Source organism: Pseudomonas sp. NFACC08-1 (assembly GCF_900106735.1).
Lineage (GTDB): Bacteria > Pseudomonadota > Gammaproteobacteria > Pseudomonadales > Pseudomonadaceae > Aquipseudomonas > Aquipseudomonas fluorescens_Q.
Window position 1 is genome coordinate 113,498 of sequence record NZ_FNNL01000004.1, and the last position, 56,713, is coordinate 170,210.

General features: G+C 61.5%; 54 protein-coding genes (1 of these 54 only partly in view). 33 read left to right on the forward strand and 21 right to left on the reverse strand.

What is annotated here, in order from left to right; all coding sequences use genetic code 11:
- The 5 genes in view from BLU76_RS10230 to BLU76_RS10250 are tightly spaced (at most 20 nt apart) and all read right to left on the reverse strand, a layout consistent with a single transcriptional unit that may run on beyond the window.
- Positions 1-503 carry the 5' end (the start) of a polysaccharide biosynthesis/export family protein gene (locus tag BLU76_RS10230; protein ID WP_046063509.1) on the reverse strand. The gene continues 520 nt to the left of window position 1, outside the view, so 503 of the gene's 1,023 nt are visible here — the first part of the coding sequence; it begins with the start codon at positions 501-503; its stop codon lies off the left edge, out of view.
- 20 nt (positions 504-523) lie between these two features.
- On the reverse strand, positions 524-1,168 hold the full coding sequence (locus tag BLU76_RS10235) for a CpsD/CapB family tyrosine-protein kinase (RefSeq protein WP_063320360.1): 645 nt from the start codon (positions 1,166-1,168) through the stop codon (positions 524-526).
- On the reverse strand, positions 1,169-1,915 hold the full coding sequence (locus BLU76_RS10240; RefSeq protein ID WP_092144334.1) for a sugar transferase: 747 nt from the start codon (positions 1,913-1,915) through the stop codon (positions 1,169-1,171).
- Positions 1,902-2,981 carry an NAD-dependent epimerase gene (locus tag BLU76_RS10245; RefSeq protein WP_092222617.1) on the reverse strand — a complete coding sequence of 360 codons (1,080 nt, stop codon included), beginning with the start codon at positions 2,979-2,981 and terminating at the stop codon, positions 1,902-1,904. The genes BLU76_RS10240 and BLU76_RS10245 overlap by 14 nt, the downstream gene beginning before the upstream one ends.
- Positions 2,978-4,342 carry a UDP-glucose dehydrogenase family protein gene (locus BLU76_RS10250; protein ID WP_063320363.1) on the reverse strand — a complete coding sequence of 455 codons (1,365 nt, stop codon included), beginning with the start codon at positions 4,340-4,342 and terminating at the stop codon, positions 2,978-2,980. Before BLU76_RS10250 ends, BLU76_RS10245 begins: the two co-directional genes overlap by 4 nt.
- Positions 4,343-4,718: 376 nt before the next feature.
- Between BLU76_RS10250 and BLU76_RS10255 the strand changes: the two genes are divergently transcribed.
- From BLU76_RS10255 to BLU76_RS31485, 6 genes are all read left to right on the forward strand, one after another.
- Entirely contained in the window at positions 4,719-6,416 is a 1,698-nt protein-coding gene (locus BLU76_RS10255; protein WP_092144338.1) for a sulfatase-like hydrolase/transferase, read from the forward strand.
- Between the two features lie 422 nt (positions 6,417-6,838).
- Positions 6,839-7,507, forward strand: a complete 669-nt coding sequence (locus tag BLU76_RS10260; RefSeq protein ID WP_092144340.1) for an ABC transporter ATP-binding protein — start codon at positions 6,839-6,841, stop codon at positions 7,505-7,507.
- Positions 7,507-9,975, forward strand: a complete 2,469-nt coding sequence (locus BLU76_RS10265) for an ABC transporter permease (protein ID WP_092222619.1) — start codon at positions 7,507-7,509, stop codon at positions 9,973-9,975. Before BLU76_RS10260 ends, BLU76_RS10265 begins: the two co-directional genes overlap by 1 nt.
- Positions 9,965-11,038, forward strand: a complete 1,074-nt coding sequence (locus tag BLU76_RS10270; protein WP_092144344.1) for a lipocalin-like domain-containing protein — start codon at positions 9,965-9,967, stop codon at positions 11,036-11,038. Before BLU76_RS10265 ends, BLU76_RS10270 begins: the two co-directional genes overlap by 11 nt.
- Positions 11,039-11,103: 65 nt before the next feature.
- Positions 11,104-11,346: a hypothetical protein gene (locus tag BLU76_RS10275; RefSeq protein ID WP_072339792.1), complete on the forward strand. Its 243-nt coding sequence runs from the start codon at positions 11,104-11,106 to the stop codon at positions 11,344-11,346.
- A gap of 31 nt (positions 11,347-11,377) precedes the next feature.
- Positions 11,378-11,551: a hypothetical protein gene (locus BLU76_RS31485; protein WP_170845895.1), complete on the forward strand. Its 174-nt coding sequence runs from the start codon at positions 11,378-11,380 to the stop codon at positions 11,549-11,551.
- 219 nt (positions 11,552-11,770) lie between these two features.
- Here BLU76_RS31485 and BLU76_RS10280 read toward each other — a convergent pair whose 3' ends face one another.
- The 6 genes from BLU76_RS10280 to BLU76_RS10305 form a co-directional block, all read right to left on the reverse strand.
- A complete protein-coding gene (locus BLU76_RS10280) occupies positions 11,771-12,289 on the reverse strand; it encodes an Hcp family type VI secretion system effector (RefSeq protein WP_063320369.1) in 519 nt (172 codons plus the stop codon).
- Between the two features lie 297 nt (positions 12,290-12,586).
- Positions 12,587-13,963, reverse strand: a complete 1,377-nt coding sequence (locus BLU76_RS10285; RefSeq protein WP_092222620.1) for a 2-oxoadipate dioxygenase/decarboxylase HglS — start codon at positions 13,961-13,963, stop codon at positions 12,587-12,589.
- 88 nt (positions 13,964-14,051) lie between these two features.
- Positions 14,052-15,272 (reverse strand): glycolate oxidase subunit GlcF, encoded by a 1,221-nt coding sequence (gene glcF, locus BLU76_RS10290; protein ID WP_092222622.1) that lies wholly within the window; start codon positions 15,270-15,272, stop codon positions 14,052-14,054.
- A gap of 162 nt (positions 15,273-15,434) precedes the next feature.
- Entirely contained in the window at positions 15,435-16,493 is a 1,059-nt protein-coding gene (gene glcE, locus BLU76_RS10295; RefSeq protein WP_092222624.1) for a glycolate oxidase subunit GlcE, read from the reverse strand.
- On the reverse strand, positions 16,493-17,992 hold the full coding sequence (gene glcD / locus BLU76_RS10300) for a glycolate oxidase subunit GlcD (protein WP_063320373.1): 1,500 nt from the start codon (positions 17,990-17,992) through the stop codon (positions 16,493-16,495). Before glcD ends, glcE begins: the two co-directional genes overlap by 1 nt.
- A 148-nt stretch (positions 17,993-18,140) precedes the next feature.
- Positions 18,141-19,070 (reverse strand): alpha/beta fold hydrolase, encoded by a 930-nt coding sequence (locus tag BLU76_RS10305; RefSeq protein ID WP_072339780.1) that lies wholly within the window; start codon positions 19,068-19,070, stop codon positions 18,141-18,143.
- A 298-nt stretch (positions 19,071-19,368) separates the two neighbouring features.
- Here BLU76_RS10305 and BLU76_RS10310 point away from each other — a divergent pair, with 298 nt between their 5' ends.
- Both BLU76_RS10310 and BLU76_RS10315 read left to right on the forward strand, forming a co-directional pair.
- Positions 19,369-20,454, forward strand: a complete 1,086-nt coding sequence (locus BLU76_RS10310) for a diguanylate cyclase (protein ID WP_092222626.1) — start codon at positions 19,369-19,371, stop codon at positions 20,452-20,454.
- An 85-nt stretch (positions 20,455-20,539) separates the two neighbouring features.
- A complete protein-coding gene (locus BLU76_RS10315) occupies positions 20,540-21,778 on the forward strand; it encodes a M20/M25/M40 family metallo-hydrolase (RefSeq protein WP_092222628.1) in 1,239 nt (412 codons plus the stop codon).
- 342 nt (positions 21,779-22,120) lie between these two features.
- Here the strand turns inward: BLU76_RS10315 and BLU76_RS10320 are convergent, their stop codons facing one another.
- Together BLU76_RS10320 and xthA are read right to left on the reverse strand one after the other, a co-directional pair.
- Complete coding sequence (locus BLU76_RS10320; protein ID WP_092144353.1) at positions 22,121-23,455, reverse strand: substrate-binding domain-containing protein; 1,335 nt, start codon at positions 23,453-23,455, stop codon at positions 22,121-22,123.
- Between the two features lie 187 nt (positions 23,456-23,642).
- Positions 23,643-24,455, reverse strand: a complete 813-nt coding sequence (xthA, locus tag BLU76_RS10325) for an exodeoxyribonuclease III (protein ID WP_003203684.1) — start codon at positions 24,453-24,455, stop codon at positions 23,643-23,645.
- A 177-nt stretch (positions 24,456-24,632) separates the two neighbouring features.
- Between xthA and BLU76_RS10330 the strand changes: the two genes are divergently transcribed.
- The 7 genes from BLU76_RS10330 to BLU76_RS10360 all read left to right on the forward strand — a co-directional run bounded on the left by BLU76_RS10330 (position 24,633) and on the right by BLU76_RS10360 (position 35,878).
- Positions 24,633-25,283, forward strand: a complete 651-nt coding sequence (locus BLU76_RS10330; RefSeq protein ID WP_092222631.1) for a GNAT family N-acetyltransferase — start codon at positions 24,633-24,635, stop codon at positions 25,281-25,283.
- 65 nt (positions 25,284-25,348) lie between these two features.
- The gene (locus tag BLU76_RS10335; RefSeq protein WP_063320378.1) at positions 25,349-27,076 is read left to right on the forward strand and encodes an autotransporter assembly complex protein TamA; all 1,728 of its coding nucleotides are present in this window, start codon (positions 25,349-25,351) and stop codon (positions 27,074-27,076) included.
- The gene (locus tag BLU76_RS10340; RefSeq protein ID WP_092222634.1) at positions 27,073-30,759 is read left to right on the forward strand and encodes a translocation/assembly module TamB domain-containing protein; all 3,687 of its coding nucleotides are present in this window, start codon (positions 27,073-27,075) and stop codon (positions 30,757-30,759) included. Before BLU76_RS10335 ends, BLU76_RS10340 begins: the two co-directional genes overlap by 4 nt.
- Before the next feature lie 163 nt (positions 30,760-30,922).
- Positions 30,923-31,396 (forward strand): MarR family winged helix-turn-helix transcriptional regulator, encoded by a 474-nt coding sequence (locus tag BLU76_RS10345; RefSeq protein ID WP_058546840.1) that lies wholly within the window; start codon positions 30,923-30,925, stop codon positions 31,394-31,396.
- The gene (locus tag BLU76_RS10350; protein ID WP_092144357.1) at positions 31,393-32,862 is read left to right on the forward strand and encodes an efflux transporter outer membrane subunit; all 1,470 of its coding nucleotides are present in this window, start codon (positions 31,393-31,395) and stop codon (positions 32,860-32,862) included. The genes BLU76_RS10345 and BLU76_RS10350 overlap by 4 nt, the downstream gene beginning before the upstream one ends.
- A gap of 15 nt (positions 32,863-32,877) precedes the next feature.
- A complete protein-coding gene (locus tag BLU76_RS10355; RefSeq protein ID WP_072339768.1) occupies positions 32,878-34,074 on the forward strand; it encodes an HlyD/EmrA/EmrK family protein in 1,197 nt (398 codons plus the stop codon).
- Between the two features lie 274 nt (positions 34,075-34,348).
- Complete coding sequence (locus BLU76_RS10360; RefSeq protein ID WP_092222636.1) at positions 34,349-35,878, forward strand: DHA2 family efflux MFS transporter permease subunit; 1,530 nt, start codon at positions 34,349-34,351, stop codon at positions 35,876-35,878.
- A gap of 156 nt (positions 35,879-36,034) precedes the next feature.
- Here the strand turns inward: BLU76_RS10360 and BLU76_RS10365 are convergent, their stop codons facing one another.
- Both BLU76_RS10365 and BLU76_RS10370 read right to left on the reverse strand, forming a co-directional pair.
- Positions 36,035-36,790 (reverse strand): UDP-2,3-diacylglucosamine diphosphatase, encoded by a 756-nt coding sequence (locus tag BLU76_RS10365; protein WP_092144361.1) that lies wholly within the window; start codon positions 36,788-36,790, stop codon positions 36,035-36,037.
- Complete coding sequence (locus BLU76_RS10370; protein ID WP_092222638.1) at positions 36,787-37,290, reverse strand: peptidylprolyl isomerase; 504 nt, start codon at positions 37,288-37,290, stop codon at positions 36,787-36,789. Before BLU76_RS10370 ends, BLU76_RS10365 begins: the two co-directional genes overlap by 4 nt.
- Before the next feature lie 249 nt (positions 37,291-37,539).
- On the opposite strand from BLU76_RS10370, the gene BLU76_RS10375 reads away from it, so the two are divergent.
- The 3 genes from BLU76_RS10375 to BLU76_RS10385 all read left to right on the forward strand — a co-directional run bounded on the left by BLU76_RS10375 (position 37,540) and on the right by BLU76_RS10385 (position 41,297).
- Positions 37,540-39,240, forward strand: coding sequence for a glutamine--tRNA ligase/YqeY domain fusion protein (locus tag BLU76_RS10375; RefSeq protein ID WP_092144365.1), 1,701 nt, complete (start codon positions 37,540-37,542; stop codon positions 39,238-39,240).
- A 20-nt stretch (positions 39,241-39,260) separates the two neighbouring features.
- A complete protein-coding gene (gene cysS, locus BLU76_RS10380) occupies positions 39,261-40,643 on the forward strand; it encodes a cysteine--tRNA ligase (protein WP_092222639.1) in 1,383 nt (460 codons plus the stop codon).
- Positions 40,644-40,841: 198 nt separating this feature from the next.
- Positions 40,842-41,297, forward strand: coding sequence for a DUF2214 family protein (locus tag BLU76_RS10385; protein ID WP_092222641.1), 456 nt, complete (start codon positions 40,842-40,844; stop codon positions 41,295-41,297).
- A gap of 190 nt (positions 41,298-41,487) precedes the next feature.
- Here the strand turns inward: BLU76_RS10385 and csrA are convergent, their stop codons facing one another.
- Positions 41,488-41,682 carry a carbon storage regulator CsrA gene (gene csrA, locus BLU76_RS10390; RefSeq protein WP_003179932.1) on the reverse strand — a complete coding sequence of 65 codons (195 nt, stop codon included), beginning with the start codon at positions 41,680-41,682 and terminating at the stop codon, positions 41,488-41,490.
- A gap of 247 nt (positions 41,683-41,929) precedes the next feature.
- Here csrA and BLU76_RS10395 point away from each other — a divergent pair, with 247 nt between their 5' ends.
- Positions 41,930-42,295, forward strand: coding sequence for a penicillin-binding protein activator LpoB (locus tag BLU76_RS10395; RefSeq protein ID WP_092222645.1), 366 nt, complete (start codon positions 41,930-41,932; stop codon positions 42,293-42,295).
- Positions 42,296-42,446: 151 nt separating this feature from the next.
- Here BLU76_RS10395 and BLU76_RS10400 read toward each other — a convergent pair whose 3' ends face one another.
- Both BLU76_RS10400 and BLU76_RS10405 read right to left on the reverse strand, forming a co-directional pair.
- Complete coding sequence (locus BLU76_RS10400) at positions 42,447-43,136, reverse strand: endonuclease (protein WP_043042288.1); 690 nt, start codon at positions 43,134-43,136, stop codon at positions 42,447-42,449.
- 5 nt (positions 43,137-43,141) lie between these two features.
- Positions 43,142-43,441 carry a DUF1654 domain-containing protein gene (locus BLU76_RS10405; protein WP_170862015.1) on the reverse strand — a complete coding sequence of 100 codons (300 nt, stop codon included), beginning with the start codon at positions 43,439-43,441 and terminating at the stop codon, positions 43,142-43,144.
- Positions 43,442-43,638: 197 nt separating this feature from the next.
- Here BLU76_RS10405 and BLU76_RS10410 point away from each other — a divergent pair, with 197 nt between their 5' ends.
- The 8 genes from BLU76_RS10410 (at position 43,639) to BLU76_RS10445 (ending at position 51,182) form a co-directional block, all read left to right on the forward strand.
- On the forward strand, positions 43,639-44,085 hold the full coding sequence (locus tag BLU76_RS10410) for a hypothetical protein (protein ID WP_092144375.1): 447 nt from the start codon (positions 43,639-43,641) through the stop codon (positions 44,083-44,085).
- 133 nt (positions 44,086-44,218) lie between these two features.
- Positions 44,219-45,175, forward strand: coding sequence for a sugar ABC transporter substrate-binding protein (locus BLU76_RS10415; RefSeq protein WP_092222647.1), 957 nt, complete (start codon positions 44,219-44,221; stop codon positions 45,173-45,175).
- Positions 45,176-45,233: 58 nt separating this feature from the next.
- Positions 45,234-46,787, forward strand: coding sequence for a sugar ABC transporter ATP-binding protein (locus tag BLU76_RS10420; RefSeq protein WP_092144379.1), 1,554 nt, complete (start codon positions 45,234-45,236; stop codon positions 46,785-46,787).
- Positions 46,784-47,761 carry an ABC transporter permease gene (locus tag BLU76_RS10425; RefSeq protein WP_092144381.1) on the forward strand — a complete coding sequence of 326 codons (978 nt, stop codon included), beginning with the start codon at positions 46,784-46,786 and terminating at the stop codon, positions 47,759-47,761. The genes BLU76_RS10420 and BLU76_RS10425 overlap by 4 nt, the downstream gene beginning before the upstream one ends.
- Before the next feature lie 3 nt (positions 47,762-47,764).
- A complete protein-coding gene (locus BLU76_RS10430) occupies positions 47,765-48,784 on the forward strand; it encodes a LacI family DNA-binding transcriptional regulator (protein WP_092144384.1) in 1,020 nt (339 codons plus the stop codon).
- 23 nt (positions 48,785-48,807) lie between these two features.
- Positions 48,808-49,722 (forward strand): ribokinase, encoded by a 915-nt coding sequence (gene rbsK, locus BLU76_RS10435; RefSeq protein WP_092144385.1) that lies wholly within the window; start codon positions 48,808-48,810, stop codon positions 49,720-49,722.
- Positions 49,719-50,123, forward strand: a complete 405-nt coding sequence (gene rbsD, locus BLU76_RS10440; RefSeq protein ID WP_092144387.1) for a D-ribose pyranase — start codon at positions 49,719-49,721, stop codon at positions 50,121-50,123. The genes rbsK and rbsD overlap by 4 nt, the downstream gene beginning before the upstream one ends.
- A gap of 30 nt (positions 50,124-50,153) precedes the next feature.
- Positions 50,154-51,182, forward strand: a complete 1,029-nt coding sequence (locus BLU76_RS10445; protein ID WP_003203636.1) for a nucleoside hydrolase — start codon at positions 50,154-50,156, stop codon at positions 51,180-51,182.
- Positions 51,183-51,230: 48 nt separating this feature from the next.
- On the opposite strand, the gene BLU76_RS10450 is transcribed toward BLU76_RS10445, so the two are convergent.
- Positions 51,231-51,428: a hypothetical protein gene (locus BLU76_RS10450; protein WP_003203634.1), complete on the reverse strand. Its 198-nt coding sequence runs from the start codon at positions 51,426-51,428 to the stop codon at positions 51,231-51,233.
- Positions 51,429-51,556: 128 nt separating this feature from the next.
- Between BLU76_RS10450 and BLU76_RS10455 the strand changes: the two genes are divergently transcribed.
- Positions 51,557-51,862, forward strand: a complete 306-nt coding sequence (locus BLU76_RS10455) for a hypothetical protein (RefSeq protein ID WP_003203632.1) — start codon at positions 51,557-51,559, stop codon at positions 51,860-51,862.
- A gap of 162 nt (positions 51,863-52,024) precedes the next feature.
- Positions 52,025-52,339: an I78 family peptidase inhibitor gene (locus tag BLU76_RS10460; protein WP_092144389.1), complete on the forward strand. Its 315-nt coding sequence runs from the start codon at positions 52,025-52,027 to the stop codon at positions 52,337-52,339.
- 68 nt (positions 52,340-52,407) lie between these two features.
- Here the strand turns inward: BLU76_RS10460 and BLU76_RS10465 are convergent, their stop codons facing one another.
- Positions 52,408-52,620: a cold-shock protein gene (locus BLU76_RS10465; RefSeq protein WP_003179963.1), complete on the reverse strand. Its 213-nt coding sequence runs from the start codon at positions 52,618-52,620 to the stop codon at positions 52,408-52,410.
- Positions 52,621-52,909: 289 nt separating this feature from the next.
- Positions 52,910-53,212, reverse strand: coding sequence for a hypothetical protein (locus BLU76_RS10470; protein ID WP_092144391.1), 303 nt, complete (start codon positions 53,210-53,212; stop codon positions 52,910-52,912).
- A gap of 371 nt (positions 53,213-53,583) precedes the next feature.
- On the opposite strand from BLU76_RS10470, the gene thrS reads away from it, so the two are divergent.
- From thrS to rplT, 4 genes are read left to right on the forward strand one after another with little or no spacing between them, the layout of a single operon-like run.
- Positions 53,584-55,506, forward strand: coding sequence for a threonine--tRNA ligase (gene thrS / locus BLU76_RS10475; protein WP_092144393.1), 1,923 nt, complete (start codon positions 53,584-53,586; stop codon positions 55,504-55,506).
- Entirely contained in the window at positions 55,506-56,057 is a 552-nt protein-coding gene (gene infC, locus BLU76_RS10480) for a translation initiation factor IF-3 (RefSeq protein ID WP_169432615.1), read from the forward strand. Before thrS ends, infC begins: the two co-directional genes overlap by 1 nt.
- Before the next feature lie 60 nt (positions 56,058-56,117).
- Positions 56,118-56,312, forward strand: a complete 195-nt coding sequence (rpmI, locus tag BLU76_RS10485; protein WP_002553160.1) for a 50S ribosomal protein L35 — start codon at positions 56,118-56,120, stop codon at positions 56,310-56,312.
- 30 nt (positions 56,313-56,342) lie between these two features.
- The gene (gene rplT, locus BLU76_RS10490; RefSeq protein WP_002553161.1) at positions 56,343-56,699 is read left to right on the forward strand and encodes a 50S ribosomal protein L20; all 357 of its coding nucleotides are present in this window, start codon (positions 56,343-56,345) and stop codon (positions 56,697-56,699) included.
- The last annotated feature ends 14 nt before the right edge of the window (positions 56,700-56,713 follow it).

A 56,713-nucleotide genomic window follows, 5' to 3' on the forward strand; every position in this document is an offset into this window, starting at 1 on the left:
ATTTCCCGACTCATGCCCGTGGCCGGGTGGGTCAGGGTGTTGCGCAGGTTCGCCTCGCCGGAGAGCGGGCTGGTCACCAGGACAGTCAATTGGTTGCGATTGGGTTGGAACAGCATCTTCTGGTCATAGGCACGCTGCACCGCCAGGCGCGCCTCGTCGGTGGTCAATCCGGCGACTTTCACCGAAGTGTTGGCGCCCGGCAGTTCGATGGTGCCGTCGGGCATCACTTGTTGCGTGCCATTGAGCTGGCTGGCGGCGGTGAAGTTCAGGGCAACCTGGTCGCCCGGTTGCACTCGATAGGCCTGGGAGGAGGTCGTGCCGATGTGGAAGATCACATCCAGCACATCCTGGGGCCGCAAGGTCTGTTCGACCTTCGGCATGTCGGTGGCCTGGGCGTTGGCCGGCGCGGCCGTGAGGATCTGCACCGGCATCGAGCGGGTATCGCTGGTACTGGAGCAACCGGCAAGCGGCAGCAACAGCAGGACAAGCATTCTGGCGTTCATCTCGTCATCCTTTTGCAGGCTTACAGGTTGTTGTAGAGCCACTTGGGCATGTAGTACTTGCGGCGATTGAACACGCTGCCCACCACTTTCGCGCCGGCCTGGGACAGGCGCTGGCGGGCGGCCTGGGCCACTTCCCAGCGGGTGTCTTCACCGCGCACCACCAGCACCACGCCGTCGACCTGGGTGCTGAGCACCAGTGTGTCGCTGGCCGAATACACCGCGTCGGCGTCGATCACCACAAAGCGGTATTGCGCCGCCAGTTGCCTGAACAGTGGGCGCAGTCGTTCGGGGCTCAAGCGTTCGGCATTGCGGCCCAGGCGCCCGTGGGGCAACACGTCGAAGGGCAGGCTGGACGCCTGCACCACGCAGTCCTGCAGCAAGGGCGGGGCGAGGCTGTTGAACAACAGATCGGTAAAACCGCGCTCCTTGTGCAACGACAGTTGCTGGCTGAGGTTGCGCGGTGACTGGCTGGCATCCACCAGCAGTACGCGACCGTTGCTCATCTGCGCCAGTTGAGCGGCCAGCGCCATCGCGCTGGTGCTGGTTCCGGTGCCTGTGTTGGCGGACGTCAAGAGCAGGATCCGCAGGGAAGGGTCGAGCACGGTCGAGGTCAGGTTGGTCTCGCTCGGGCTGGCTATGGTCAGGATATTCGTTGAACCGTCCATTTAACTCGCTCCGTGGCCGCTGAACACTTTGAAGGGGGTAATCATCAGGATCTTCAAATCCAGCCACAGGCTTTGTTCAGCGATATAGCTGAGGTCCAATTCCACACGCTGGTCGAAGTCGATATTGCTGCGCCCGGAGATCTGCCAAAGGCCGGTCATGCCGGGGTAGATGCTCAGGCGCACAAGATGGTTGTCCTTGTAGCGATAGGCGTTGAACGAGGTCGGCCGGGGGCCCACCAGGCGCATGTCGCCGGTCACTACATTGATCAGGTTCGGTAGTTCGTCGAGGCTGCTGCGTCGCAGGAACCGGCCGATGGGCGTGATGCGCGGGTCGTTGTCGATCTTGAAGTCGATGGCATCGGCGCCGTGTTTGTTGAGGTGGCGCAGCGACTCCTTGAGCGCCTCGGCATCGGCCACCATGGTGCGGAACTTGTACATGCCGAAGACTCGGCCGCGATACCCGGTGCGCTTCTGCACGAACAGCACGGGACCGGGGCTGGAGAACTTGACCAGCAGCGCCAGGCCCAGCAGCAGCGGGCATAACAGCAGCAGGATCGCCAGCGCGCCGAGGCAGGCCACCACGCGATTGGTGCGCGAGACCGTCCAGGGCCGGCCGCCGTCGCGACCGGTCAACCAACCTCGACCCTGGCGGTGGATGGCCGCGTCCAGGCGCCTGCGGTGGTCGGGATCGACACGCTTGTCGCGTCCAGGGGCGTTGATCTCGATGACTTGCTCATGTCGGGTCATGGATTCCTCCGCTGAGGTTGGGCCGCAAGCGTTCAGTTGCGAGCGGTGCGTGGGCAGGCTGTGCGTAGTAATCGAGGAACCACCGGATGAAGCGGCCCAGGCCGTCGTCCAGTTCGATACACGGCTTGAAACCGGTGGCCTGTGCCAGGTCGCTGGCATCGGCGCAGGTGTTGAGCACATCTCCTGCTTGCAGGGGGAGCAGTTCGATGCGGGCGGTTTGTCCCAGGTGCTTTTCCAGCAGTGCGACATAGGTGCGCAGCGCCACCGGGTGCTGCCCGCCGATGTTGTAGATCCGCCAGGGCGCACGGCTGGTGGCCGGGTCCGGTTGTTCGTGATCCAACAGGGGCGTGACCAGGGGCGCACGGTCGAGCAGGCGGGCGATGCTTTCGACGATGTCGTCGATGTAGGTGAAATCGCGTTGGTGCTCGCCGTGATTGAACAGTTGCAGCACACGGTCTTCGACGATGGCGCGGGCAAACTGGATCGGCGACATGTCTGGCCGGCCCCAAGGGCCGTACACCGTGAAGAAGCGCAGGCCGGTGCAGGGAATGCCGAACAGGTGGCTGTAGCTGTGGGCCATCAGTTCGTTGGCTTTTTTGCTGGCCGCGTACAGCGACAGCGGATGGTCGACGTTGTCCTGCACCGAATAAGGCGTGCGCGAATTGGCGCCGTATACCGAGCTTGAGGAGGCGTAGATCAGGTGCTTGACCGGATAGCGGCGGCAGTTTTCCAGAATATTCAGGAACCCGGTGATGTTGCTGTCGACATAGGCCTGTGGTTTTTCCAGCGAGTAGCGCACACCCGCTTGGGCGGCAAGGTGAATCACTACGTCCGGGCGCCGGGCCTGGAACAGTTCATCGATGGCCGGCGCGTCGACCAGATCGATCCGCGCCAGGGGAAATTCGCCGGCCTGGTCGTTTACCCAGGTCACGCGGTCGTGCTTGAGCTGCGGGTCGTAGTAGTCGTTGAAATTGTCCAGCCCGCACACCCGATGGCCGTCGCGCAGCAGTCGCAGCACGACGTGGGCGCCGATGAAACCGGCCGCGCCGGTGACCAGGATGTTCATGCTTGCGGCCCGGGTAGCGGGGTGCCCGGCACGGTGTGCCGCAGCCCGATACCGCGATACAGCAGTCCGGCGGCGGCCAGGTGTTCGGGGTTGTACAGGTTGCGGCCATCGATGATCACCCGGGCGCGCAACTTGCTGGCCAACAGGTCGAAGTCCACCACGCGAAAATTCTTCCACTCGGTGCAGATCACCAGGGCGTCGGCGTCTTCCAGGGTGTCGTCGCGGGTGGCGCAGAGGTTCAGGTCCTTGCGATAGCCGTAGAGGCGCCGGCATTCGGACATGGCTTCCGGGTCATAGGCGTGGACGCGGGCGCCTTCGCGCCACAGCGCTTCCATCAGGTAGCGGCTGGGGGCTTCGCGCATGTCATCGGTGTTGGGCTTGAATGCCAGGCCCCAGATGGCAATCGATTTGCCGGCCAGGCCCTCCTGGAATTGCGTTGCCAGTTTCTCGAAAAGGATGTGCCGCTGGCTGTCGTTGACGTCGGTGACGCTGCGCAACAAGCGCAGTGGCATGCCGCTTTGTTCGGCGGTGTGTAGCAAGGCCCGCAGATCTTTGGGAAAGCATGAGCCGCCAAAACCGCAGCCGGGGTAGATGAAGTGGTAACCGATGCGTGGGTCCGAGCCGATGCCTTTGCGCACGGCTTCGATGTCGGCGCCCAGCCGTTCGGTGAGGTTGGCCAGTTCGTTCATGAAGCTGATGCGGGTGGCGAGCATGGCATTGGCGGCGTATTTGGTCAGTTCGGCGCTGCGGTTGTCCATGAACATCAGTTTTTCGTGGTTGCGGCAAAAGGGCGCGTAGAGCTCCGTCATCTGGTCGCGGGCCAGCGGGTCGGCGGTGCCGATGATGATCCGGTCGGGGCGCATGCAATCGGCCAGCGCACTGCCTTCCTTGAGGAACTCGGGATTGGACACCACGCGTACGTTCAACTGTTTCAGGCCCCGCTGCGCCAGCGCCTGGCGGGCGCATTCGGCCACCTTGTCGGCCGTGCCCACCGGCACCGTGGATTTGATGACCAGGGTGCGGTCGCTGTCCATGAAGTCGGCGATTTGCCGGGTGACGGCCAGCACATGGCTCAGGTCTGCCGAGCCGTCTTCATCGGCGGGGGTGCCGACGGCGATGAAAATCAGCTCGCCATGATTGACTGCGTCGCTGGCCTGGGAGCTGAACGACAAGCGTCCTTCCTTGATGTTGTCTTCGAGCAAGCTGGACAGCCCCGGCTCGCTGATGGTCGGTACGGCCTGTTGCAGTTGCCGGATTTTGTTCGGGTCGATATCGATGCACAAAACGCGATGTCCGACGTCGGCCATGGCGGCGGCCTGGATCAGCCCGACATACCCCGTACCAAATACACTCACGTCCATTTTTGGCGCGCCTCGCAAACCGAATGATGTAACTCGGATGAAACTGTTTAGAGGGGTATAGCGCAGCTTCAGAAAAGCGTGTCAGCAAAATGACAGTTGTCAGTGTTGGCAATTCAAGTGAAGTCGGGCCTTTTGATATCAAGTCCTTGACTGTCTTAGTAAAGTGGCTGTTTTATTGGGCTTTACGGGGATTTTACAAAGCGATAAACGGTAGTAATCCATAGATTTTTACATTCTGTGACGTATTTTCGTGTCATTTTTGGGGTAACTTTTTTTTGACGCGTGCTTCGGATGCAGCATTCCTTGCGCTTTGAAAATCGGCTGCTAACGTGCAGGAACGAAGTGCTTTGGATACGGCGATCTGGTCGAGGAAAACATGGCCCGTTACCTCAAGGAACTGCTGCTGGTTCTGTACCTGCTCAAGGGATACGACTATTACCTCGACCGTCTCACCGCGTTGGGCCTGGGGTTCGCAACGTTGCTGTTCGGCGCCATGTTCACGGTGCTGGTGCTGGCGCTGTGGATGAGTGCCTACATACGCCAGACCCTGGTGAGGCATGTGTTTGCCTTGGCGATGTTTGTTTCAGCGGTGTTTTTCGAGGTGTACACCCGGGTCACGGACAGTTACCTGACCTATAGCCAGTTCGTTTCGCTGGTGTACTCGGGGGGATTTATCCAGGAGGCGGCTTATCAGTACCGCGACGTGATTATCCGCGCGGTGATCAGCGGCTTGCTGCTGTTATTCGGCATCGCGCTCAAGCCTCGGCGGTCGGTGCGGTTGCCCGGTTATTTGCCGATAGCGGCGCCGGTGCTGGGCATGTTGTTGCTCAGTGGCGTGTTGTTCGTGCGGGCGGGCGAGGGCGCGCGCGGCCTGCCGGTGATGTACACGCCGTTGGCCTATTTGAATCTGTTTGCCTACGAGTCCTTGCACAGCACCATCGGTCCCCGGGAGCCGGTCACCCTGGTGCGACGGTCGTCTTTGATCGAGCAGGATATCGTGCTGATCATCGATGAGAGCATTGGCGGCAATTACCTGGATATCAACGCGCCATTCGGCGTGCACACCGGGCTGAAGACGCCGCCGGAGGGCGTGGACATCTTCAATTTCGGTTATGCGGCCTCCATCGCCAATTGCAGCGCCGACACCAACGTCACCCTGCGCTATGGCGGCACGCGCGCCGACTACATACGCATCAACAGCACCCGGCCGTCGATTTGGCAATATGCCAAAAAGGCGGGTTTGCGTACCGTCTACATCGACGCCCAGCGCACTGGTGGCTACCTGCAAAACCTGATGACCGAGCTGGAAAAACAGGACATCGACGAATTCGTCCAATTCGACCAGGCCAGCGTGCGCGACCGTGACATGGCGGCTGCGGCGAAGTTGATCGAACTGCTGGGCGACAACCAGGCCGAACTGGTGGTGATCAACAAGGTGGGGGCGCATTTCCCGGTACACGACAAATACCCCGACGACTTCATGAACTACCGCCCGGCCTTGCCGCGAGGGCAGTTCCAGGAGGTGGCCGACACCGCTAGCCGCGATGGCTTCAATGGCCAGAAAGATGACTGGTTGCTGTATCGCAATGCTTACCAGAACACCTTGCTGTGGAACGTCGGCGAGTTCTTCAAGCGAATCTTCCAGCAGGCCGATTTGAGCCATGCCGTGCTGATCTACACCTCCGACCACGGCCAGGACCTGCACGAGCGTGGCAACCCCGGGCTCAACACCCATTGCGGCGGTGACCCGGTGGCGGAGGAGGGGTTGGTGCCGTTGGTAGTGATCCAGGGCAGCCAATTGCACACCCTTGATTGGCGTGATGCCTGGGCCCGGAACAAGGATCGTTCGAGCCACTACAACATCTTCCCGACGCTGTTGCAGTTGATGGGTTACGACCCGGCCGGGGTTGAATCGGCCTATGGGAAATCCCTGAGCCAACCAACCGATGATGATTTCACTTTCAACTATCGCTTTAATGCACGGTTGGGGGCCAAGCCGGCTTGGAAACACATCGACTTGGGCGACATCGTGACACCGCAGTCCGGCCAGGTTGAGATGGCGGTGGGGCGTTGACTGGAGCTGAGTTCTTGTTGATTGAGTACATATCCATTGCTGCGGTAACGGCCACTTAGGGTTTCGCCCTGACGGCGACTCACTTTTTTTCAAACGCCAAAAAAAGTAAGCAAAAAAGGCTTGCCCCACCACTCGGCACCTCGCTTAGGCTCGGTGTGCCCTCACTCCGGCATGCCGAGCCTAGGCGAGGCACCGAGTGGTGGGGCAGAAGCGCTTTGGTTACTTTCGCGCTTTTCGAAAGTGACCCGCCGTCAGGGCGGAACCCTAAGTCGCCGTTACCGCAGCAACGGATATACACCCCCATCCGACAAGCAAATACCAAGGTTCACCAGCGAAATGGGGACGCACAGCTGTATTGGCCGATGGGGCCCATCACTCAACTCCGCTATCCTGAACCTCAAGTCCACCCGTCGAGCCTTTCCATGCTTGAAGTCCGCCAAGTGCACAAAAGCTATCCCACGCCTCAGGGCCCATTGCCAGTGCTGCAAGGCATCGATCTGACACTGATGCCCGGCAGCAGTCTGGCGCTGATGGGGGAGTCGGGCAGTGGCAAGAGCACCCTGCTGCACCTGGTCGCTGGGCTGGACAAGGTCGATCGCGGCAGCATTCGCAGTGGCGAGTATCGGCTCGATGGCATGAGTGAAAGCCAATTGGCGAATTGGCGACGCACGGAAATCGGCCTGGTGTTCCAGCAGTTCAACCTCATCAGCAGCTTGTCGGTGGAGGACAACCTGGCGTTCCAGGCGCGTCTGTGCGGCCGTCATGACGCAGCGTGGCAAGCCCATCTGGTACAGCGGCTCGGGCTTTCAGGGCTGTTGCGGCGTTATCCCGAGCAACTGTCCGGCGGCCAGCAACAGCGGGTAGCGCTGGGGCGGGCATTGGCTTCGCGACCGCCCTTGTTGCTGGCCGATGAACCCACCGGCAGCCTCGACGAAGCCACCAGCGACGAAGTCCTGCAACTGCTACTGGAACTGCTGGAGGGCAGCCCCACCAGCCTGCTGATGGTGACCCACAGTCCACGGGTGGCAGCTCGCCTGGCCCAGCGCGTGGTATTGCACGGCGGGCAGTTGGCGCAGGTGACCCAGGGGTGATGATTTTTCGCCAGACCCTCAAGGCCCTGCTCAGCCATTGGCGCCAACACCCGGTGCAATTCTTCAGCGTGCTGACCGGCCTGTGGCTGGCAACCAGCCTGCTCACTGGCGTGCAAGCGCTGAACAGTCAGGCCCGGGACAGCTACGCTCGGGCCAGCCAATTGATCGGCGGCGAACCCCAGGCCAGCCTCAGTGCACCCGGTGGTGGCACGTTCCCCCAGCAATGGTTTGTCGAGCTGCGGCGCCAGGGCTGGCCGGTGTCGCCAGTGGTGCAGGCTCGGGTGCTGCTCAAGGACCACGAGGATCAGCGCCTGCAACTGATGGGCATCGACCCGGTGTCGCTGCCGCCCGGTGCCGCGCTGGCGGGGCAGGCGCGGGAGATGACTGAGGTGGTGGCGTTCTTTACCGACCCCGGCCGCACCTGGATCGCCCCGCAAACCTTGCAAGCCCTGGGGCTGACCGAGGGCGACCGACCCCGGAGTGTCGATGGGCAAACCCTGCCGCCGTTGCATGCCCAGGAGGACATGGCGCCGGGCGTGCTGTTGATGGACATCGGTTTTGCCCAACAGGTACTCGGGTTGCCGGAGCAACTGTCGCGACTGTTGTTGCCCGCCACGTTCAGTGCCGCATTACCGGAAGCGTTCACCGGTCGCCTGCAACTCAAGCACGCCGATGAAGAAAACAACCTGTCGCGCCTGACCGAAAGTTTTCACCTGAACCTTGATGCCTTGGGGTTTTTATCCTTCGTGGTGGGACTGTTCATCGTTCACGCGGCCATCGGCCTGGCCCTGGAGCAACGCCGCAGTCTGTTGCGGACCCTGCGCGCCTGTGGTGTCAGTGCGCGGGTGCTGGTCACCAGCCTGACCATCGAACTGGGCGCGTTGGCCTTGCTGGGCGGGATCGCCGGGGTGCTCAGCGGCTATTGGCTGGCGAGCCTGTTGTTGCCCGATGTCGCGGCGAGCCTGCGAGGTTTGTATGGCGCCGAAGTGGCCGGGCACTTGAACCTCAGCCCATGGTGGTGGTTCAGCGGTGTCGGCTTGAGTCTGCTCGGTGCGCTGCTGGCCGGCGCTGACAGCCTTTTGCGGGCGGCGCGCCTGCCCTTGCTGGCGCTGGCCAACCCCCAGGCCTGGCATCAGGCCCATGCCCAATGGCTGCGACGCCAGGGTTGGGTGGCGACGGTGGCGGCATTGATTGCCGCATCGGCGTTGATCTGGGGCGATAGCCTGGCCAGTGGTTTTGTCCTGATGACCGCCTTGTTGCTGGGCGCGGCGCTGGCCTTGCCGGTGTTGCTCAACAGCGCGCTGAAGCGGTTGTCGAGGCGCAGCCGCTCGGTGCTCGGGCAGTGGTTTCTTGCCGATTGTCGCCAGCAATTGCCGACATTGAGCCTGGCGCTGATGGCTTTGTTGCTGGCGCTGGCGGCCAATATCGGCGCCGGCAGCATGACCGCCGGCTTTCGCCAGACCTTCAGCAACTGGCTCGAACAACGGTTGACCGCCGAGTTGTATATCAACCCGCAGACCCCGGCCCAGGCGGACGAACTGCACGCTTGGCTCACGCAACAACCGGCGATCACTGCCGTCGTTCCCCTCTGGCAAGTCTCGGTCCCGTTGCAGGGCTGGCCGACGGATATCCACGGCATCATCGATCACCCCCACTATCGACAGCATTGGCCGCTGCTGGAATCGGCCGGCGACAAGCCGTGGGAGCAACTGGCCGCCGCCGACACCCTCATGCTCAGCGAACAGCTGGCACGGCGTCTCAAGGTGAGTACCGGCGATCAGTTGACCCTGCCGACACCCCAGGGGCCATGGGCACTGCGCATCGTTGGCATCTACGCCGACTATGGCAATCCCAAGGGCCATGTGCTGGTCAACGTCGATCACTTGCTGGCGCACTGGCCGAACCTGACGCCGAACCGTTTCAACCTGCGCATCGAACCGTCCGCGATCCCGGCGCTACTGACAGCGTTGCAAGACCGGTTCAGTCTGGATGACAGCTGCATCGTCGACCAGGCCCGGCTCAAGGGCTGGTCGACCCAGGTGTTCGAGCGAACCTTCGCCGCCACCGCTGCCCTCAACAGCCTGACCCTGGCGGTGGCCGGGGTGGCGTTGTTCATCAGTCTGCTGACCCAGAGCCAGAGTCGCCTCGCTCAGTTGGCGCCGCTGTGGGCGCTGGGGGTGACGCGTCGGCAGTTGATGCTGCTCAACCTCGGCCAGACCTGGCTGCTGGCGCTGCTGACCTTGGTCCTGGCGTTGCCGCTGGGCATCGCCCTGGCCTGGTGCCTGGACACGGTGATCAACGTGCAGGCTTTCGGTTGGCGCCTGCCATTGCGGGTGTTCCCGTTGCAATTGGTGCAATTGCTGGCCCTGGCGATGCTCGCCACGCTGCTGGCATCGGCCTGGCCGCTGTATGCGTTGTACCGCACGCAGCCGGCGGATTTGCTGAGGACCTTTGCCCATGAAGATTAGAGTCGGCGTGTTGTTGCTGCTGGCATTGCTCAGCGGTTGTGATGACTCCGCGCCAGCGCCAAAGGGCTTTGCCGGCCTCGGCGACCAGGCTGTGGCCTTCACCCCGGTGGTGCCTGGGCGGGTATTCAGTTTCCCCGCCGACCACGGGATTCATGAAGGTTTTCGTATCGAGTGGTGGTACGTCACCGCCAATCTCAAGGATGCCCAGGGGCATGAGTTCGGCGTGCAATGGACGTTGTTTCGCAGCGCCTTGAATGCCGCGCCCCAGGCCGGCGGCTGGCGCAACCAGACGATCTGGCTCGGCCACGCGGCGGTCACATCCGCCACCGTGCACCATGCCGCCGAACGTTATGCACGAGGCGGGGTGGGGCAGGCCGGGGTACGGACGACACCCTTCGAGGCCTGGATCGACGACTGGCGCTTCAGCACTCGGACGACGGGCGTCGACCCGCTGGCGGATATGCAATTGCAGGCCCGGAACCCGCGCTTCAGCTATGCATTGCAGCTGACGTCGAGCCGGCCGCTGGTGTTGCAGGGCGATCAAGGTTTCAGCCAGAAATCCGAACAGGGGCAGGCGTCGTACTACTACAGCCAGCCGTTCTTCCAGGCCAGCGGTGAATTGGAAATCGATGGCCAGCGTTACGCGGTCAGCGGCCCGGCCTGGCTCGACCGCGAATGGAGCAGCCAGCCCCTGAGCGCAAACCAGACTGGCTGGGACTGGTTTTCCCTGCACTTGGACAACGGCGAGCACCTGATGCTCTACCGCATGCGCCACAAGGACGGCGCGCCGTATCTCACGGGCACCTGGATCGACGCCCAGGGCCAAGCGCAAACCCTGCACGCCGGGCAGATCAGCCTGGCGCCACTGGAAAGCGCCAAGGTCGCCGGGCGGTCGATGCCGGTGCGCTGGTCGATCAAGATCCCTGCCAGGCAGCTCGACGTGACGACCCAACCCTTGAACCCCAACGCCTGGATGAACTTGCAGATTCCTTATTGGGAAGGGCCGGTGCGATTGAACGGTAGCCACGTCGGCAACGGCTACCTGGAAATGACCGGCTACTGAGAATCGCCGGAACTCCCCACGAATCTCAGCCCTCATACCTTATGAATGCCTCGCAGGAGCCCGTCATGAGCGATGACCTCAAACCTCCGTCGCTGGCCGATTGGCAGCGGCTGTTCGACGACAAGGCCTATTGGCAACAATCACCCGACGTTCATTTCACCGAGCTGATGCGGGTGGCCGATGATCTGTTTGGCCAGGGAGCTATCGACCTGGCGCAGTGGCAGGCGCTGAAGACCAAGGCTGAGCAACTGCACCAGCGCTCCCCCGATGCCAACGTCGCTGAAGAAGTCGCCGACCCTGATGCCTGATTGCCAGGCTTGAACAACCAAGGAGTTCGTCATGAACCACCGTTCCGATCAAACGCCGCACAACCCTGACGAGCCGGCGATGCCTGGCGAAGTGGAACGCGACAACGACGCCTTGCGCCCCAACGATCCCGCCAAGCGCAAACAGCAGCAGGGGGATGCGGGAGCAGGAGAGACCGATGCGCAGAAAACTGGCCGGCGTGGTTGAGGTGGCGCATCAAGGATGAATAATTATTTAAATGGACTCGCGGAAATATCCTGCAAGTTCCACTAATATTGTGCCGTTCGCCCAGTGTCAGGCTCTTTACCAGTGCATGGATTGCCGAGGCCGTCGCACTGGGCGAACACCTCTGAGGGAAAATATCCCTGTTTACTTCAATGCACATCGGCCAGCAGGACTGGCCGGTGCATTGACGAATGCGCGGACTTAACCGGCGGCCGGTGCACGCCAGTCATCGACGCCCAGCGTGCTGCAGGCTATGTGATTCCAGGTGATCTTGCGGTACGAGAAGTGCACATCTTGCAAGTGAGTGAAATGTGAATTTGCCGGGTCTTGGCAGTTGAGCATGTAGTCCTTGATTTCGACGATAATCGCGTCCTCCAGCGTAGTGGTGTAGTAATGCTCTTGGGTTCCGGAGGCTGAAGTGCGGTACCACTTGATTTCAACTTTGGCCAGGGTTTCGCCGCGGCACAGGACTTCCTGCAGCATCGGTGAGGTTCTGTCAAAGACTTTAGTGATGACTAAGGGTTGGTGTATGCGTTGACCAGTTGGCTGACCGGACTGGGGGTCTCGTGGAATGGTCACCTGATGCTGGAAACCTTGCACCATGATTTCGTCTTTATGACCTTCCTGATAAATGTTACCCACCGAGTCGGCGGTAAACGCCTTCTCGGTCAGTAATATTTGACTGTTGTCTGTAATGGTCATGTACGCGGGGGTAGCCAATGGATGCTCTCCTTCCTGGATAACGATGGGGCCTGGGACTGGATTCGCCCGAGGTGGCCTGACGATTATCAAGAGCTATGCCATTTTTAAAAAAACTTTAAATATCAATAAGTTGATTTTGTATCGGGCTGATCCTTCCTCCAAGCAGACCAGAAAGCGCTCAAAGACTTGCCCGGCCCATTGCAGTGCCTCGCGGTTCCACCAGGCACCGCGATGCCCGGGTCGGCAGGCCAAGAAAGGCGCGCCGCGTGCATGCCTCTCAGGCAGTTTTTTGCCGTTTTGTCCTTCGGCTTATTCCTACACGCCCAATGCAGCCCTGCACTCATCGATGGATCGCTGTTGCGTCTGGGCGTACAGCTGCAACTCATCGATGGTCGCCCGCCCCAGCGCTGCTTCAAAGGCGTGGCGATTGGACTGCCCGGCGTAGTGGCTCTGGGCAGCATCGCCAAGGTTCGACTGGAAAATGCCGGCGGCGCTGACCGGCAGGAAGTCTTCATACACCAAGGGTTCGGCACGCAGGTATTGCTGCTCCAACAGGCGTTCCAGCGAGGCCGTGCGCTCGACGCTGCCCTTGGCGGCGAGGCCCTTGGGCGTCACGAAATAACGGAAGTACGCCAGTGCTTCTCGACGCAGCTCATCGTGGTTGTCGGGGAATTGGGCAAAGTGCTCGCTCATCAGCGTGTTGTAGCGTTCGGCGTTGGCCTCGTTGGGGAAATCCCCCAACGCATCCCGCGCAGCGTTGAGCAATCGATCGTAGAGCGCACGACCCTTGGGCGTGAGGGCGGCGCCGCGTTGCTCGATTTCGCCAAAGCGAGCGCTGTGGCTGCCTTGGGATTGTGATTGATCGGTGAAGCTGACCGGCTCATCGAGGGCCTTGAAGCTGGTCTGGCGCAGCAGGATCGGGCATTGGCGGCGAGGCGGGCCTTCGATCACGGCTTTGGGCGTGATGCCGTGCACGGGCATCCGGGCCTGGACGATGTCGATGTCCAGGGTGCGCGGTGTCAGGTGATTGATGTGTGGGCCCTTGAACGCCACCACATCGGCGATCAACCGATGCTGGGCGCTCAGTTGCCGGTACTGTTCGGCGGTGACCGTGGCGCTGTGGTGCCAGCGAAAGGTTTCCAGGGCTTGTAGGACGAAGTCCTCAGCCTGGGACTCGCTCAGGCCACCCTGGTATTCGGCCTGTTCGATGAGCTCAAGGGCCCTGGGGGTGAAGATCTGCCGTTTGTCCAACACTGACTCGGCAAAGGCCCGAAGCTCGGCGTGCTCGATCAGTTCCAGGCGCAGTAGCGAGGTAAACACCCGGAACGGGCTGACCTGCAACGCGCTTTCGTGCACGGCGCGGAAGGCGGTGGAATGCACCGGCACCCCGGCAGGCGTGAGGTCGTAGTAGCCCACCGGCTGCATGCCCATGACCGCGAACAGACGCCCCAGGGTCGCCAGCTCGGCGGCGGTACCGACGCGGATCGCGCCGTGGCGTTCCAGGTCCAGGCGTTCGAGTTCGCCGGTGCTGCGCAGGTGTGCGGCCAGGATCGGGTCTTCGGCCAGCACCTGGGCGTTGGTGTGCTCCACCAGCTTCATCAGGGCGCCATACAGCGGCACCTCGTCGCGGTACATGTCAGACATCGCTCTAGAGAAGCGTTGGCGGATCAGGTCGGGGCTGACGAAGCTCATCGTAAGAATTCCTGGCGAGGGCTGTGGGAAAGTTGGACGAAAGATCGCAGCCTTCGCCGGCCCCGGCAAACGAAGAATCTTCAGGACTTCATTCTGCCAGGGACTGATCCACCAGCTCGATCCAGTGCCGCACGGGCGTGCGACCGGCGCCGTCGAGGTGGTTCTGGCAGCCGACGTTGGCGGTGACGATCAGCTCCGGCTGGCCACTTTCCAGCGCATTGAGGCGGTTGTCGCGCAATTGCCGCGCCAGGGCGGGCTGGGTCAGCGAATAGGTGCCGGCCGAGCCGCAACACAAATGGCCGTCGGGCACCTCGGTGAGGTTGAAACCCAGCCGCGTCAGCAGCGCCTCGATGCTGCCGCCGAGTTTCTGCGCGTGCTGCAAGGTGCAGGGGCAATGCACGGCAATGCGCTGGTTCCTGGCCGCGCAGATCTGTTCCAGCGGTTCCTTGCCGAGCACTTGCACCAGGTCCAGCGCCCGTTCACTCACCTGCTGGGCCTTGGCGGCATAGGCAGGGTCATGCTCCAGCAGGTGCCCGTAGTCCTTGATGAAGGCCCCGCAGCCGCTGGCGGTCTGGACGATGGCTTCAGCACCGTTTTCCAGGTGCGGCCACCAGGCGTCGATGTTCTGTCGGGCGCGGTCCAATCCTGTGGCCTGGGCGTCGAGGTGATACTCCAGCGCACCGCAGCAGCCGGCCTGCGCACAGGGGATCACGCTGATGCCGAGTCGATCCAGCACTCGCGCTGCCGAGGCATTGGTGTTGGGCGACAGGCCCGGTTGCACGCAACCTTCGAGCATCAACACCGTACGCCGATGCCGCAGAGGCGGGCGTTCGCCGTGAGACGGGGAAGGGCGGGGCAACTTGGCGGTCAGGTTCGCCGGCAGCAACGGACGGAAGATCGCGCCAAGACGCAGCAGGGCCTTGAACCGCTCGGGGCTGGCGGCCAGGCTTCGCAGCCCCAGGCGCAGCGCACGTTGGTCGGCGGGGCGCGGTACGGCTTGGTCGACCACCGCCCGGCCGATGTCCAGCAGGTTGTGGTAATCCACACCGGACGGGCAGGTGGTTTCGCAGTTGCGACACGACAGGCAGCGATCCAGGTGCAACTGGGTGCTGGCTGTCGCCGGCTGGCCTTCGAGCACTTGCTTGATCAGGTAGATGCGTCCGCGCGGGCCGTCCAGTTCATCGCCGAGCAATTGGTAAGTGGGGCAGGTGGCGTTGCAGAAACCGCAATGCACGCAACTGCGCAGGATCCGTTCGGCTTCTTCGGCGCGGGGCAGGTTTTTGCTTTCCTCACTGAAGCGAGTCTGCATAGTTAGTGTCCTGTATCACAAATGCTGTTCCTTTTTGACGGCGTCTGTTGTCGTCATGCTGCGTTGCCGCTCCTCGCCATCGCGAGCTATGACGCGTCGCGGCGCCTTGCCTGACGACAACAGCCACTCGTCAAAAAAGGAGCGCATTTGCGACACAGGGCACTAAAGCTCCGGGTACATCCGACCAGGGTTGAACAGTCCCAGGGGATCGAGCTGGGCCTTGAGTTGCCGGTGATAGCGCAGCAGCGCCGGGGCCAGTGGCTGGAACGGTGTGTCGCTGGCACCCTGACGATAGCAGGTGGCATGGCCGCCGACTTCATGGGCCAGGGCTTGCACCGTGTCGGCCTCGGTTTTCACCCAGCGTTGGGCACCGGCCCAGTCGATCAGTTGCGCGCCCGGCAGGGTGAGCGGCCCGGTATGGTTGGGCAGCGACAGGCGCCACAGCGGCACGCCTTCATCGAAGAAGGCCAACTGATGTTCATTGAGTGCCGTCCAGTATTGATCGTCGATCACCTCGCCACCAAAACGCTGATGAGCGGCGCTGACCGAGCCTTCGCCACCCTCCAGGCGCAGCTGCAGACAGTCGCCGTCATGGCTGGCGGCGCTGACGGGCAGGGGCTGACGGCCCCATTCGGCGAGTTTCCCCAGGGCCTCGGTGCTGTCCAGTTCCAGGCGGATACTCAGGCTGTGACGGGGTTTGGGCAGGACCTTCAAGGAAACGTCGGTGATGACCCCCAGGCAACCGAAACTGCCGGCCAACAGGCGCGACAGATCGTAGCCGGCGACGTTTTTCATCACCTCGCCGCCGAAACGCAACAGCGTGCCGTGGCCACTGATCAGGCGCGTGCCCAGGACGAAGTCGCGCACCGAACCGGCCCATGGACGACGCGGCCCCGATAGCCCGGCGGCGACCATGCCGCCGACCGTGGCGTCATCGCCAAATGCTGGCGGTTCGCAGGGCAGCCGTTGCCCGGCAGCGTCGAGGGCGGCAAGCAGTTCCCGCAGCGGGGTGCCGGCCCGGGCCGTGATGACCAGTTCGGTGGGGTCGTAGTGGACGATGCCACGATGCACGCGGGTGTCCAGCACTTCGCCAGCCACTTCGCGCCCCAGGAAGGCCTTGCTGTTCGACCCCTGGATACGCAGCGGCGTGGCGTTGGCCCGGGCGCGATTGACCTGTTCGAGCAGCAGGTCGCTGGCGTCCTGGTCGGCTTCGCGGCTCATCAGAAACGCTCCAGTTCAGGAAACGGCAGTTGCCCGCCATGGATGTGCATGGCACCGAATTCGGCGCAGCGGTGCAGGGTGGGGATGTTCTTGCCGGGGTTGAGCAGGCCTTGGGGATCGAACGCTGCTTTTACCGCGTGGAACAGGTTCAGTTCGTCGCTGTTGAACTGCGTGCACATCTGATTGATTTTTTCCCGGCCCACACCGTGCTCGCCGGTGATGCTGCCGCCCACCTGGACACACAGTTCGAGGATTTTCCCGCCCAGGGTTTCGGCGCGCTCCAGTTCGCCGGGCTGGTTGGCATCGAACAGGATCAGCGGGTGCATGTTGCCGTCGCCGGCGTGAAAGACGTTGGCGACGCGCAGGCCATGCTCGGCACCGAGGCTGGCGATGCGCTGCAGTACCTCGGGCAAGGCGCGTCGCGGGATCGTGCCGTCCATGCAGTAATAATCCGGCGCCAGGCGCCCCACCGCCGGGAAGGCGTTCTTGCGCCCGGCCCAGAACCGCAGCCGTTCGGCCTCGTCCCGCGCCTGGCGCACTTCGGTGGCACCGGCCTGCTCCAACACTTGGCGGACCCGTTCACAATCGTCATGGACATCGGCCTCGACCCCATCCAGTTCACACAGCAGGATCGCTTCGGCCTCCACCGGATAGCCGGCGTGGATGAAGTCCTCGGCGGCGCGGATCGCCAGGTTGTCCATCATTTCCAGGCCGCCGGGAATGATCCCGGCGGCGATGATGTCGGCCACCGCTCGCCCGGCCTTGTCCACCGAATCGAAACTGGCCAGCAGCACCTTGGCGACCTGGGGCCGGGGCAGCAATTTGACCGTCACTTCGGTGATCACCCCCAGCAAACCTTCGGAACCGGTGAACAGCGCCAGCAGGTCCAGGCCCGGCGAGTCCAGGGCTTCGCTGCCGAGGGTCAGGCGTTCGCCTTCGATGGTGAGGATTTCCAGTTTCAACAGGTTGTGCACCGTCAGGCCGTACTTGAGGCAGTGCACGCCGCCGGCATTTTCCGCGACATTGCCGCCGATGGAACAGGCGATCTGCGATGAGGGATCCGGTGCGTAATACAGCCCGAACGGTGCCGCCGCCTGGGAGATCGCCAGGTTGCGCACACCGGGCTGAAGCCGCGCGGTGCGGGCGTCGGGGTCGATGTGCAGTATCTGGTTGAACCGTGCCATCACCAGCAATACGCCGCTTTCCAGGGGCAGGGCGCCACCGGACAGACCGGTCCCGGCACCCCTGGCGACCACGGGCACATCCAGCCCATGGCAGAGCTTGAGCAGCGCTTGCACCTGCTCGACGCGCCTGGGCAATGCCACCAGCAGGGGCGTGGTGCGGTAGGCCGACAAGCCATCGCATTCATAGGGCTTGAGGTCTTCTTCCTGGTGCAGGATGTCCAGGTCCGGAATCTGTGCCTGCAAGGCTTGAAGCAGGGCCTGTTTGTCCACCTTGGGCAAGGGGCCGTCGAGGTGTTCGTCGTAGAGGATGTTCATGAAGTCGATACCTCTGGGTCGGCTGGAATCCCTGTGGGAGCTTGCTTGCGATGGCGGTGGGGCAGCTTGCATCCCCCGTTGAATGTGTCACCGCTATCGCGAGCAAGCTCGCTCCCACAGGGCGTTCATTTTGTTTTATACATTGCCGTCACTGCCCCAACCCCTTGAGAAATTCCCGATACAGCGCCGCGGTTTTCCCCGGTCGTTCGACCATGGGCATGTGGCCGATACCGTCCCAGATTTCCACCCGCAAATCGGCGATGCCCTTGCTCCACACCGGCACGCTGCTGACGTCGATCAGGCGGTCCTTGCGCCCCCAGAGTAGCAGCGACGGGGCGCGGATGTCGGCCAGGTGCGGTTCCATCGGCGGGCTGGCGCGAAAATCGACGAAGATCTCCGCCAGTTCATCGCGGCGCTGTTCGTAACGTTCGGCCATTGCCGCCAGTACCACGCTGGGCACCCAGGGCGGGGAGGCCATGGTCATTGCGTAGAACGGCGCGAAATCGTCCCGCGAGTCGACGAGGAACGGGTTATGCCCGGCGGCCAGGTGGCGTTCCATGTCGCTGGCCTGGGGGGCGGTGACACCGGCCGGATCGATCAGCGCCAGGGTGAGCACGCGCTCGGGCGACGTGGCCGCCAGCCATGCGGCGAGGTAACCGCCCATGGAATTGCCGATCACATGGACCTTGTCCAGGCCGCAGGCGTCGAGCAACTCGATGACCCGCCGGGCCTGGGTCGGGATGTCATAGCCACCGCCGGCCTTGAAGCCGGTTTCGCCATGGCCGGCCAGGTCGGGCACCACCACCCGGTAGTCGCCGACAAAATGTCGGGCGAAGCGTAGCCAGAGATTCTTGTCGGCGCTGTAGCCATGCAGCATCAGGATGCTGCCGGATGCTTCATAGGGCCCGCCTTGCCAGGTCGAGACGGTCATCTCGCTGATGGGGACGGTGATCTTGTGCAACCGGTAGAGACGTGCCTCCAGCGCCATGCCCATGTCGTACAGCACATGGCCGATGCCTGGATACGTCAACCAGCTCCAGGCGATAAACACGGCAAGGACTACCCACAACACCAGCATGTTTTGCCCTCCATGGATCAGGACAGAATGTGATCGGCCAGTCTGAGCCGACGGGTCAGATACTCTCTAAGTGAAGCTGAAACCCGAGGACATCGCGATGACGTGACGCATTTGCTTTGCTACTTGCTATGACAACCGCTGGATGACTCATGTATAGCCAAAATCCGCGGCAAAGCCCGACATTTGAAGGAGAATAAATACCCCTTCATTCAGTGGTGGCTATTTGATGCCGCCCTGATAGACTCCAAGCTACCCCCCCGTCCCAATGACTTGGGAAACCCGCGGTGCAGAGGTTCCTATGCAAAACACGGGAAAAAAGGGACGGACGCTGGCCAGGAGGCTTTATATATCGCGCATTCTGGGCCTGACGCTGGGGTTGCTGTTGGTGAGTGCTGCCATCTTTCCTCTCGAACCGGCGTCGTGGGTCTGGGGTTTCATGCTGTTCAATGGCCTGCTTTGGCCACACTTGTCCTACTGGTGGGCCCGACGTTGCTCGATGCCTTACCACGCCGAACACCTCAATTTATTGATCGATGCGGTGCTTGGTGGCTTCTGGGTCGCGGCAATGCAGTTCAACCCGTTGCCCGCGGCCGTCACGCTGGCGATGATGGCGATGAACAATGTCGCCATTGGTGGCCTGCGTTTCCTGCTCATTGGGGCCTTGGCCCAAGTGGCCGGCATTGTCGTGGGCGTGCTGATCTTCCCGCTGACCAGCGTGCCCATGACCAGCCCGGCGCAGATATATGCGTGTTTGCCGTTGCTGTGCCTGTATCCGATGGCACTGGGTTGGTTCTGCTATCGCCAGGCCTACACGCTGGGCCGGCAAAAGCGCGAATTGCTGGCCCTGAGTCGCACCGACAGCCTGACCGGCTTGCTTAACCATGGCGCCTGGAAAGATCGTCTCAACGAGGAGTTCCAGCGCTGCCAGCGTCACTCGAATGACGGGGCAGGGCGCGGCGCGATTGCGCTGATCGACATCGATCACTTCAAGGCCATCAATGACACCTATGGCCATGTCGCCGGCGACGTCGTGCTGCGCCAGCTTGGCAAGATGCTCAAGCAAAACCTGCGCGCCGCCGATGTGGTCGGGCGTTATGGCGGGGACGAGTTCTGTGTGATCCTGCCGGACCTGACGCTCCACAACGCCGTGCAGGCCATGGACGGGTTGCGCGAGCGCTTCGCGACGCTCAGCTATGAACAGAACCCGGCGCTGAAGGTGAGCCTGAGTATTGGCCTGGCAGCCTTCAACCCGGCTTATGGCGATGCCACCCATTGGCTCAATGATGCCGACCAGGCGCTTTACGAGGCCAAGACCGGCGGGCGCAACCGAGTCACTTGTTTTCGGCATCGGCAGGTGTTGGAAGAATCGGTCATGTCTCCCTGAGGTGGCCACCTGCGGTCTAGAGCCTTGACCCATTGTCGGGTAGGGTGCCTATGGCACTCTTTCGATACGGAACAAGGATGAAATCATGATGATGACCGCTCTTCGCTCCCGTCTGGCCGTCAGTCTTGGCCTGAGCCTGGCCCTCGGCGCCTTCGCCCCCGATGCTTTCGCACAGCCCCATCAACAAGTCCTGAGCGACGCCGAACAGTACAAGGGCGAGGCCCTGAAACTGCTTGAGCGGTTGGTGAACATCGACTCTGGCTCAGGCTATGTGCCGGGGTTGACCCAGGTCGGTGATATTGCGATCGATGAATTGACGAAGTTGGGCGCCACCATCGAAAAGGTGCCTAACTCGGACGGAACCCAGCACATCCTGGCGACCCTCAAGGGCACCGGCAAGGCAAAAATCCTGCTGATGGCCCACATGGACACGGTGTTCAAGGAAGGCTCGGCCGCCGAGCGTCCCTTCCACATCAAGGATGGCCGGGCCTATGGGCCGGGGGTGATGGATGACAAGGGCGGCATCGTCGCCGGGATCTACGCCTTGAAGGTGCTCAAGAGCCTGGACTTCAAGAACTACGCACAGATTACTTTCCTGCTCGACGCCAGCGAAGAAACCGGCTCGGACGCCGCCACCGACCTGATCAAGAAAACCGCCAAGGCCCATGACGTGACCCTCAACCTTGAACCGGGGCGCCCGGCCGATGGCTTGGTGGTGTGGCGCAAGGGCAGTGCCACGGCGCTGGTGGAGGTCAAGGGCAAGGCGTCCCACGCCGGTGTCGCACCGGAACTGGGGCGCAATGCGGCGATGGAAGCCGCGCACCAGATCTTGCAACTGGGCAAGCTTGGCGACGCGGAAAAGAAAACCACCATCAACTTCACGGTGATCAAGGCCGGCGACCGGACCAACGTGATCCCCGACCAGGCGAGCGCCAAGGCGGATGTGCGGGCGGCGGTGCCGGAAGAGTTCGACCGCATCGAAAAAGACTTGGCCCGGGTGTCGCAGGACAAATTGATCGCCGACACCGAAGTCACCACCAGCCTCAAGCGCGGCCTGCCACCGATGCCGCAGACGGCGGAGTCGGACCGGTTGATGGCCATGGCCCAAGGCATCTATGGCGAACTGGGGCGCAAACTGACTGAAGAAGGTAGCGGTGGAGCGGCGGATGCCAGTCTGTCGGCCGGGGTTGGCACGCCGACGCTGGACGGTTTTGGCATCGTCGGTGGCAACATTCATACGCCGGAGGAATACGCCGAAGTCGAGAGTGTGGTGCCAAGGATTTATCTGTTGTCGCGGATGATCATGGAGTTGGCGGGGCGATAACGCGCTATGTCGTCCTGTGGGAGCGAGCTGCAGCGGCTAGCGCGCTTCGACGTTGTGCCCGACCCTAAGGCGTACAAGCCGGCGGATTCTGGCGTAGTTGTAGGTAATGGCGCAAGGCGACGGAGCTTGGTCCTACATCGAAATCAGCGGGATAAACACACGGCTCTTGTGGCGAGGGAGCTTGCTCCCGCTCGGCTGCGAAGCAGTCGTAAAAACGGCTGATGCGGTCCACCGGAAAGACCGCGTCAGTCCATTTTGGGGCGGCTTCGCCACCCAGCGGGAGCAAGCTCCCTCGCCACGGGAATGAGGTTTGCCGTGGGAGAGGTGTCCGGCCTTTGGACCCTAGTAAACCCAAACCTCCACCCGCCGATTCCTGATCCTTCCTTCATCTTCACTATTGGCCGCCACCGGCATCAGCGCGCCGAAGCCGCGCACTTCCCGCAAGGTCACGCCGTACTTGACCAGTTCTCGTCGAACCGCCATGGCCCGCAGTTTGGACAGAAGATCCGCCCGCGCCGGGTCGTCCTTGGCGTCGCCGAAACCCACCAGCGTCACGCGGCGCTCGGTCTTGCCGTGTTTCTGGATGTAGTCGAGCACCCGGCCCAGGTCCTGGTGGGCCTTGTTGTCGAGACTGGCGCTGCCTTCTTCAAAGCGGAAATTCACCGTCAGGCGCTGGGCATGGCGGCTCAGGGCCTGGTAACCCTCGGGCATCAATGCATTGGGTGTGACGGCCATGGCCTGGACGGTTTGGGCGATGAACCCGTTGGCCGCGACGATGGCCTGGCCTTTGTCACTTTGGGTGAACTCGACCAGTGCCGTGGCCCAGGGGTTGGTTTCCCGGGGAGGTAAATAGAAGAACAGCCGGCGGGACAGGGGGTAGTCCTCGGTGGCGATCAGGTTGTTCAACGGCAACATGGGTTGGGAATCACCGTCGGCAATCGCCAAGGCTTTGGCCTGGCGTACGTAAGGCAAACCGATGAAACCGATGCCTTGCGGGTCTTGGCTGACGGCGTCGGACAATTGTTCGCTGGATTCGAAGCGTCGCGCTGTGGGATCCAGCCGCTTACCGTGTCGGCCAAGCACCAATTCCTTGAAGGTATCGTAGGTGCCAGATTGTTCATCCCGGGCATACAGATGAATCGGCCCGCCAACGCCGCCCACCGCTTCCCAGATCTTCGCCTCGCCGCTGAATATTCGTGCCAGTTGCACGGTGTCGAGCTGACGCAACGGGTTTTGCGGATGAAGGATAATCGCCAGTCCATCGATGGCGATGACCTGCTCGGCCGTGGGACTTTTCAGATCGCCGAGGGACGATAATTCCTTCCGTTCGCTGTCCTTGATCGGCCGGGAAGAGGCCGCCAGGTCGGCGCTGGCCTGCTTGAGGGCGGCGAAACCGGTGCTTGAACCATGGGCCGCGATGTCGACTTCCACCCGTCGGCCATCGGCGCTCAGGCCGACGATGCGCTGCTCGTTGTCGCGCCCGGTGATTTCGCTGCTGACCCTGAGCAGGCCCTGATCTTCCATCAAACCTCTGACCAAAGCCGGCCCCAGCGCCGCGCCGATGGTATTGGAGCCTTGGAGGCGCAAGGCTGGGCCCTGTTCGGGAATGGGCAAATGGCCGGCCCATGCCAAGAACGGCAGCCAGAGGCCCATGAAAACCACAACACACAGCCGCATGCCGGCACCTTCTGAACCTGAGGAAGTGCCGGAAGATTAAGTCAGTCAGGTTACTGAAAGGTGACAGGGGTGCGACGGAGTACCCAAATACAATGTGGGAGCGAGCTTGCTCGCGATGACGGCGGCACATTCAAGACCAATGTGACGGCTGGACCGCTATCGCGAGCAAGCTCCACAGGGGACTCGATCAGCTCAACTGCAACCAGATCGGCGCATGGTCCGACGGTTTTTCCATGCCCCGCAGTTCGTAGTCCACGCCGGCATCCTTGACCCGTGGCAGCAGGCCGTGGGAGGTGAGGATCAGGTCGATGCGCAGGCCGCGCTTGGGCTCGTCCTCGAAACCGCGGCTGCGGTAGTCGAACCAGCTGAAGCGGTCGGTGACGTCCGGGTTCAGGTGGCGGAAGCTGTCCACCAGGCCCCAGTTCTTCAGGCGCGCCATCCATTCACGTTCTTCCGGCAGGAAGCTGCATTTGCCGGTTTTCAGCCAGCGCTTCATGTTGTCCGGGCCGATGCCGATGTCGCAGTCTTCCGGGGAAATGTTCACGTCACCCATCACCACCACCGGCTGATCGTTGCTGAAGCGGCTTTCCAGCAGTTGCTGCAAATCGCTGTAGAAACGTTCCTTGGCCGGGAATTTGGTCGGGTGGTCGCGGCTTTCACCTTGTGGGAAATAACCATTCATGATGGTCACCGGCACGCCGTTGGCATCGGCGAAGGTGCCCCAGATGAAGCGCCGCTGGGCGTCCTCGTCGTCGCCCTCGAAGCCCTTGTACAGGCTCAGTGGCGCCTGGCGGGAGAGCAGGGCGACGCCGTAATGACCCTTTTGCCCGTGGTAATGCACGTGGTAGCCCAGGGCCTGCACCTCGGCCAGGGGAAATTGTTCGTCGTGGACCTTGGTTTCCTGCAGCCCGATCACGTCCGGCTGGTGCTTCTCGATCAGCGCCGCCAACTGATGGGGACGGGCGCGCAGCCCGTTGATGTTGAAGGAGACGATCTTCATGGTCGGCTGTCCTGGCAAAACTGCGATGCTAGCTGACATGTGGGAAGGGAGCCAGCGTGGCAGTAGGACAAATGCGCTGCTAATGTCCTTTGCATGTAGGAACGATCACGACCCTATCGGGTTCGTACTCAATAAGAGCAGGGCCTCACCGAGCCTCGCCCCAGGAGATCCAACGCCATGCCCGAAACTGCAACCGCCATCGCCGACATCCATATGCTCGACAGTGGTTATTCCCGTGAAGCCCGTTCGTTGCTGTATCAGGCCTATCGCCACGAGCCGACCTTCAGCTACCTGTTCGAATCCGAGCGTCCCGGTTATGAACAGCGGGTACGGGCCACGGTGCGTGAGCTGGTCAAGCAGCATTTTCTCCAGGATTTGCCGGCCATCGGCTTGCTGGTCAACGACCGCCTGATCGGCATCGCCCTGATCGCTCCGCCGCAGCGGCGCCTGGGCATCACCGAAAGCTGGACCTGGCGCCTGCGCATGGTCCTGAGTACTGGTTTTCGTTGCACGCGGCGCTACCTGGAATACCACGCGGCGGTGCTGGCCTGCCTGCCGTCGGATGCGGTCCATGTATTGCCTCTGCTAGGTGTGCATCCCCAGTTCCAGGGCAAGCATTTCGGTGAACAGTTGCTCGAGGCGGTGCATAACTGGTGTGCGGTGGACGAGCATTCCCAGGGCGTGGTGCTGGACACCGGCAACCCACGTTACCTTGAGTTTTATAAACGCCAGGGTTATGAGGAAATCGGCGAAGTGGCGGTAGGACCGATCCGCGAGCATGTGTTCTTCCACGCCAACCCGCAGGTTCTGCAAAGCGCAACGGCATAGTCAGCCGAACTTTTGCGAAATGTCCGGCTCTATCAAGCACCTACGCTCGTGATAGCATCCGCGCCATGAACCTCCCAGGAAGAATGACCAGTGGCGCGCTCTTGCTGTCCCTCAGCTGCGTGGCGCTGGCAAACAGTGAATTGGAAGTACGGGTCAAGCCGTCCAATGATGAACTCAAGGCCAACGTAGAAGGTTACATCGGCGGTGTGGGTGATCGTGACGAGGAGGCCTTGCTGCGCTTCAGCCGTGGTGCCGAGGAGCAGGCGCGCAAAGCCGCCCAGGCGCTGGGCTACTACCAGCCGCAGATCGACAGTGAGGTCAAGGGCGGCAAGGACCCACGACTGGTGCTGACCATCGACCCCGGCGAGCCTGTGCATTTGCGCAACGTCACCGTGCGCATTGATGGCCCGGCGGCATCGCTCAAAGCCTTTCGCGTACCCAGCAACGCCGCCCTCAAGCCCGGCGCGGTGCTCAACCATGGTCGCTACGAAGACGCCAAGCGAATCATCCAGAACCAGGCTTCGCGTTATGGTTTTTTCAGTGGGCGCTTCACTCGGCAGAAGCTGTTGGTTGACCCCCAGGCGGGCATCGCCGACATCGAACTGATTTACGACAGCGGCCCGCGCTATGCCTTGGGCCCGGTGAGTTTTGAGGGCGACACGCCGTTCGACGAAGACCTGCTGCAGCGCATGGTGCCGTTCAAGGCCGGCACGGCGTACGACTCCGAACTCATTGCAGAGCTCAACCAGGCCCTGCAATCGAGCGGTTATTTCGAAGGCGTCCGGGTGGATGCCGCACCGACGGCGGCCACCGACAACGTGATCCCGGTGGCGGTCAAGCTTGATACGCGCAAGCCGCGCACCATGGGCCTGGGCCTGGGGTTTTCCACCGATGTCGGCCCACGGGTCAAAGCCAACTGGACGCGCCACTGGGTCAACCCCCAGGGCCATAGTTATGGCTGGGAAGCGGAAGTGTCGGCGCCCCGGCAGAACGTCGGCTTGTGGTACGACGTGCCGCTGGATCCGCCGCTGACTGACAAGATACGTTACGCCGGCGGTTATCAATATGAAGAACTGGCCGGCACCGACAGCCTCAGCAAACTGCTCACCGTGGGCCCGGAATGGCACAGCAAGTTGCCCAGCGGCTGGCAGCGGGTGGTGTCGCTCAAGTGGCAGCGCGAGGAGTATCGCCTCGGCGACGATGCGGGCCTGAGCACATTGCTGATGCCGGGCCTCAGCTATTCCTACCTGCGCAGCGACAACCGCATCGATCCACATAACGGTTACCGCTTGCAGTTCGACACCAAGGTCGCCAAGGAAGGGCTCGGCTCGGACAACAATCTTTTATATGGCACCGCCATGGTCAAGGGCCTGACCACGGTATTCGACAAGCATCGCTTGCTGGCGCGGGCGCAGATCGGCGGCAGCGCCACCAATGGCTACAAATCCATCCCGCCATCCCTGCGCTTTTTTGCCGGTGGCGACCAGAGCGTACGGGGTTACGACTACCAGAGCCTGTCGCCGGAAAACTCCGAAGGCGACCGTATCGGTGGTCGCTACATGGTCGCCGGCAGCCTCGAGTATCAATATTCCATCGCGGAAAAATGGCGAGTGGCGACGTTCATCGACCAGGGCAACTCTTTTAACAGCCTGGAACTGCCAAGCCTCAAGACCGGCGTGGGCGTCGGCGTGCGCTGGGTTTCGCCGGTGGGGCCGATCCGCCTCGACCTGGCCCATGCGATGGACGACGACGGCGGCATCCGCTTGCACTTTTCCATGGGGCCTGAGCTGTGACGCGTGGTTTGAAGATAACGCTGCTGGCGCTCGCCGGGGTGCTGGTGGCGGTCGTGCTGGCCTTGAGCGTTGTGCTGGGCACGGCATTCGGCAGCCGTTGGGCCCTTGGCCTGGTGCCGGGGCTGACCGTGGAGAACTTCCAGGGCCGGCTGGGCGGGCAGTGGAGCGCCGATCATGTGCTGTGGCAGCGGGACGCCAGTCGGGTGGAGGTGGATCGGCTGATATTCGCCTGGTCGCCGCTGTGCCTGGCGCGCATGACCCTGTGCATCGAACAGCTCAAGGCCGACCAGGTCGCCTTGCAATTGCCTGCCTCTGCCGATGAACCGAGCAGCGGCCCGATCAGCTTGCCGGACCTGGATTTGCCGCTCGCCATCGAACTGGGCGATGTGCAGGTCGGCAGCCTGTCGTTCAACGGCAGCGAGCAGCTCAAAGGGCTGCAATTGGTTGCCCATTGGACCGCCGAGGGCATGCAGATCGATTCGGTGCAATTGCAGCGCGATGAACTGAGCCTGAAACTCTCCGGCCTGCTGAAACCGGGAGGCGACTGGCCGTTGAGCGCCGAGGGCCGGTTGACCTTGCCGGCGCCGGGCACCATGCCCTGGGTGCTGGACCTGAAAGTCGACGGCAACCTGCTCAAGACCCTCAACCTCAAGGCCGACAGCAGCGGTTACCTGCAAGGCCAGTTGAGCGGTGAACTGCAACCGCTGGCGGACAACCTGCCCGCCAAGGTGCGCATCAGCGCCGACGGCTTCAAGGCCAGTGCCGATCTGCCGGACACGTTGGTGCTCAATCAGCTGGAATTGACCGGCGAAGGCGATCTGAAAAACGGCTATCAACTGCTCGGCAAAGCGACGCTGCCCGCCGAAAAAGGGTCGGTGGCGTTGTTGCTGCAAGGCACGGTGGACGCCAATGGCGCGCAGATCGCCGGCCTGGATCTGGATGCAGGCGCTCAGCAAAGCCTGAAACTCAGCGGCCAACTGGACTGGCGCGAAGGTCTGCGCGCCGAAGCGAAGGTTGCCTGGCTGGATTTTCCCTGGCATCGCCTCTATCCGCTGATCGATGAGCCACAGGTGACGTTGCGCAGCTTTGACGGCGAAGTCTCTTACACCAATGGCCAATACCTGGGCAACTTCCAGGCCGCGTTGGACGGACCCGCCGGGGCCTTCAGCCTGGGCAGCCCGTTCAGCGGTGACCTGACGCAAATCCATTTGCCGCAGCTCAAGCTCGCGGCGGGGCAGGGCAAGGCCGAAGGGCACCTGAGCCTGCAATTTGCCGATGGCATTGCCTGGGACACGGCGCTGCAACTGTCGGCCATCAACCCGGCGTATTGGCTTGGCGAACTGCCCGGGACCCTGGCCGGGCCATTGCGCAGCAAAGGGACGATGAAGAACGACCGCCTCGATCTCGACGCGGACCTGGACCTCAAGGGCAAACTGCGCGGCCAGCCAGCGGTGCTCCAGGCCAAGGCCAGCGGCGCTGGCGAGCAGTGGACGCTCAGCGCGCTGGACATTCGCCTGGGGGATAACCGCATCAACGGCAGTGCCAGCCTGCAAGAGAAACTGACCGGCCAGATCGACATCAAGCTCGCACGCCTGGCTCAACTCTGGCCGCAATTGCGCGGTCAAGTCGTTGGCCGTGTCGACGTGGCCGGCACGCTCAAGGCCCCCCAAGGCAAGCTCGGCCTGCAAGGCACACAACTGGCCTTCCAGGACAACCGCCTGCAAAGCCTGAACCTGGACGCGACCCTCGACAGCGCCCAGCGTGGCAAGCTCGACCTCAAGGCCAGCGGCATCCGCGTCGGCGAAACGTCGCTGGGCGTGCTGACGGTCAGCGGCCAGGGCGATATCAAACAACAGAAGCTCAACCTGGACCTGCAAGGGCCGCAGCTCGACACGACCCTGGCCCTCGATGGCGCGCTCGACCAGGGCAACTGGCGCGGGCGCCTGGCCAGCGGCGACGTGCAGGCCGGCGGCCAAGCCTGGCGCCTGCAAGCTCCGGCGAAACTGGAGCGCCTGGCCGATGGCACGCTCAACGTCGGCGCTCATTGCTGGCGTTCCTTTGATGCCAGCCTGTGCGGTGAAGACCAGCGGCTGATGCCGGAGCCGAAGCTGCGCTATCACCTCAAGCAATTCCCCATCGAAAGCCTGGCACAGTGGATGCCCAAGGATTTTGCCTGGCAGGGCCGGCTCAACGCGGACCTGCAATTGGACCTGCCGGCCAGCGGCCCGAACGGCCGGGTCCTGGTGGACGCCAGCGGCGGTACTTTACGGATTCGGGACAAGGAGGGCGATAAGGCGCAATGGCTGGACTTCCCGTACCAGACCCTCACACTCAACAGCCGCCTGACCCCCAAGCGCATCGACACCGACCTGAATTTCGCCGGCGCCAGGCTCGGCGAACTGATGCTCCAGGCACAAATCAACCCCATGCTCGCCAGCAAACCCATCAGCGGCTCGTTCCGCCTGACCGGCCTGGACCTGTCCGTGGCCCGGCCATTCGTGCCGATGGTGGAAACCCTCACCGGTCACCTGAACGGCAGCGGGACCTTGTCCGGTGGTTTGCTCGCGCCCCAGGTCAACGGCAACCTGGTGCTCAGCGACGGCGAAGTGTCTGGCCCGGAACTGCCGGTCAGCCTCGAAGCCTTGCAGATGCGGGCAACGATTACCGGCGAAGCGGTGCAGCTCAATGGCAATTGGAAAAGCGGCAAGAGCGGGCAGGGCAGCCTGAACGGCAACATCGGCTGGGGCGACGCCCTGACCATGAACCTGGCCCTCAAGGGCTCGCAACTGCCGGTCACCGTCGAGCCTTATGCGGTGCTCGACGTGGCGCCCGACCTCAACATCACCCTGCACGGTGAGCAGCTTGCCATTGTCGGTAAGGTCCTGGTGCCCAAAGGCGAGATCACCATTCGCGAACTGCCGCCGTCCACCGTCAAGGTGTCGGATGACACGGTGATCGTCGGCCACCAGATCGAAGAGGGCAAGGCACCGCTGGCCATGGCGATGGACATCGACGTGATCGTCGGCCAGGACAAACTCGCGTTCTCGGGATTCGGCCTGACCGCCAACGTGCAGGGCCAGGTTCACATTGGCGACAACATGGACACCCGCGGTGAGCTCTGGCTCAACGACGGTCGTTATCGGGCCTACGGGCAACGGCTGACGGTGCGACGGGCGCGGTTGCTGTTCGCCGGGCCCATCGACCAGCCCTACCTGGACATCGAAGCGATCCGCCAGACCGACGACGTGATCGCCGGCATCCGCTTGAGCGGCAGCGCCGAGCAACCGACCACGCAAATCTTCTCGGAACCGGCCATGAGCCAGGAGCAGGCATTGTCCTACTTGGTGCTGGGCCGGCCACTGAGCACCACCGGCGAGGACAACAACATGCTCGCCCAGGCGGCGTTGGGCCTGGGGTTGATGGGCAGCTCGGGCGTGACCACCAGCCTGGCCAATAACCTGGGGATCGAGGATTTCCAGCTCGACACCCAGGGCAGCGGCAATGCCACCAGCGTGGTCGCCAGCGGCAACCTGTCGGAAAAACTCAGCCTGCGCTACGGCGTTGGCGTGTTCGAACCGGCCAACACCATCGCCCTGCGCTACAAGCTCAGCAAGAAGGTCTACCTCGAAGCCGCTAGCGGCGTCGCCAGCTCGCTGGACATCTTCTACAAGCGCGATTTCTAACCCTTCCCCAAATCCCCAATGTGGGAGCGAGCAAGCCCGCTCCCACATTTTGCTTCTGCGTCTGCTCGTCATGAATAGCAAGCTAACTATTCGATTGACATTCGCTGCCTAAGCAGTAATATCTCGACATACATTCACTGCCTAGGCAGCAAACGGTGGTCAGATGAAGCATTTCACCCCAGACAACTTTCACAATTGCCATCTCGGCATGCTGCTCGGCCGTACCGCGCTGCTCAAGGACCGGATCATCGACACGCATATGGAACCCGTCGGCATCACCGCCGCGCAGTTCAAGGTGTTGATCATCATGGCCCAGTACGGCATCGAGACGCCGGCCGAGCTGTGTCGCTACCTGTCCCTGGACAGCGGCTCGATGACGCGGATGCTCGATCGCCTGGAACAGAAAGGTTTCCTGGCCCGTGAACGCTCCGCCCAGGACCGCCGGCAAGTGCGCCTGGTGCTGACCGAAGCCGGCCAGGCCCTTGCCGATCGCCTGCCGTTTATCGGTGCCGAGGCCATGAACCAGTTGGCCAGCGCCATCAGCCCCGAGGAGCTGCAAACCCTCGAACAGATCCTCAAGAAAATTCTGCTCGCCGCCGGTGACCCCATCACCGTGTCGCGAATGGGGGAAAAATGAAGTGTAAAACCTTGCGTACCCGATTAAGCCTGGTGGTCTTGGCCATGAGCCTGGCGGGCTGTGCCAGCTACAGCGGCCTGAAGACCGAAGGCGTCAGCCTGGAGGCCCAGAGCCTCAAGGCCGGGCAATCCCTGAATGGCGTCACGCTGTCGCAGGCCGCGTGGCCGAAAAGCGATTGGTGGAAGAGCCTCGGCGACCCGCAACTCGACGGCCTGATCCGTGAAGCCCTGCGCGATAGCCCGGACATGCAGATCGCCAGCGCCCGGGTGCATCAGGCCAGTGCCGCGGCCTATGCTGCCAACGCGGCGCGCCTGCCGACTCTCGATGCCAGCGGCGGCGCCAGCCGTTCGCGCCTGTCCCGTGACCAGGACCCGCAAGGGCAGGGCGGGGCGTACAGCACCCTGCGCACGTTAGGTGTGGACTTCAATTACAACTTCGACCTCTGGGGTGGCCAGCGTGCCGCCTGGGAAGCCGCCCTCGGCCAGGCCCGAGCCGCCGAGATCGATCGCCAGGCCGCGCAACTGACCCTGGCCGCCGACGTGGCCCGGGCCTACAGCGACCTGGGCCAGGCCCACATTATTTATGACCTGGCCTCCGAGGACCTCAAGCGCACCCGGCAGATGCTCGACCTGGGCAAGCGCCGCCTCACTGCCGGGATCGACAGCGAATATCAGTTCCAACAGACCGAAAGCCTGGAAGCCAGCGCCGACGCCACCCTGATCGACGCAGAGAAACGCCTGCAAAGCGCCAAGATCGCCCTGGCGGTGTTGCTGGGCAAAGGTCCGGACCGCGGCCATGAAATCCCCCGGCCCAACGTGCTGCAAGCCAGCGCGGTCGCCTTGCCGTCGAACCTGCCGGCCGAGTTGCTGGGGCGTCGTCCGGACCTGGTCGCGGCACGCTGGCGGGTAGAGGCGGCGAGCAAGAACATCGAGGCCGGCAAGACCAACTTCTACCCCAATCTCAACTTGAGCGCAGCCGCCGGAACCCGGTCGTTGCTGGGCGATGCGATGTTCGGTTCGGCCAGCCGCTTCTTCAATGTGGGGCCGACGGTGTCGCTGCCGATCTTTGATGGCGGCCGCTTGCGGGCGGACCTGGATGCCCGGGACGCCGATTACGACCTGGCGGTGGCGCAATACAACAAGAGCCTGGTCACGGCCCTTGGGGATGTCAGCGACACCATCAACCAATTGCGTGACATCGCTCGCCAGATCGGTGCCCAGCAACATGCCACCGATATCGCACAGAGCTCCTACGACACGGTGGTCCAGCGCTACGGCTCGGGCATCGGGAATTACCTGGACGTGCTGAGCATCGAGCAGCAATTGCTCCAGGCCCAGCGCCAACTGGCGAACCTGAATGCCGAGCAGATCGACTTGTCGATCCAACTGATGCAGGCCCTGGGTGGCGGTTTCGAGGCCCAGACCCTGGCGGCGGCCACCCCGGCCGCTACCACGCCAAATAACTGATTCGAGGTACTTGTCATGGCGACTGCCGAAACGACTCAATCCGAACATGCGCAAGACGGCAATCCACGCAAGCGCAAGGTCATGCTGCTGACACTGACGCTGCTGGTCATTCTTTCGGGCCTGGGCGTCTGGGCCTGGCACGAACTGTATGGTCGCTGGAGCGAAAGCACTGACGATGCCTATGTGAACGGCAACGTGGTGGAAATCACGCCGCTGGTCACCGGCACCGTGGTGAGCATCGGGGCCGACGACGGCGACCTGGTGCGTGAGGGCCAGGTGCTGGTGCAGTTCGACCCGAACGACGCCGAAGTCGGGCTGCAAAGTGCCCAGGCCAACCTGGCACGGACCGTGCGCCAGGTGCGTGGCTTGTACAGCAACGTCGATGGCATGCGCGCGCAGGTCAATGCGCAAGAGGCCGAAGTGCAGAAGGCCCAGGAAAACTACAGCCGACGCAAGAACCTGGCGGCCGGCGGGGCGATTTCCAAGGAGGAACTGTCTCACGCCCGGGATGACCTGACCTCGGCGCAGAACGCCTTGGCCAATGCCCGGCAACAGCTCAAGACCACCAGCGCCTTGGTCGACGATACCGTGGTGTCGTCTCATCCCGACGTGCAGTCCGCCGCCGCGCAGTTGCGCCAGGCCTTCCTGGCCAACGCCCGCAGTACTTTGATTGCACCCGTCACCGGTTACGTCGCCAAGCGCACCGTGCAACTCGGCCAACGGGTGCAGCCGGGCACGGCGTTGATGGCGGTGATCCCGCTGGATCAGCTGTGGATCGACGCCAACTTCAAGGAAACCCAACTGCGCGACATGCGCATCGGCCAGCCGGTGGAGATCGAAGCCGACCTGTACGGCAGCGATGTGAAGTACAGCGGCACCATCGACAGCCTTGGCGCCGGGACCGGCAGCGCGTTTGCCTTGCTACCGGCGCAGAACGCTACCGGTAACTGGATCAAGATCGTCCAGCGGGTGCCGGTGCGCATTCACATCAATGCCCAGGAACTGGCCAAGCATCCGCTGCGCATTGGCCTGTCGACCCTGGTCAACGTCGACCTGCACGACCAGAGCGGCCCGGTACTGGCCCAACAACCACCGCAGAAAGCCTCGTTCAGCACCCAGGTCTACGATCAGCAACTGACCGATGCCGACGCGATGATCGCGCGCCTGATCCACGACAACAGTGCGGCTGCGAGCAAGACCGCGCAGCGCTAGCCAGTCATGGCATGAACCTGTGGGAGCGAGCTTGCTCCGGGCGGCTCGCTCCCACACCACTACAGTTCATTCAAGGGAACCACTGAATCTGTGGCGAGGGAGCTTGCTCCCGCTTGAGTGCGAAGCGCTCACAAAAAGGGCTGCTGCGCAGCCAACGGGAGCAAGCTCCCTCGCCACGGTGGTTCAAGCGACCTTGATGAACGGCAGTGTGTTCCCACAGGTTCTGTGCCTTGCCCCGAACGATTTCGCCACCTTCGTTTCATAGGATTTCGCAATGAGCAATAACGCGTCTTTCACGCCGCCCAGCCTGTTGCTCAGCACCATCGGGCTGTCGCTGGCGACGTTCATGCAAGTGCTCGACACCACCATTGCCAACGTCGCCTTGCCGACTATTTCCGGCAACCTGGGCGTCAGCTCGGAGCAGGGCACTTGGGTGATCACCTCGTTCGCGGTGAGCAACGCCATTGCCTTGCCGCTTACTGGCTGGCTGAGCCGGCGGTTTGGCGAGGTGAAGCTGTTTTTGTGGGCGACGATGCTGTTCGTGCTCGCGTCGTTCTTGTGTGGTATTTCCACCTCGATGCCGGAACTGATTGGCTTTCGCGTACTTCAGGGGCTGGTGGCCGGGCCGTTGTACCCGATGACCCAGACCCTGCTGATTGCCGTGTACCCGCCGGCCAGGCGCGGCATGGCCCTGGCGTTACTGGCGATGGTCACGGTGGTGGCGCCGATTGCCGGGCCGATCCTCGGCGGCTGGATCACCGACAGCTACAGCTGGCCGTGGATCTTCTTCATCAACGTGCCCATCGGCGTCTTCGCCGCGCTCGTGGTGCAACAGCAGCTCAAGGCGCGACCGGTGGTCACCAGCCATCAACCGATGGATTACGTGGGCTTGATCACGTTGATCATCGGCGTCGGCGCGCTCCAGGTGATTCTCGACAAAGGCAATGACCTGGACTGGTTCGAATCGAACTTCATCATCATCGGTGCGCTGATTTCGATCATTTCCCTGGCGGTGTTTGTGATCTGGGAAATGACCGACCGCCACCCGGTGGTCAATCTCCGCCTGTTCGCCTACCGCAACTTTCGCATCGGCACCATCGTGCTGGTGGGGGGGTATGCCGGATTCTTCGGCATCAACCTTATCCTGCCGCAGTGGTTGCAGACCCAGATGGGCTACACCGCCACCTGGGCCGGGCTGGCGGTGGCCCCCATCGGCATCCTGCCGGTGCTGATGTCGCCCTTCGTCGGCAAGTACGCCCACCGGTTCGACCTGCGCGTATTGGCCGGGCTGGCGTTCCTGGCCATCGGCCTGAGCTGCTTCATGCGCGCCGGGTTCACCAACGAGGTGGATTTCCAGCACATTGCGATGGTGCAGTTGTTCATGGGCATCGGCGTGGCACTGTTCTTCATGCCGACCCTGAGCATCCTGATGTCGGACCTGCCGCCGCACCAGATCGCCGACGGCGCGGGCCTGGCGACGTTCTTGCGGACCTTGGGCGGCAGCTTTGCCGCGTCCCTGACCACCTGGATCTGGATCCGCCGGGCCGACCTGCACCATGCCTACCTGAGCGAAAGCATCAGCACCTTCGAGCCGGCCACCCGCGAGGCACTCAACCAGCTTGGCGGCGCGAGCACACCGGCTTATGCCCGGCTTGACCAGGTCCTTACCAGCCAGGCATACATGCTTTCCACCGTGGATTACTTCACGCTGTTGGGCTGGGCGTTCATGGGCTTGATCGTGCTGGTGTGGCTGGCGAAGCCGCCGTTTGCGGCGAAGGCTGGGCCGGCTTCGGCGGGGCATTGATCACGAAGTGAAGTGCAGTGTGTGGGCATGCTGTTCACTTGAAATTCCCCCGAATCCCTGTGGCGAGGGAGCTTGCTCCCGCTGGGCTGCGCAGCAGTCCCTTTTTTGAGTGCTTCGCACTCAAGCGGGAGCAAGCTCCCTCACCACAGGGGGGATTCAGGTTGGGTGAGGCGCAGGCAGCAGCGGCGGCGGGGCAAATCCAAACGGCGCCAACGCAAACCCTTGTTCATCCACCTGCAACGCCCAGCCTTGCTTGTCCCAATCCCCCAGCACGATGCGCCGGGCGGCGTGTTCGCCCAGTTGCAGCTTGTGGATGGCGGGGCGGTGGGTGTGGCCGTGGATCAAGGTCTTCACGCCGTATTGCTGCATGATCCGCGGGATCTCTTCGGGCGTGACGTCGACGATGTCATTGGCTTTCATGCGTGTCTGCGTGCGGCTTTCGCTGCGCAGTTTGCGCGCCAGTTTCTGGCGACTGCCCAGGGGCAGGTGCCGCAGGACGAACAGCGTGACCGGGTTGCGCAGCCAGCGCCGCAGCTTCATGTAGCCTTCGTCGCGGGTACAGAGGCTGTCGCCGTGCATCAGCAGCACCGGCTCGCCATTGAACTGCACGACACTCGGGTCCTTGAGCAGGGTGCAGCCGGCCGCTTTGCAAAAGGCCTGCCCCAGCATGAAGTCGCGATTGCCGTGCATCAGGAAGATGGCCGTGCCGCTGTCGCTCAATTCGCGCAGGGCCTGGCAGATGGAACGCTGGAACGGCGTCATGGCATCGTCGCCGATCCAGGCTTCGAAAAAGTCGCCCAGGATGTACAACGCTTGCGCCGAGCGGGCGCGTGTGGCGAGTAAATCCAGAAACGCCCGGGTGATGTCCGGGCGCTCCTCTTCCAGATGCAAGTCTGAAATCAGCAATATCACTCAATTTTCTCGGCTTTCTCGATGATCACGTCTTCTGCCGGGACGTCCTGGTGGCCGGCCTTGGACGTGGTGGAAACGCCTTTGATCTTGTCGACCACGTCGGTGCCTTCGATCACTTCACCGAACACTGCATAGCCCCAGCCCTGGGTGGTCTTGCTGCTGTGGTTGAGGAAGCTGTTGTCCGCCACGTTGATGAAGAACTGTGCGGAGGCCGAATGCGGCTCCATGGTACGGGCCATGGCAACGCTGTACTTTTTGTTCGGCAGGCCATTGTCGGCTTCGTTCTGGATGCTTGGGCGCTTGTCTTTCTTTTCCTTCATGCCTGGCTCGAAACCGCCGCCCTGGATCATGAAGTTGCCGATGACGCGGTGGAATATGGTGTTTTCGTAGTGGCCGGCGTTGACGTATTCGATGAAGTTGGCCACGGTCAGCGGCGCCTTCTCGGCGTTCAGTTGCAGAACGATGTCACCGTGGTTGGTGGTCAGTTTGACTTTGCTCATGGTCGGTACTCTTTCAAGGAATTCGTGGGTTTCGGGGCGTCACTGCCCGCAACCGGTCTGGCTGTAATCGGCCAGGCAGGGCAGTTTAGCGTGCCGGGCACGAATTTCGAGGCTGTTTTTCATCAGGCCGTCGATTAAATTCAATCGTTTGCCGGCCTGGCCTGTCAGGTGCTTGACAGCATCGGCTATGATACGGGCTTTGATTTATCAGGCCGCACCCGGCCGCGCACTTGTCTGTTCAAGGATCCTATGAGCAAGCCCACTGTCGACCCTACCTCGAATTCCAAGACCGGCCCGGCCGTGCCGGTCAATTTCCTGCGCCCGATCATCCAGGCGGACCTGGACTCGGGTAAGCACACACAGATCGTCACTCGCTTCCCACCAGAGCCCAACGGCTACCTGCACATCGGCCATGCCAAGTCGATCTGCGTGAATTTCGGCCTGGCCCAGGAGTTCGGCGGCGTCACGCACCTGCGTTTCGACGACACCAACCCGGCCAAGGAAGATCAGGAATACATCGACGCGATCGAAAGCGACGTCAAGTGGCTGGGTTTCCAATGGTCCGGTGAGGTGCGCTACGCCTCGCAATATTTCGACCAGTTGCACGACTGGGCCGTGGAACTGATCAAGGCCGGCAATGCCTATGTGTGCGACCTGACCCCCGAGCAGGCCAAGGAATACCGTGGCAGCCTGACCGAGCCGGGCAAGAACAGCCCGTTCCGTGATCGCAGCGTGGAAGAGAACCTCGACCTGTTCGCCCGTATGCGCGCCGGCGAGTTCCCGGACGGCGCTCGGGTGCTGCGCGCCAAGATCGACATGGCTTCGCCGAACATGAACCTGCGCGACCCGATCATGTACCGCATTCGCCACGCCCATCACCACCAGACTGGCGACAAATGGTGCATCTACCCCAACTATGACTTCACCCACGGCCAGTCGGACGCCATCGAAGGCATCACTCACTCGATCTGCACCCTGGAGTTCGAAAGCCATCGTCCGTTGTACGAGTGGTTCCTCAAGCACCTGCCGGTGCCGGCTACCCCACGCCAGTACGAATTCAGCCGCCTGAACCTGAACTACACCATCACCAGCAAGCGCAAGCTCAAGCAACTGGTGGACGAGAAGCACGTCAACGGCTGGGACGACCCGCGCATGTCGACGCTGTCGGGCTTCCGTCGTCGCGGCTACACGCCGGCGTCGATCCGCAACTTCTGCGAGATGATCGGCACCAACCGTTCCGACGGTGTGGTCGATTTCGGCATGCTCGAGTTCAGCATCCGTCAGGATCTGGATGCGAATGCCCCGCGCGCCATGTGCGTGTTGCGTCCGTTGAAGGTCGTGATCACCAACTACCCGCAAGACCAGGTCGAAAACCTCGAACTGCCGCGTCATCCGCAAAAAGAAGAACTCGGCGTGCGCAAACTGCCGTTCGCCCGTGAAATCTACATCGACCACGATGACTTCATGGAAGAGCCGCCAAAAGGCTACAAGCGCCTGGAGCCGAACGGCGAAGTGCGTCTGCGCGGCAGCTACGTGATCCGCGCCGACGAAGCGATCAAGGACGCCGACGGCAACATCGTCGAGCTGCGTTGCTCCTACGATCCCGACACCCTGGGCAAGAACCCGGAAGGTCGCAAGGTCAAGGGCGTGATCCACTGGGTGCCGGCCGCCGCCAGCGTCGAGTGCGAAGTGCGTCTGTACGATCGCCTGTTCCGCTCTCCGAACCCGGAGAAGGCCGAAGACAGCGCGAGTTTCCTGGACAACATCAACCCTGACTCACTGCAAGTGCTGACCGGTTGTCGTGCTGAACCCTCGTTGGGCAATGCACAGCCGGAAGACCGTTTCCAGTTCGAGCGCGAAGGTTACTTCGTCGCGGATATCAAGGACTCGAAACCAGGTCAGCCGGTATTCAACCGTACCGTGACCCTGCGTGATTCGTGGGGCCAGTGATCAAGTCTTAAGGAAACACCGTGCTTACGATCTACAACACGCTCACCAAGAGCAAAGAAGTCTTCAAGCCGTTGGATGGCAACAAGGTCCGCATGTACGTCTGCGGCATGACCGTGTACGACTACTGCCACATTGGTCACGGTCGCAGCATGGTCGCCTTCGACCTGGTGACCCGCTGGCTGCGGTTCAGCGGTTATGACCTGACCTACGTACGCAACATCACCGACATCGAAGACAAGATCATCAACCGTGCCCGCGAAAACGGCGAGCCTTACGATGCGCTGACCGAGCGCATGATCAAGGCCATGCACGAGGATGAGGCGCGCCTCAATATCCTCAAGCCGGACCTGGAGCCCCGTGCCACGGACCACATCCCTGGCATGTTGAGCATGATCCAGACCTTGATCGACAAGGGCTACGCCTACGCACCGGGCAATGGCGACGTGTACTACCGCGTTGCCAAGTTCATGGGCTACGGCAAGCTGTCGCGCAAGAAGATCGAAGACCTGCGCATCGGCGCGCGTATCGAAGTCGACGAGTCGAAAGAAGACCCGCTGGACTTCGTGCTGTGGAAGGGCGCCAAGCCGGGTGAGCCGAGCTGGGAGTCGCCGTGGGGCGCCGGGCGTCCGGGCTGGCACATCGAATGCTCGGTGATGTCCACCTGCTGCCTGGGCGAGACCTTTGACATTCATGGCGGCGGCAGCGACCTGGAGTTCCCGCACCACGAAAACGAAATCGCCCAGAGCGAAGCGGCCACCGGCAAGACCTACGCCAATGCCTGGATGCATTGCGGCATGATCCGGATCAACGGCGAGAAGATGTCCAAGTCCTTGAACAACTTCTTCACCATCCGCGACGTGCTCGACAAGTACCACCCGGAAGTCGTGCGTTACCTGTTGGTGTCGAGCCACTACCGCAGCGCCATCAACTACTCGGAAGACAACCTCAAGGACGCCAAGGGTGCCCTGGAGCGTTTCTATCACGCGTTGAAGGGGCTGCCGAGCGTGCCGGCCGCCGGTGGTGACGCCTTCGTGGCGCGTTTCACCGAAGTGATGAACGATGACTTCGGCACACCGGAAGCGTGCGCGGTGCTGTTCGAGATGGTGCGTGAGATCAATCGCCTGCGTGAGAGTGATCTCAATGCGGCGGCCGGTCTGGCGGCTCGCCTGAAAGAGCTGGCCAGTGTACTGGGTGTGTTGCAGCTCGAAGCCGATGACTTCCTGCAGGCCGGTGCCGAAGGCCGCGTGGACGCCGCCGAAGTCGAGACGTTGATCCAGGCGCGCCTGACTGCACGCGCCAACAAGGATTGGGCCGAATCCGACCGCATCCGCGACCAGCTCACCGCCATGGGCGTGGTGCTGGAAGACGGCAAGGGCGGGACGACCTGGCGTTTGGCGGACTAAGATCTTCTAAAGCTCGCCGTACCCCTGTGGGAGCGAGCTTGCTCGCGATAGCGTCGGATCAGTCAACAATCATGTTGGCTGAAAGATTGCCATCGCGAGCAAGCTCGCTCCCACAATTTTTTGTGCTCAGCCTGGCAATCATTCCTTTATGAGCTAGTACTGTCAGGTCGATTCGACGTTCTCTGACAGGGCTCTTCCATGTTGGCTCATTGGTCTCTGGCGGCAATACATCTTTTGGCGTTCGCCCTCGGGTTCTGGGCGGTGCTGACGCGCGGCACGGCGCTACGACGCCTGGCGGGTGGTGTGGATGCGGTTCGAAATGTGCTGATGGCGGACAACCTGTGGGGGCTGTCGGCGCTGGTGCTGCTGGTGACCGGTGGGATGCGCGCTTTTGCTGGGTACGAAAAGGGCACGGATTATTACCTGCACCAACCGCTGTTTCACCTGAAGATGACTTTGTTCCTGCTGATCCTGTTGCTTGAGATCGCGCCAATGATCGCCCTGATCAAATGGCGGATGGCGCTGGGCAAAGGGGCTGCGATCGATCCCTCGAAAGCCGGCCGGTTTGCACGGATCAGTCACATCGAAGCTTTGTTGCTGATCCTGATGGTGATCGCTGCCACGGGCATGGCGCGCGGCGTGAGCCTGGGTTGACCGGCCGCGAACGCCTGCTTCGTCATCATTAAAACGAAACGTCTGACAGCCATGCTAAGCGCCATGTCATTAGTATCGGTTCAACGGGCTGGACGAAAAAAGGTGGGGGCAGGGTGAGGCACGGTCGACCAGAATCTTTAGCCAGCCATTGCGACGATGCAAACGGGCTGGCTACGGACTGCAGCAAGGCTCAGGGAGTTTGCGGTTTGTCAGGGGCGGTAAGGCCTGCCTGAATACGCTGATAAATCTCTTCACGATGCACCGCAACGTTTTTCGGGGCGTTGATGCCGATCCGGACTTGTTGGCCGCTAACGCCCAGAATGGTGATCGTGATGTCGTCACCAATGTTTATGCTTTCACCGACTTTGCGGGTGAGTATCAGCATGGTGTTCTCCTTGATTACTTTATAGGGCACCTGATTCAGACAGTGCAGATGTCGGTACTGCTTATAGATTAGTGCTAAGTGTCACAATGTGGGTGCCTCTTTCTGACGCGCAGACGCAGCATTAATTCCCAGGGTGCGACTATACAGAGACGCCGGGCAGGATTCTCGTGTTTTGAGCACTGTTTGCGGCGATCTTGAAGGGCACGGGTGCTAAAATCCGTGTCTCATGTCTTCCGGGGGAAACGTTGTGCGCAAATTGGCTTGGGTTATTGCGGTATTGGTGCTGGCAGGATGCGGTGAAGGGCGTGACGTCGAAGCACCGAAGCCCAAACCCGTAGCGACCTCCGCACCGGCCGCCGCTGCCGCGCCGCAGTGGGCCGTCGAGGTTCGTGGCCAGACGCCGCAGGCTGTCAGCGACCTGACCGGCTGGCTCATCGAACACAGCTTCATGTCGAACGTGGTGCGTGAAAACGGCAAGGAGCGCGTCCTGGTCGGTCCTTTCAGTTCCAAGGCTGAGGCCGAAGCCAAGCAGGAACAGGTGACGGCTGCCCTGGTCCGGGCGAAAAAACGCAACATCGAGACGTTGGTGGTGGATTACCCGACGGCCCATTAATCGGGCAACCCAAAAAAGTCAGCCAAGCCACAAAACCTGTGAGCGAGCTTGCTCGCGATAGGGGTATGTCAGTCAACATCAATGCTGGCTGATCCACCACTATCGCGAGCAAGCTCCCACAGTCGGTTTTGTGCTGTTCACGAGTGCGAGGTCAGCCGCAGGCCTTCATGTCCACCGGCCCCACGAACTCGTTGCCACGGCCCATGACGCACGCCACGCTCTGGTTGCGCTGACGCTCCCAGCTTTCGACCGGGTAGGTCTTGTCCCAGGCTTCATACAGGCGCCGGTCCTGTTTCGAGAGGCGCAGGCCGTATTGTTTGCTCATGTAGAAATAGGTCCGGGCGATCATGCCCCGGATAGAAGGGCGGGGCATGACCTTCTTGGCCTTGAAGTCCACTTGGGTCAGGCATGAGCCGTACTGGCCCTTCTGCACAGGCAACCAGCCGAAACTGAAATTGCTGCGATCACCATTCACTTCCCCGATGCTGGGCACCAGGTTGTGCAGGTCGGCCTCGGCCCGTTGATAGACCGGGTCATAGCGGGTGCAGTTCTTGCGACCCCCTTGTTGCCAGCATTGACGCTGATGGCCGATCTGCCAGGCCGGGACAATATGCTCCCACTCGATGCGAGCGGCGCGGCTGGCATTCTTGCGCGGTACATAACCGCAGGCGGCCAGGTTCACGCGATTGCCAGTGTATTTACAGCCACAGTAAAACTCGGTGGATTGTGGTGCGTAGAGTTTCCAGGCGACTTTCTTGGCTTCGTTGAAGGTGCGCGGCGCACCGGCTTGTGCGCCCATCGCGATAAACACAAGCAAAAAAGCTAAACAGCGAACACTCATCAGGCTCAATCTTCCTTCGGCACAACCCAGAAAACCTGCACACCGCCATCATCGCGATAGGCGAGGGTCACGTTGTCGTTCTCGTCGATTTCTTCCAACAGGCGCTCCCACTCATCCACCGGCTCGTCAGGCAGACGGAAGATCAGGGCGGCCTTGGCTTTTTGCGCGGTGGGGGCGTTGATGATTTTCGAGACCCGAAGGCCGAGTCGTGTATAGGAATCTAAGGGGGTAGTTGCAGCGGAGGGCGTGGCCACAGAATTATCCTTATTAAGCTGTACGTGCATACAGTATTTGACCGTAGGCAATTACGCAACTGCTTAAAATTCAAGAAAATCGTCTGACAGCACTTTTTTCGTTTTGGTGTAGGAGAAGGGAATTTTTTATTGGCTGGCATAAACAGGTGGATCAACCGCTCTGGCCTGTGACAGCTTTGCGCAAGCGCTAAAGAAATGGCTTCGGCGGGCGATGTCCTGCGTAGGAATCCCATCCATGGAGTTTTGTCATGTCATTTTCAGTCGGCTTTCCCAATGCGGCGGCCGTGACCATCGGCGGTCAATCCACCGCTACCCTGAAGGCCTTGAACGAGGCGAGTGCCGAGGCCGTCGATGAGGCCCTTGGCGAGACGCAAACGCCCGGCAAAGTCCGTACGGGTACGGGCGCGGAAGCAACCGACCAGGCGCAGGAGGGCGGCAGCACCCAGAGCGTGGCGGTGCAGGTGCTGCTCAAGCGGATGCAAGAGCTTCAGCAGCAGCTCAGGGAGCAGCAACAGCAACTGGCCGCCGCAGAGGCGCGCGACTATGCAACGGAGGAAGCCAAGACTTCGGCGGTCATGGCCGTCCAGGGACAGATCGCCGACACCAGTGGCGCTTTGCTGGAAGTCACTGGTCATCTGGTCACGGAGCTGGCCAAGGGCAGCGGTTCGGGTTCGGTGGTCAATACAACGGCCTGAGCCTCGACGTTGCGGATCAAACCGCAACGTTGACAAATCTGCGAAGCCTTACCATAGTTCACTTCACGCAAACGTTTGCGCGGCGTTCCGTGCATTGATTTGCTCACAATAATCATAAGATCGGAGTGAACCCATGAAGTTGCCATTCGCTGGACGCCTTCTCGCTGTTGCCATGCTCGCGGCCGCATCCGCTGCGCTGCCTATCTCCTCGGCATTCGCCCAGACCGCAGAAAAGCCCAAGGTCGCCCTGGTCATGAAATCCCTGGCCAACGAATTCTTCCTGACCATGGAAGACGGCGCCAAGGCTTATCAGAAGGAACACTCCGCCGATTTCGACCTGATCTCCAACGGGATCAAGGATGAAACCGACACCGCCAACCAGATCCGCATCGTCGAGCAGATGATCGTGTCCAAGGTCGATGCCCTGATTATCGCGCCAGCGGATTCCAAGGCCATGGTGCCGGTGATCAAGAAAGCCGTGGACGCTGGCATCACGGTGATCAACATCGATAACCAGCTCGATCCGGCCGTGGTCAAAAGCAAGAACATCAACGTGCCGTTCGTAGGCCCGGACAACCGCAAAGGCGCGCGCCTGGTGGGCGAGTACCTGGCCAAGCAGCTCAAGGCCGGTGACGAAGTCGGCATCATCGAAGGCGTGTCCACAACGACCAATGCCCAGGCACGCACCGCAGGCTTCAAGGATGCAATGGAAGCGGCGCAGGTCAAGGTCGTTTCCCTGCAATCGGGTGACTGGGAAATCAACAAGGGCAACCAGGTTGCCGCGTCGATGCTCAGCGAATACCCGAACATCAAGGCACTGCTGGCCGGTAACGACAGCATGGCGGTCGGTGCTGTATCGGCCGTGCGCGCGGCGGGCAAGGCGGGCAAGGTGCAGGTGGTCGGCTACGACAACATCAACGCCATCAAGCCAATGCTCAAGGACGGTCGTGTCCTGGCGACGGCCGACCAGTTCGCCGCCAAGCAGGCCGTGTTCGGCATCGAGACGGCGCTGAAGATCCTCAAGGGCGAAAAAGTCGACAGCGGTACCAACGGCGTTATCGAAACTCCGGTCGAGCTGGTGACCAAGTAGTTATCCTGGCGACACAACGGTGCTCGCCCATTCGGGCGAGTGCATTGGAGAGTTTGTTATGTCCGTTCGCGACCCGAACGCTGTCCTGTGCGTCAGCGGTATCGGCAAGACCTATGCCCAGCCGGTACTGACCGATATCAACCTGACGTTGATGCGCGGTGAAGTGCTGGCGCTGACCGGCGAAAATGGCGCCGGCAAAAGCACCTTGTCCAAGATCATCGGCGGGTTGGTGACGCCGACGACCGGGCAGATGCAATTTCAGGGGCAGGATTATCGTCCTGGCAGCCGGACCCAGGCTGAAGAGCTGGGCGTGCGCATGGTGATGCAGGAACTCAACCTGCTGCCGACCCTGTCCGTGGCCGAGAACCTGTTCCTCGACAACCTGCCCAGTCACGGCGGCTGGATCAGTCGCAAGCAATTGCGCAAGGCGGCCATCGAGGCCATGGCCCAGGTGGGGCTCGATGCGATCGATCCTGACACGTTGGTCGGCGAACTGGGGATCGGTCACCAGCAAATGGTCGAGATCGCCCGCAACCTGATTGGCGATTGCCATGTGCTGATTCTCGATGAACCGACCGCCATGCTGACGGCCCGCGAAGTCGAAATGCTCTTTGAGCAGATCACTCGTTTGCAGGCGCGTGGCGTGTCGATCATCTACATTTCCCATCGCCTCGAAGAACTGGCGCGGGTCGCCCAGCGCATTGCGGTACTGCGCGATGGCAACCTGGTCTGCGTCGAGCCGATGGCCAACTACGACAGCGAGCAACTGGTGACCCTGATGGTCGGCCGGGAGCTGGGCGAACATATCGACCTTGGCCCACGCCAGATCGGCGCGCCGGCGTTGACCGTTAAAGGCCTGACCCGTTCCGACAAGGTCCGCGACGTGTCCTTCGAAGTCCGCAGTGGCGAGATCTTCGGCATCTCCGGCCTGATCGGGGCAGGGCGCACCGAACTGTTGCGGTTGATCTTCGGTGCCGATCCGGCCGACAGCGGCACGGTGGCGCTGGGTTCGCCGGCCCGGGTGGTGAGTATTCGCTCGCCGTCCGATGCGGTGGCCCATGGCATCGCGTTGATCACCGAAGACCGCAAGGGCGAAGGATTGCTGCTGACGCAGTCCATCGCCGCCAACATTGCCCTGGGTAACATGCCGGAGATCTCCAGCGCCGGCCTGGTGAATGGCAGCGCCGAACTGGCCCTGGCGCAGCGCCAGGTCGATGCCATGCGCATCCGCAGTTCCAGCCCGACCCAGTTGGTGTCCGAGCTGTCGGGCGGCAACCAGCAGAAGGTCGTGATCGGTCGTTGGCTCGAACGCGATTGCGCGGTCATGTTGTTCGATGAGCCGACCCGTGGCATCGACGTCGGCGCCAAATTCGACATTTATGCGCTGCTCGGCGAGCTGACTCGCCAGGGCAAGGCGCTGGTCGTGGTGTCCAGCGACCTGCGGGAGCTGATGTTGATCTGCGACCGGATCGGCGTGCTGTCCGCCGGGCGCCTGATCGACACCTTCGAGCGCGACAGTTGGACCCAGGATGACTTGCTTGCCGCCGCATTCGCCGGCTACCAGAAACGTGATGCGTTGCTCAACGAAGCAGCGCCTAGGGATCTTTCATGAAAACCGCACCTGCCGTCGGCAAATCGAGTGGCAACTTCTATGGCCTCGGGACCTACCTGGGCCTGGCTGGCGCGCTGCTGGCCATGATCGCGCTGTTCTCGGCGCTGAGCAGCCATTTCCTGTCCTATGACACCTTCAGCACCTTGGCCAACCAGATTCCCGACCTGATGGTGCTGGCGGTCGGCATGACGTTCATCCTGATCATCGGTGGCATCGACCTGTCGGTGGGGTCGGTGCTGGCGCTTGCGGCATCGACGGTCAGCGTGGCCGTGCTCGGTTGGGGCTGGAGCGTGTGGCCATCGGCCTTGCTCGGCATGGCCGTGGCGGCGTTGGCGGGTACGGTCACCGGTTCGATTACCGTGGCGTGGCGGATCCCATCGTTCATCGTCTCCCTCGGTGTGCTGGAAATGGCCCGGGGCCTGGCGTACCAGATGACCGGCTCCCGGACCGCCTACATCGGCGACTCGTTCGCCTGGCTGTCCAATCCCATCGCCTTTGGTATCTCACCTTCATTCATCATCGCCTTGCTGGTGATCTTCATTGCCCAGGCTGTGCTGACCCGAACCGTGTTCGGTCGCTACCTGATCGGCATCGGCACCAATGAAGAAGCCGTGCGCCTGGCCGGTATCAATCCAAAGCCCTACAAGATCCTGGTATTCAGCCTGATGGGCTTGCTGGCCGGTGTGGCCGCGCTGTTCCAGATTTCGCGCCTGGAAGCGGCGGATCCGAACGCCGGTTCAGGGCTTGAGCTGCAAGTCATCGCTGCCGTGGTCATCGGTGGTACCAGTCTGATGGGTGGCCGCGGTTCGGTCATCAGCACCTTTTTTGGCGTGCTGATCATCTCCGTGCTGGCGGCGGGCCTGGCGCAGATCGGCGCCACTGAGCCAACCAAGCGCATCATTACCGGTGCGGTGATCGTGGTGGCGGTCGTGCTCGATACCTATCGCAGCCAGCGCGCCAGTCGGCGGGGCTGAACCATGGCGACGATCAAGGATGTAGCAGCGCTCGCCGGGATTTCCTACACCACCGTGTCCCACGTGGTGAACAAAACGCGGCCGGTCAGCGAGGAAGTGCGGCTCAAGGTCGAGGCGGCCATCGAGCGCCTGGACTACGTGCCAAGCGCCGTGGCCCGGTCGCTCAAGGCCAAGACCACGGCGACCATCGGCCTGTTGGTGCCCAACAGCCTCAATCCTTACTTTGCCGAGTTGGCCCGGGGTATCGAGGACTACTGTGAGCGCAACGGCTATTGCGTGATTCTGTGCAACTCCGACGACAACCCGGACAAGCAACGCAGCTACCTGCGGGTGCTGCTGGAAAAACGCATCGACGGCCTGATTTTCGCGTCTGCCGGCGGTGATGTCGGCCTGGCCGAGGGGCTGTCCAACGTGCGCACCCCCATGGTGATCGTCGACCGTGGGCTCGAGGGTGTCGACGCAGACCTGGTGCGCATCGATCATGAATGCGGTGCGTACCTGGCGACCCGGCACCTGCTTGAGCTGGGTCACCGCGATATCGCCTTCATCGGTGGCCCGGCCAATACCAGCGTGGCGCAAATGCGCTTGGCCGGTTACTGCCGTGCGCTGAAAGAGGCCGGGATCGAGCTGCCTGTCGAGCGTATGCTCGAGAGCGATTTCACCAGTACCGGCGGCTACCGCGCCGCTGCGCAGCTGCTTGAACAGCAGCCACCGAGCGCGATTTTTGCGGCCAACGACATGATCGGTATCGGTGTGCTGCGCGCCGCGGCTGAACGCAATGTGCGCGTGCCCAGCGAACTGTCGGTCATCGGTTTCGATGACATCCAGATGAGCCGTTATGTCTACCCGGCATTGACCACGGTAGGGCAGTCGATCCTGCAGCTCGGCGAGATGGCGGCCGAAGTGCTGCTGCGACGAATTGCGACGCCGGGCCTTGCCACCGAGCAGCGGATCGTGACGCCAAGTATTGTCCTGCGAGAGTCGACTGCGCCGCTGTCCGGCACATTCGCCCAATACCGCTGAACCGAATTGATGAGTAGTGATGTATGCCAGCAAAAGTAGTGGTAATAGGCAGCCTGAACATGGACCTGGTGACCCGGGCGCCGCGTCTGCCGCGTGGTGGTGAAACTCTGATCGGCGAGTCCTTCTCCACCATCCCGGGCGGCAAGGGTGCCAACCAGGCGGTGGCCGCCGCGCGCCTGGGCGCCGAGGTATCGATGGTCGGTTGCGTGGGCAATGATGCCTACGGCGAACAATTGCGTGGCGGGCTGTTGGCCGAGGGCATCGACTGCCTGGCGGTCAGCGTGGTGGAGGGGGCCAGCGGCGTGGCGCTGATCGTCGTCGACGACAATAGCCAGAATGCGATCGTTATCGTTGCCGGTGCCAACGGTGCGCTCACCGCCGAGGTCCTGGACAGTGTCGATGAAGTGCTGCAAAGCGCCGATGTCATCATCTGCCAGCTCGAAGTGCCGGATGCCACCGTCGGCCATGCCCTCAAGCGCGCTCGTGAGCTGGGCAAAATCGTCATCCTCAACCCGGCGCCGGCTTCCCATACGTTGCCCGCCGACTGGTACGCCTGCATCGACTACCTGGTTCCCAATGAAAGCGAAGCAGCGGTGCTGAGCGGGCTGGCGGTGGATTCCCTGGAAACCGCCGAAGCCGCCGCCGCGCATTTGATCGCCGCCGGTGCCGGCAAGGTGATCGTCACCTTGGGGGCCCAGGGGCTGATGTTTGCCAACGGCGCCAGCTTCGAACACTTCCCGGCCCCGCGGGTCAAGGCAGTGGACACCACGGCGGCCGGAGACACCTTTGTCGGCGGCTTCGCGGCAGCCCTGGCGAGCGGCAAAAGCGAGGTCGACGCGATTCGTTTCGGCCAGGCCGCCGCCGCGCTGTCGGTCACCCGCCCGGGCGCGCAGCCTTCAATCCCCACGTTGTTGGAAGTACAGGCTTTCAAATCATGAAAAAGACGCCGTTGTTGAATGTGGCACTGTCACGACTGATCGCTTCCCTGGGCCATGGCGACAAGGTGGTCATCGGTGATGCCGGCCTGCCTGTGCCGCCTCAGGTCGAATTGATCGACCTGGCCCTGACCCATGGCATTCCTGACTTTGTCAGCACCTTGAAGGTGGTGCTCAGCGAAATGCAGGTGGAAAGCCATGTCCTGGCCGAGGAAATCCTCGACAAGCAGCCGCTGGCTCTGACAACCCTGGAGATGCTGAATGCCGAGGGTGCGTTGGGCGAGCGAGAGCTGGTCAGCCATGAACAATTCAAGATCATCAGCCGGCAGGCGCGGGCGATCATTCGCACAGGCGAGTGCTCTCCGTACTGCAATATCGTGCTGGTCGCTGGAGTGACGTTCTAACCCTGTTCAACCCTGCACAAGGAGTGCGCCATGCACCGCTATGCTCAGAAAATGCATCAACTGATCCGGAGTCTGCTGCTTTTGTCATTGATCACCGCTACGAGCGCCCAGGCGGCGGAAAAAATCGACCTGATCATCGACACCGATCCAGGGGCCGATGACGTGGTGGCGCTGTTGTTCGCCCTGGCCTCGCCCGAGGAGTTGCATATTCGTGCGCTGACCACCGTCGCCGGCAATGTGCGCCTGGACAAGACCTCTCGCAACGCTCGCCTGGCCCGGGAATGGGCGGGGCGCGAAGACGTGCCCGTGTATGCCGGGGCGCCGAAACCGTTGATGCGCACGCCGATCTACGCGGAAAACATCCATGGCAAGGAAGGCCTGTCGGGTGTCACGGTGCACGAGCCGAAGAAGGGCTTGGCCGAAGGCAATGCCGTCAACTACCTGATCGACACGCTGAAAGCGGCCAAGCCCCACAGCATCACCATTGCCATGCTTGGCCCGCAGACCAACCTGGCCCTGGCGCTGGTGCAGGAGCCCGATATCGTCCAGGGCATCAAGGAAGTGGTGATCATGGGCGGTGCGCACTTCAACGGCGGCAATATCACGCCGGTGGCCGAGTTCAATCTGTTCGCCGATCCGCAGGCGGCCGAGGTGGTGGCCAAGAGCGGTGTGAAACTGACCTACCTGCCGCTGGATGTGACCCACAAGATCCTCACCAGCGAGGCGCGCCTGAAGCAGATCGCGGCGCTGAACAACAATGCCAGCAAGCTGGTGGGCGATATCCTCAACGAATACGTCAAGGGCGACATGGAGCACTACGGCATGACGGGTGGGCCGGTGCATGACGCGACGGTGATCGCCTATCTGCTCAAGCCACAGTTGTTCACTGGTCGTTCGGTCAATGTCGTCGTGGACAGTCGCGAGGGCCCGACGTTCGGGCAGACCATCGTCGACTGGTACGATGGTTTGAAAGCGCCAAAGAACGCGTTCTGGGTGGAAAACGGTGATGCCCAGGGCTTCTTCGACCTGCTGACCGAGCGCCTGGCGCGCCTCAAGTAACCCGCCTGGCTATATGCGCCCGCAGGTGGGCCTGCGGGTGCGTGAGCATCAGTCCACGGCGTCGACGACGCTCGGATAGCGTTCGAATGCCTGCTGGATGAAGTTGCGGGCGACCTCCGTCCCCAGTTCCCTCACCAGCAATTCTATGCCGATGATTGCCAACTCCTCGGGACTGCTCGGGCTATAGGAGCTATGGCCCTCCGACCATTTGGCATTGATGGTGGCTTCGATGCTGACGGTGCTCATGGTAGGGCTCGCGAGTTGGAGGGCTGTAAGTGGAGTTAAGCATTTTTGCCCCCGGTTTGGCACTGCGACTTAGGCATTGGAGGAGGGCTGTGCGACACTCTTTTTTTTGTTTTTAAAGGAGCCCCGCCGTGCAGATCGATTTGAACGCTCCGGATGGCCTGACCCTCGAGGCGGTTCGTCAATTGCTGGCCTCGGCCAGTGATGACGAGCATACCCAGCTGCGCGTGACCAAGGGCGGTATCGCCTATTTGTCCTCGGGTGTGGTCGGTGGCGCTGACATCGATGGTTTGCTGTTTCGGCTCGAAACCTGGGCGAAGGGCTCGGGATACGTCGGACGGGTTGCGGCCAGCGACGAGGTCTGGGTCATGCAGATCTACAATGCGCTGAAGGATAACTGGCCCAATCCTCCGTTCGATTACATCGACGTTTATTGAGCGGTGTTCATATCCAGTCACGATTCATGTCTGAACAGCAGTGGCGGCTCAGGCAAACTGCCGGTTTTCCGGATGAGCCAGGCCGACGGCTGTGGTGTTGAAACCAAGCGCCGTTTGGGTTGTCGCACGCTCTCTGTTTATCTATCGAAAAAAGGAGGCTTCATGCCTTGGAAGCTCGCGTCATTGAGTACTCTGTTGGCCGCCGTGGTCTTGAGCGGTTGCAGCAGCACCTCGGAATCGACTCCCGAACCCGTGGCGACCGAGTCCGGTCACGGCCGTTGCGAAGCGAAGGGCGCCGAGTTCGCCATTGGCAAGCAGGCCTCGCCACAATTGCTGGAGCAGGCTCGTACCCGTGCCGGCGCGCAGATTGCCCGAATCCTCAAGCCCAACGACATGGTGACGCTTGAGTACCGCTCCGATCGCCTGAATCTCAATACCGATGCCAACCTGGTGGTCAACCGGGTGAACTGCGGCTGACCGGCGGTTTTCAATCGCCCATAAAAAACCCCGTCACATGGACGGGGTTTTTTTAGTGCGCCAAGAAATTACTCTGGGCGAACCTGTGCAGCTTGCATACCCTTTTGGCCTTTCTCAGCCACGAAGGAAACGGTCTGGCCTTCTTTCAGGCTTTTGAAACCGTCGCTTTCGATAGCTTTGAAGTGTACGAACAGGTCGTCACCGCCACCTTGAGGAGTGATGAAGCCGAAGCCTTTTTCATCGTTGAACCATTTAACGGTGCCGGTTTGGCGATTAGACATGGTGTATCTCCAAGAAACATATATTTTCAGTGTACTGTGCTGCTCAGGCCAACTGGGCACACCCGGGTATCATAGTCGAAATGTTCGATTTGGGACCCCCCCAGACGCGCTGTTTGCCAATCAGTCGTGTTTGCTTTGCCGCCTTTACCCGCTGAAAGGCCCGGTTTTAAAGGCTTTCAGCCGAAAGTAAAGACGATAAAAAAAGCTGTAAAACCTGAATAAATCGTTCAAAAAAGCCTGAAATCAGTGTTTTTCAACCCTGCCGGGCTCGTTCAGGAGGCCTGCTTTCTCACTTTTTCGCCTTGTTGTCAGCCTTGCATTTTGCGATCTGGCCCAGTGCCTTTTGCTGCAGATCCGGGGTGGCCTTGTTGTCCATCAAGGCCTGGATGTCCGAGGCTGGATAGGACTTGATCGCATCGGCGCCACAGGCGCAATGAGCCTTGGCAGCGGCCGGGCCGATCTGGGGTGTTGCCGCCTCCGTGCATTGGGCCATGTATTTTTCGCGCTCGCCTTTGGGCCAGTCGGCATGGGCGGTCAGTGGAAGCAGCAGGGCGAGTGGGGCGACTACTGCAAACAATGTATTGAGATGCATGCGAAGATGCTCCTTTCGGGTCGATGTCTTGATATCTGAGGCGTTGCGCTCGGTTCAGTTCAGCACTCTGGCATAAAAACCGTGGATTTACGCCTGCTTCAATTCGAGCGCGGCGATGACCGTTCATCTGTGCTAGCATGCCGGGCTCGGGTATTTCCAGGCTGCGGATGACAACTCGTCCCGGCGGCAAATGTTCGAAATAACCCTGATTTGAATCCCAGTCACTCTGGTTCGGTTTTCCCGGTTGGCCGCAAGGCTCCTGCCGCTGTAAGGCAGGCGTTCGTCATTGAATGGCCTGGACTGGATCTTGTACTGGCTCATCCCAACCCACGTGACCTTTGGTAGGGGTCACCACTAGGAGAGGAGGCGCCATGCCAACTATTACTCTTCCCGATGGCAGTCAACGTTCATTCGATCACCCGGTTTCCGTAGCCGAGGTCGCCGCATCCATCGGCGCGGGCCTGGCCAAGGCCACCCTGGCCGGCAAGGTCAACGGCAAACTGGTCGACGCCAGTGACGTCATCGACAGCGACGCCACGCTGCAAATCATCACGCCAAAGGATGAAGAGGGGCTGGAGATCATTCGCCACTCTTGCGCGCACCTGGTCGGCCACGCGGTCAAGCAGCTGTACCCGAGCGCGAAGATGGTCATCGGGCCGGTCATCGATGAAGGCTTCTATTACGACATCGCCTTCGAGCGTCCTTTCACGCCGGACGACATGGCGGCCATCGAACAGCGCATGCAGCAGCTGATCGAGAAGGATTACGACGTCATCAAGAAAGTCACCCCGCGCGCCGAAGTCATCGAAGTCTTCAAGGCCCGTGGAGAGGACTACAAGCTGCGTCTGGTGGAAGAGATGCCGGACGAGCAGGCCATGGGCCTGTACTACCACGAAGAATACGTCGACATGTGCCGCGGTCCGCACGTGCCGAACACGCGTTTCCTCAAATCCTTCAAGCTGACCAAGCTGTCCGGTGCCTACTGGCGTGGCGATGCGAAGAACGAGCAGTTGCAGCGCGTCTATGGCACTGCCTGGGCCGACAAGAAGCAACTGGCGGCCTACATCCAGCGTATCGAAGAAGCCGAGAAGCGCGATCACCGCAAGATCGGCAAGCGCCTGGGCCTGTTCCACACCCAGGAAGAATCCCCGGGCATGGTGTTCTGGCACCCGAACGGCTGGACCCTGTACCAGGTGCTCGAGCAGTACATGCGCCAGGTCCAGCGTGAAAACGGCTACCTCGAGATCAAGACACCGCAAGTGGTGGACCGCAGCCTGTGGGAGAAATCCGGGCACTGGGCCAACTACGCCGACAACATGTTCACCACCCAGTCGGAAAACCGCGACTACGCCATCAAGCCGATGAACTGCCCTTGCCACGTGCAGGTGTTCAACCAGGGCCTGAAAAGCTACCGCGAGTTGCCGATGCGCCTGGCCGAGTTCGGTGCCTGCCATCGTAACGAGCCTTCGGGTGCGCTGCACGGCATCATGCGTGTGCGTGCGTTCACCCAGGACGATGCGCACATTTTCTGCACTGAAGAGCAGATGCAGGCCGAATCCGCCGCCTTCATCAAGCTGACCATGGACGTCTACCGGGACTTCGGCTTCACCGAAGTCGAAATGAAACTGTCCACTCGTCCGGAAAAGCGCGTTGGCTCCGACGAACTGTGGGATCGCGCCGAAGCGGCCCTGGCGGCTGCCCTCGATAGCGCGGGCCTGGCGTACGACCTGCAGCCGGGTGAGGGGGCCTTCTACGGTCCGAAAATCGAATTCTCGCTGAAAGATTGCCTCGGTCGCGTGTGGCAGTGTGGTACCTTGCAGCTCGATTTCAACCTGCCGATCCGTCTGGGCGCCGAATACGTGTCCGAAGACAACAGTCGCAAGCACCCGGTCATGCTTCACCGCGCGATCCTCGGTTCCTTCGAGCGTTTCGTCGGGATCCTGATCGAGCACTACGAGGGTGCGTTCCCCGCGTGGCTGGCGCCGACCCAGGCAGTGATCATGAATATCACTGATAAACAGGCAGATTTTGCCGCCGAAGTCGAAAAAACTCTCAACCAAAGCGGATTTCGTGCCAAGTCCGACTTGAGAAATGAAAAGATCGGCTTTAAAATCCGCGAGCATACTTTGCTCAAGGTTCCCTTTCTCTTGGTTATTGGAGATCGGGAGGTCGAGATGCAGACTGTCGCTGTGCGTACTCGTGAAGGTGCTGACCTGGGCTCGATGCCCGTCGCCGAATTCGCTGAGTTCCTCGCGCAAGCGGTTTCCCGGCGTGGTCGCCCAGATTTGGAGTAATTATTATTAAGCGTGAAATGAGACAAGATAAACGAGCTGCACCGAAAGCCCCGATCAACGAGAATATCTCGGCACGCGAGGTTCGGTTAATTGGCGCTGACGGCGAGCAGATTGGCATCGTCTCGATTGATGAAGCGCTTCGTATTGCTGAAGAAGCCAAGCTTGATCTGGTAGAAATTTCCGCAGACGCAGTCCCACCGGTTTGCCGGGTGATGGACTACGGCAAGTCGATCTTCGAAAAGAAGAAGCAGATTGCCGCGGCGAAGAAAAACCAGAAGCAGATTCAGGTAAAAGAAATCAAGTTTCGTCCAGGGACGGAGGAAGGGGATTACCAGGTAAAACTGCGCAACCTGGTACGTTTCCTGAGTGACGGGGACAGGGCCAAGGTATCCTTGCGATTCCGCGGCCGTGAGATGGCCCACCAGGAGCTGGGGATGGAACTCCTCAAGCGGGTTGAACAAGACCTGCTCGAGTACGGTTCGGTCGAACAGCATCCTAAGATGGAAGGACGCCAGCTGATCATGGTCATCGCCCCGAAAAAGAAGAAGTAATCACCAGGGCACGGCAGGCCTTGCGATTATGTTTATCAACTGAATGCGGAGTATCCGAACATGCCAAAGATGAAAACCAAAAGTGGTGCTGCTAAGCGGTTTCTGAAAACTGCTAACGGTATCAAGCACAAGCACGCTTTCAAGAGCCACATCCTGACCAAAATGTCGACCAAGCGTAAGCGTCAACTGCGCGGTAGCAGCTTGCTGCATCCGTCTGACGTGGCAAAAGTCGAGCGCATGCTGCGCCTTCGTTAATTTTTGGATCAAGAATAGAGGAAGTAACTCATGGCTCGTGTAAAGCGTGGCGTCATTGCCCGTAAGCGTCACAAAAAAATTCTGAAACTTGCTAAAGGCTACTACGGCGCGCGTTCCCGCGTATTCCGTGTTGCCAAGCAAGCGGTAATCAAGGCAGGCCAATACGCCTACCGTGACCGTCGTCAGAAAAAACGTCAGTTCCGCGCTCTGTGGATCGCTCGTATCAACGCTGGTGCTCGTGTTAACGGTCTGTCCTACAGCCGTTTCATTGCCGGCCTGAAAAAAGCGTCCATCGAGATCGACCGTAAGGTTCTGGCTGATCTGGCAGTGAACGAAAAAGCGGCGTTTGCTGCGATTGTCGAGAAAGCTAAAGCCACCTTGGCTTAAGTACCCCCGACAGT

Coding starts and splice junctions, on each gene's coding strand:
- BLU76_RS10305 (WP_072339780.1), bottom strand. CDS start 19,070: ATGCTGGTGTTGTGGGTAGTCCTTGCCGTGTTTATCGCCTGGAGCTGG.
- BLU76_RS10260 (WP_092144340.1), top strand. CDS start 6,839: ATGCTTGAAGTCCGCCAAGTGCACAAAAGCTATCCCACGCCTCAGGGC.
- BLU76_RS10320 (WP_092144353.1), bottom strand. CDS start 23,455: ATGCGGCTGTGTGTTGTGGTTTTCATGGGCCTCTGGCTGCCGTTCTTG.
- BLU76_RS10450 (WP_003203634.1), bottom strand. CDS start 51,428: ATGAGCACCGTCAGCATCGAAGCCACCATCAATGCCAAATGGTCGGAG.
- rbsK (WP_092144385.1), top strand. CDS start 48,808: ATGCCAGCAAAAGTAGTGGTAATAGGCAGCCTGAACATGGACCTGGTG.
- csrA (WP_003179932.1), bottom strand. CDS start 41,682: ATGCTGATACTCACCCGCAAAGTCGGTGAAAGCATAAACATTGGTGAC.
- BLU76_RS10460 (WP_092144389.1), top strand. CDS start 52,025: ATGCCTTGGAAGCTCGCGTCATTGAGTACTCTGTTGGCCGCCGTGGTC.
- BLU76_RS10465 (WP_003179963.1), bottom strand. CDS start 52,620: ATGTCTAATCGCCAAACCGGCACCGTTAAATGGTTCAACGATGAAAAA.
- BLU76_RS10245 (WP_092222617.1), bottom strand. CDS start 2,981: ATGAACATCCTGGTCACCGGCGCGGCCGGTTTCATCGGCGCCCACGTC.
- BLU76_RS10270 (WP_092144344.1), top strand. CDS start 9,965: ATGAAGATTAGAGTCGGCGTGTTGTTGCTGCTGGCATTGCTCAGCGGT.
- BLU76_RS10430 (WP_092144384.1), top strand. CDS start 47,765: ATGGCGACGATCAAGGATGTAGCAGCGCTCGCCGGGATTTCCTACACC.
- BLU76_RS10350 (WP_092144357.1), top strand. CDS start 31,393: ATGAAGTGTAAAACCTTGCGTACCCGATTAAGCCTGGTGGTCTTGGCC.
- BLU76_RS10415 (WP_092222647.1), top strand. CDS start 44,219: ATGAAGTTGCCATTCGCTGGACGCCTTCTCGCTGTTGCCATGCTCGCG.
- BLU76_RS10385 (WP_092222641.1), top strand. CDS start 40,842: ATGTTGGCTCATTGGTCTCTGGCGGCAATACATCTTTTGGCGTTCGCC.
- BLU76_RS10335 (WP_063320378.1), top strand. CDS start 25,349: ATGAACCTCCCAGGAAGAATGACCAGTGGCGCGCTCTTGCTGTCCCTC.
- BLU76_RS10275 (WP_072339792.1), top strand. CDS start 11,104: ATGAGCGATGACCTCAAACCTCCGTCGCTGGCCGATTGGCAGCGGCTG.
- BLU76_RS10445 (WP_003203636.1), top strand. CDS start 50,154: ATGCACCGCTATGCTCAGAAAATGCATCAACTGATCCGGAGTCTGCTG.
- glcD (WP_063320373.1), bottom strand. CDS start 17,992: ATGAACATCCTCTACGACGAACACCTCGACGGCCCCTTGCCCAAGGTG.
- BLU76_RS10360 (WP_092222636.1), top strand. CDS start 34,349: ATGAGCAATAACGCGTCTTTCACGCCGCCCAGCCTGTTGCTCAGCACC.
- BLU76_RS10370 (WP_092222638.1), bottom strand. CDS start 37,290: ATGAGCAAAGTCAAACTGACCACCAACCACGGTGACATCGTTCTGCAA.
- BLU76_RS10250 (WP_063320363.1), bottom strand. CDS start 4,342: ATGGACGTGAGTGTATTTGGTACGGGGTATGTCGGGCTGATCCAGGCC.
- BLU76_RS10265 (WP_092222619.1), top strand. CDS start 7,507: ATGATTTTTCGCCAGACCCTCAAGGCCCTGCTCAGCCATTGGCGCCAA.
- rplT (WP_002553161.1), top strand. CDS start 56,343: ATGGCTCGTGTAAAGCGTGGCGTCATTGCCCGTAAGCGTCACAAAAAA.
- BLU76_RS10235 (WP_063320360.1), bottom strand. CDS start 1,168: ATGGACGGTTCAACGAATATCCTGACCATAGCCAGCCCGAGCGAGACC.
- BLU76_RS10410 (WP_092144375.1), top strand. CDS start 43,639: ATGTCATTTTCAGTCGGCTTTCCCAATGCGGCGGCCGTGACCATCGGC.
- BLU76_RS31485 (WP_170845895.1), top strand. CDS start 11,378: ATGAACCACCGTTCCGATCAAACGCCGCACAACCCTGACGAGCCGGCG.
- thrS (WP_092144393.1), top strand. CDS start 53,584: ATGCCAACTATTACTCTTCCCGATGGCAGTCAACGTTCATTCGATCAC.
- BLU76_RS10470 (WP_092144391.1), bottom strand. CDS start 53,212: ATGCATCTCAATACATTGTTTGCAGTAGTCGCCCCACTCGCCCTGCTG.
- BLU76_RS10400 (WP_043042288.1), bottom strand. CDS start 43,136: ATGAGTGTTCGCTGTTTAGCTTTTTTGCTTGTGTTTATCGCGATGGGC.
- BLU76_RS10355 (WP_072339768.1), top strand. CDS start 32,878: ATGGCGACTGCCGAAACGACTCAATCCGAACATGCGCAAGACGGCAAT.
- rpmI (WP_002553160.1), top strand. CDS start 56,118: ATGCCAAAGATGAAAACCAAAAGTGGTGCTGCTAAGCGGTTTCTGAAA.
- BLU76_RS10345 (WP_058546840.1), top strand. CDS start 30,923: ATGAAGCATTTCACCCCAGACAACTTTCACAATTGCCATCTCGGCATG.
- BLU76_RS10310 (WP_092222626.1), top strand. CDS start 19,369: ATGCAAAACACGGGAAAAAAGGGACGGACGCTGGCCAGGAGGCTTTAT.
- BLU76_RS10330 (WP_092222631.1), top strand. CDS start 24,633: ATGCCCGAAACTGCAACCGCCATCGCCGACATCCATATGCTCGACAGT.
- xthA (WP_003203684.1), bottom strand. CDS start 24,455: ATGAAGATCGTCTCCTTCAACATCAACGGGCTGCGCGCCCGTCCCCAT.
- BLU76_RS10240 (WP_092144334.1), bottom strand. CDS start 1,915: ATGACCCGACATGAGCAAGTCATCGAGATCAACGCCCCTGGACGCGAC.
- BLU76_RS10420 (WP_092144379.1), top strand. CDS start 45,234: ATGTCCGTTCGCGACCCGAACGCTGTCCTGTGCGTCAGCGGTATCGGC.
- BLU76_RS10375 (WP_092144365.1), top strand. CDS start 37,540: ATGAGCAAGCCCACTGTCGACCCTACCTCGAATTCCAAGACCGGCCCG.
- rbsD (WP_092144387.1), top strand. CDS start 49,719: ATGAAAAAGACGCCGTTGTTGAATGTGGCACTGTCACGACTGATCGCT.
- BLU76_RS10285 (WP_092222620.1), bottom strand. CDS start 13,963: ATGAGCTTCGTCAGCCCCGACCTGATCCGCCAACGCTTCTCTAGAGCG.
- BLU76_RS10255 (WP_092144338.1), top strand. CDS start 4,719: ATGGCCCGTTACCTCAAGGAACTGCTGCTGGTTCTGTACCTGCTCAAG.
- BLU76_RS10425 (WP_092144381.1), top strand. CDS start 46,784: ATGAAAACCGCACCTGCCGTCGGCAAATCGAGTGGCAACTTCTATGGC.
- glcF (WP_092222622.1), bottom strand. CDS start 15,272: ATGCAGACTCGCTTCAGTGAGGAAAGCAAAAACCTGCCCCGCGCCGAA.
- BLU76_RS10315 (WP_092222628.1), top strand. CDS start 20,540: ATGATGATGACCGCTCTTCGCTCCCGTCTGGCCGTCAGTCTTGGCCTG.
- glcE (WP_092222624.1), bottom strand. CDS start 16,493: ATGAGCCGCGAAGCCGACCAGGACGCCAGCGACCTGCTGCTCGAACAG.